At 70.7% G+C, this 55,089-nt stretch carries 58 protein-coding genes, 3 tRNA genes and 1 pseudogene (2 of these 62 running past the window's edge); 30 read left to right on the top strand and 32 right to left on the bottom strand.

All coding sequences use genetic code 11. The features are described 5' to 3' along the window. Both IE178_RS21745 and IE178_RS21750 read right to left on the bottom strand, forming a co-directional pair. Positions 1–1,003 carry the 5' portion of a DEAD/DEAH box helicase gene (locus IE178_RS21745; RefSeq protein ID WP_193513465.1) on the bottom strand. Its footprint begins 494 nt before the window's first position, so only the first 1,003 of its 1,497 coding nucleotides appear in the window; the start codon lies at positions 1,001–1,003; its stop codon lies off the left edge, out of view. Positions 1,004–1,349: 346 nt separating this feature from the next. Further along, entirely contained in the window at positions 1,350–1,553 is a 204-nt protein-coding gene (locus IE178_RS21750; protein WP_014145516.1) for a cold-shock protein, read from the bottom strand. 396 nt (positions 1,554–1,949) lie between these two features. Here IE178_RS21750 and IE178_RS21755 point away from each other — a divergent pair. Continuing rightward, positions 1,950–2,246 (top strand): annotated as a pseudogene (locus IE178_RS21755) (YciI family protein); the annotation flags it as partial. Positions 2,247–2,302: 56 nt separating this feature from the next. Here the strand turns inward: IE178_RS21755 and IE178_RS21760 are convergent. Both IE178_RS21760 and IE178_RS21765 read right to left on the bottom strand, forming a co-directional pair. Then, positions 2,303–2,376, bottom strand: a tRNA-Arg gene (locus IE178_RS21760). A gap of 112 nt (positions 2,377–2,488) precedes the next feature. Beyond that, on the bottom strand, positions 2,489–2,761 hold the full coding sequence (locus tag IE178_RS21765) for a hypothetical protein (protein WP_193513466.1): 273 nt from the start codon (positions 2,759–2,761) through the stop codon (positions 2,489–2,491). Between the two features lie 244 nt (positions 2,762–3,005). On the opposite strand from IE178_RS21765, the gene IE178_RS21770 reads away from it, so the two are divergent. The 3 genes from IE178_RS21770 to IE178_RS21780 all read left to right on the top strand — a co-directional run bounded on the left by IE178_RS21770 (position 3,006) and on the right by IE178_RS21780 (position 7,027). After that, entirely contained in the window at positions 3,006–3,734 is a 729-nt protein-coding gene (locus IE178_RS21770) for a questin oxidase family protein (RefSeq protein WP_438874400.1), read from the top strand. A 268-nt stretch (positions 3,735–4,002) separates the two neighbouring features. After that, positions 4,003–5,349: a chloride channel protein gene (locus IE178_RS21775; RefSeq protein ID WP_193513468.1), complete on the top strand. Its 1,347-nt coding sequence runs from the start codon at positions 4,003–4,005 to the stop codon at positions 5,347–5,349. A gap of 343 nt (positions 5,350–5,692) precedes the next feature. Next, positions 5,693–7,027, top strand: coding sequence for a hypothetical protein (locus tag IE178_RS21780; RefSeq protein ID WP_318280161.1), 1,335 nt, complete (start codon positions 5,693–5,695; stop codon positions 7,025–7,027). 859 nt (positions 7,028–7,886) lie between these two features. Here IE178_RS21780 and IE178_RS21785 read toward each other — a convergent pair. The 9 genes from IE178_RS21785 to IE178_RS21825 form a co-directional block, all read right to left on the bottom strand. Continuing rightward, positions 7,887–8,333 carry a hypothetical protein gene (locus IE178_RS21785; protein ID WP_184763773.1) on the bottom strand — a complete coding sequence of 149 codons (447 nt, stop codon included), beginning with the start codon at positions 8,331–8,333 and terminating at the stop codon, positions 7,887–7,889. After that, positions 8,330–8,596, bottom strand: coding sequence for a hypothetical protein (locus IE178_RS21790; RefSeq protein ID WP_193513469.1), 267 nt, complete (start codon positions 8,594–8,596; stop codon positions 8,330–8,332). The genes IE178_RS21785 and IE178_RS21790 overlap by 4 nt, the downstream gene beginning before the upstream one ends. Before the next feature lie 153 nt (positions 8,597–8,749). Continuing rightward, positions 8,750–8,816 (bottom strand) — tRNA-Arg (locus IE178_RS21795). Between the two features lie 287 nt (positions 8,817–9,103). Beyond that, positions 9,104–9,906, bottom strand: a protein-coding gene (locus IE178_RS21800; protein WP_438874401.1) for an IS5 family transposase whose coding sequence is annotated in 2 segments (ribosomal slippage) — positions 9,104–9,558 and positions 9,558–9,906 — 804 coding nt in all. Because the reading frame shifts where the segments join, the coding sequence is not laid out codon by codon here. Between the two features lie 1,844 nt (positions 9,907–11,750). Then, a complete protein-coding gene (locus tag IE178_RS21805; protein WP_193513471.1) occupies positions 11,751–12,953 on the bottom strand; it encodes an IS110 family RNA-guided transposase in 1,203 nt (400 codons plus the stop codon). 237 nt (positions 12,954–13,190) lie between these two features. Continuing rightward, positions 13,191–13,568 (bottom strand): hypothetical protein, encoded by a 378-nt coding sequence (locus tag IE178_RS21810; RefSeq protein ID WP_193513472.1) that lies wholly within the window; start codon positions 13,566–13,568, stop codon positions 13,191–13,193. Further along, entirely contained in the window at positions 13,565–13,807 is a 243-nt protein-coding gene (locus IE178_RS21815; protein WP_308035165.1) for a hypothetical protein, read from the bottom strand. Before IE178_RS21815 ends, IE178_RS21810 begins: the two co-directional genes overlap by 4 nt. Positions 13,808–13,905: 98 nt before the next feature. Beyond that, positions 13,906–14,337 (bottom strand): ATP-binding protein, encoded by a 432-nt coding sequence (locus tag IE178_RS21820; RefSeq protein WP_193513474.1) that lies wholly within the window; start codon positions 14,335–14,337, stop codon positions 13,906–13,908. Between the two features lie 46 nt (positions 14,338–14,383). Beyond that, a complete protein-coding gene (locus tag IE178_RS21825; protein WP_086739627.1) occupies positions 14,384–14,791 on the bottom strand; it encodes an NUDIX hydrolase in 408 nt (135 codons plus the stop codon). 107 nt (positions 14,792–14,898) lie between these two features. On the opposite strand from IE178_RS21825, the gene IE178_RS21830 reads away from it, so the two are divergent. The 11 genes from IE178_RS21830 to IE178_RS21880 all read left to right on the top strand — a co-directional run bounded on the left by IE178_RS21830 (position 14,899) and on the right by IE178_RS21880 (position 22,487). Next, positions 14,899–15,684, top strand: a complete 786-nt coding sequence (locus tag IE178_RS21830; RefSeq protein ID WP_081236041.1) for a GntR family transcriptional regulator — start codon at positions 14,899–14,901, stop codon at positions 15,682–15,684. A 155-nt stretch (positions 15,685–15,839) separates the two neighbouring features. After that, on the top strand, positions 15,840–16,196 hold the full coding sequence (locus IE178_RS21835; protein ID WP_193513475.1) for an SCO3933 family regulatory protein: 357 nt from the start codon (positions 15,840–15,842) through the stop codon (positions 16,194–16,196). After that, complete coding sequence (locus IE178_RS21840) at positions 16,196–17,575, top strand: FtsK/SpoIIIE domain-containing protein (RefSeq protein ID WP_193513476.1); 1,380 nt, start codon at positions 16,196–16,198, stop codon at positions 17,573–17,575. Before IE178_RS21835 ends, IE178_RS21840 begins: the two co-directional genes overlap by 1 nt. 88 nt (positions 17,576–17,663) lie before the next feature. Then, positions 17,664–18,329: a DUF2637 domain-containing protein gene (locus tag IE178_RS21845; RefSeq protein ID WP_193513477.1), complete on the top strand. Its 666-nt coding sequence runs from the start codon at positions 17,664–17,666 to the stop codon at positions 18,327–18,329. Between the two features lie 12 nt (positions 18,330–18,341). Continuing rightward, positions 18,342–18,533 (top strand): mobile element transfer protein, encoded by a 192-nt coding sequence (locus IE178_RS21850; protein ID WP_018471714.1) that lies wholly within the window; start codon positions 18,342–18,344, stop codon positions 18,531–18,533. A 15-nt stretch (positions 18,534–18,548) separates the two neighbouring features. Further along, on the top strand, positions 18,549–18,743 hold the full coding sequence (locus IE178_RS21855; RefSeq protein ID WP_055690856.1) for a hypothetical protein: 195 nt from the start codon (positions 18,549–18,551) through the stop codon (positions 18,741–18,743). 25 nt (positions 18,744–18,768) lie between these two features. Next, complete coding sequence (locus IE178_RS21860) at positions 18,769–19,014, top strand: SpdD protein (RefSeq protein WP_193513531.1); 246 nt, start codon at positions 18,769–18,771, stop codon at positions 19,012–19,014. Positions 19,015–19,167: 153 nt separating this feature from the next. Continuing rightward, complete coding sequence (locus IE178_RS21865; protein WP_193513478.1) at positions 19,168–20,463, top strand: replication initiator; 1,296 nt, start codon at positions 19,168–19,170, stop codon at positions 20,461–20,463. After that, on the top strand, positions 20,456–20,695 hold the full coding sequence (locus IE178_RS21870; RefSeq protein ID WP_193513479.1) for a helix-turn-helix transcriptional regulator: 240 nt from the start codon (positions 20,456–20,458) through the stop codon (positions 20,693–20,695). Before IE178_RS21865 ends, IE178_RS21870 begins: the two co-directional genes overlap by 8 nt. Beyond that, positions 20,695–21,936, top strand: coding sequence for a tyrosine-type recombinase/integrase (locus IE178_RS21875; RefSeq protein WP_193513480.1), 1,242 nt, complete (start codon positions 20,695–20,697; stop codon positions 21,934–21,936). Before IE178_RS21870 ends, IE178_RS21875 begins: the two co-directional genes overlap by 1 nt. 56 nt (positions 21,937–21,992) lie before the next feature. Then, positions 21,993–22,487 carry a DUF5959 family protein gene (locus IE178_RS21880; RefSeq protein ID WP_193513481.1) on the top strand — a complete coding sequence of 165 codons (495 nt, stop codon included), beginning with the start codon at positions 21,993–21,995 and terminating at the stop codon, positions 22,485–22,487. Between the two features lie 100 nt (positions 22,488–22,587). Here the strand turns inward: IE178_RS21880 and IE178_RS21885 are convergent, their stop codons facing one another. Further along, complete coding sequence (locus IE178_RS21885) at positions 22,588–23,349, bottom strand: phosphoglyceromutase (protein ID WP_184763939.1); 762 nt, start codon at positions 23,347–23,349, stop codon at positions 22,588–22,590. A gap of 154 nt (positions 23,350–23,503) precedes the next feature. Here IE178_RS21885 and IE178_RS21890 point away from each other — a divergent pair, with 154 nt between their 5' ends. Next, the gene (locus IE178_RS21890; RefSeq protein ID WP_193513482.1) at positions 23,504–24,775 is read left to right on the top strand and encodes an MDR family MFS transporter; all 1,272 of its coding nucleotides are present in this window, start codon (positions 23,504–23,506) and stop codon (positions 24,773–24,775) included. Positions 24,776–24,830: 55 nt separating this feature from the next. On the opposite strand, the gene IE178_RS21895 is transcribed toward IE178_RS21890, so the two are convergent. From IE178_RS21895 to phoU, 3 genes are all read right to left on the bottom strand, one after another. Beyond that, complete coding sequence (locus tag IE178_RS21895; protein WP_184763937.1) at positions 24,831–25,079, bottom strand: SCO4226 family nickel-binding protein; 249 nt, start codon at positions 25,077–25,079, stop codon at positions 24,831–24,833. A 142-nt stretch (positions 25,080–25,221) separates the two neighbouring features. Continuing rightward, complete coding sequence (locus IE178_RS21900; RefSeq protein WP_184763936.1) at positions 25,222–25,377, bottom strand: hypothetical protein; 156 nt, start codon at positions 25,375–25,377, stop codon at positions 25,222–25,224. Between the two features lie 150 nt (positions 25,378–25,527). Continuing rightward, a complete protein-coding gene (gene phoU, locus IE178_RS21905; RefSeq protein WP_184763935.1) occupies positions 25,528–26,229 on the bottom strand; it encodes a phosphate signaling complex protein PhoU in 702 nt (233 codons plus the stop codon). A gap of 198 nt (positions 26,230–26,427) precedes the next feature. Between phoU and phoR the strand changes: the two genes are divergently transcribed. Together phoR and phoP are read left to right on the top strand one after the other, a co-directional pair. Further along, entirely contained in the window at positions 26,428–27,771 is a 1,344-nt protein-coding gene (phoR, locus tag IE178_RS21910; RefSeq protein ID WP_193513483.1) for a two-component system sensor histidine kinase PhoR, read from the top strand. Continuing rightward, positions 27,768–28,448, top strand: a complete 681-nt coding sequence (phoP, locus tag IE178_RS21915; protein WP_004929857.1) for a two-component system response regulator PhoP — start codon at positions 27,768–27,770, stop codon at positions 28,446–28,448. Before phoR ends, phoP begins: the two co-directional genes overlap by 4 nt. Before the next feature lie 109 nt (positions 28,449–28,557). On the opposite strand, the gene IE178_RS21920 is transcribed toward phoP, so the two are convergent. Continuing rightward, positions 28,558–29,262, bottom strand: a complete 705-nt coding sequence (locus IE178_RS21920; RefSeq protein ID WP_193513484.1) for a copper chaperone PCu(A)C domain-containing protein — start codon at positions 29,260–29,262, stop codon at positions 28,558–28,560. Positions 29,263–29,964: 702 nt separating this feature from the next. Between IE178_RS21920 and IE178_RS21925 the strand changes: the two genes are divergently transcribed. From IE178_RS21925 to IE178_RS21950, 6 genes are all read left to right on the top strand, one after another. After that, positions 29,965–30,447 (top strand): CarD family transcriptional regulator, encoded by a 483-nt coding sequence (locus IE178_RS21925; protein WP_003953493.1) that lies wholly within the window; start codon positions 29,965–29,967, stop codon positions 30,445–30,447. A gap of 362 nt (positions 30,448–30,809) precedes the next feature. Further along, on the top strand, positions 30,810–31,586 hold the full coding sequence (ispD, locus tag IE178_RS21930; protein WP_193513485.1) for a 2-C-methyl-D-erythritol 4-phosphate cytidylyltransferase: 777 nt from the start codon (positions 30,810–30,812) through the stop codon (positions 31,584–31,586). Next, the gene (ispF, locus tag IE178_RS21935; RefSeq protein WP_184763931.1) at positions 31,576–32,073 is read left to right on the top strand and encodes a 2-C-methyl-D-erythritol 2,4-cyclodiphosphate synthase; all 498 of its coding nucleotides are present in this window, start codon (positions 31,576–31,578) and stop codon (positions 32,071–32,073) included. The genes ispD and ispF overlap by 11 nt, the downstream gene beginning before the upstream one ends. 147 nt (positions 32,074–32,220) lie before the next feature. Then, positions 32,221–33,621, top strand: a complete 1,401-nt coding sequence (gene cysS, locus IE178_RS21940) for a cysteine--tRNA ligase (protein ID WP_193513486.1) — start codon at positions 32,221–32,223, stop codon at positions 33,619–33,621. 143 nt (positions 33,622–33,764) lie between these two features. After that, complete coding sequence (gene rlmB / locus IE178_RS21945) at positions 33,765–34,706, top strand: 23S rRNA (guanosine(2251)-2'-O)-methyltransferase RlmB (protein WP_193513487.1); 942 nt, start codon at positions 33,765–33,767, stop codon at positions 34,704–34,706. 118 nt (positions 34,707–34,824) lie between these two features. Further along, positions 34,825–36,495: a DoxX family membrane protein gene (locus IE178_RS21950; protein WP_184763928.1), complete on the top strand. Its 1,671-nt coding sequence runs from the start codon at positions 34,825–34,827 to the stop codon at positions 36,493–36,495. Positions 36,496–36,574: 79 nt separating this feature from the next. Here the strand turns inward: IE178_RS21950 and IE178_RS21955 are convergent, their stop codons facing one another. The 3 genes from IE178_RS21955 to IE178_RS21965 form a co-directional block, all read right to left on the bottom strand. Further along, positions 36,575–37,306 (bottom strand): nucleotidyltransferase family protein, encoded by a 732-nt coding sequence (locus IE178_RS21955; protein WP_184763927.1) that lies wholly within the window; start codon positions 37,304–37,306, stop codon positions 36,575–36,577. Between the two features lie 279 nt (positions 37,307–37,585). Beyond that, positions 37,586–38,041 (bottom strand): hypothetical protein, encoded by a 456-nt coding sequence (locus tag IE178_RS21960; protein WP_184763926.1) that lies wholly within the window; start codon positions 38,039–38,041, stop codon positions 37,586–37,588. 183 nt (positions 38,042–38,224) lie between these two features. Continuing rightward, positions 38,225–39,313, bottom strand: coding sequence for an ABC transporter ATP-binding protein (locus IE178_RS21965; RefSeq protein WP_184763925.1), 1,089 nt, complete (start codon positions 39,311–39,313; stop codon positions 38,225–38,227). Between the two features lie 301 nt (positions 39,314–39,614). On the opposite strand from IE178_RS21965, the gene IE178_RS21970 reads away from it, so the two are divergent. Beyond that, positions 39,615–39,691 (top strand) — tRNA-Thr (locus IE178_RS21970). 90 nt (positions 39,692–39,781) lie between these two features. Here IE178_RS21970 and IE178_RS21975 read toward each other — a convergent pair. The 3 genes from IE178_RS21975 to IE178_RS21985 all read right to left on the bottom strand — a co-directional run bounded on the left by IE178_RS21975 (position 39,782) and on the right by IE178_RS21985 (position 42,925). Further along, a complete protein-coding gene (locus IE178_RS21975) occupies positions 39,782–40,630 on the bottom strand; it encodes an aminoglycoside phosphotransferase family protein (RefSeq protein ID WP_438874403.1) in 849 nt (282 codons plus the stop codon). Between the two features lie 94 nt (positions 40,631–40,724). After that, on the bottom strand, positions 40,725–41,699 hold the full coding sequence (locus tag IE178_RS21980; protein WP_193513489.1) for a zinc-binding dehydrogenase: 975 nt from the start codon (positions 41,697–41,699) through the stop codon (positions 40,725–40,727). A 65-nt stretch (positions 41,700–41,764) separates the two neighbouring features. Next, positions 41,765–42,925 (bottom strand): NAD(P)-binding protein, encoded by a 1,161-nt coding sequence (locus IE178_RS21985; protein ID WP_193513490.1) that lies wholly within the window; start codon positions 42,923–42,925, stop codon positions 41,765–41,767. Positions 42,926–43,057: 132 nt separating this feature from the next. Between IE178_RS21985 and IE178_RS21990 the strand changes: the two genes are divergently transcribed. Beyond that, positions 43,058–43,735 (top strand): pentapeptide repeat-containing protein, encoded by a 678-nt coding sequence (locus IE178_RS21990; protein ID WP_221492304.1) that lies wholly within the window; start codon positions 43,058–43,060, stop codon positions 43,733–43,735. A 43-nt stretch (positions 43,736–43,778) separates the two neighbouring features. Here IE178_RS21990 and IE178_RS36110 read toward each other — a convergent pair whose 3' ends face one another. Together IE178_RS36110 and IE178_RS21995 are read right to left on the bottom strand one after the other, a co-directional pair. Next, positions 43,779–43,904, bottom strand: coding sequence for a hypothetical protein (locus IE178_RS36110; RefSeq protein ID WP_318280165.1), 126 nt, complete (start codon positions 43,902–43,904; stop codon positions 43,779–43,781). 232 nt (positions 43,905–44,136) lie between these two features. Then, on the bottom strand, positions 44,137–44,637 hold the full coding sequence (locus IE178_RS21995) for a hypothetical protein (RefSeq protein WP_193513491.1): 501 nt from the start codon (positions 44,635–44,637) through the stop codon (positions 44,137–44,139). A gap of 109 nt (positions 44,638–44,746) precedes the next feature. Between IE178_RS21995 and IE178_RS22000 the strand changes: the two genes are divergently transcribed. Continuing rightward, a complete protein-coding gene (locus tag IE178_RS22000) occupies positions 44,747–46,174 on the top strand; it encodes a M1 family metallopeptidase (protein ID WP_193513492.1) in 1,428 nt (475 codons plus the stop codon). Positions 46,175–46,307: 133 nt separating this feature from the next. On the opposite strand, the gene IE178_RS22005 is transcribed toward IE178_RS22000, so the two are convergent. After that, positions 46,308–46,883, bottom strand: a complete 576-nt coding sequence (locus IE178_RS22005; RefSeq protein ID WP_030223415.1) for a TerD family protein — start codon at positions 46,881–46,883, stop codon at positions 46,308–46,310. 152 nt (positions 46,884–47,035) lie between these two features. On the opposite strand from IE178_RS22005, the gene arfB reads away from it, so the two are divergent. Continuing rightward, positions 47,036–47,473: an alternative ribosome rescue aminoacyl-tRNA hydrolase ArfB gene (arfB, locus tag IE178_RS22010; RefSeq protein ID WP_184763919.1), complete on the top strand. Its 438-nt coding sequence runs from the start codon at positions 47,036–47,038 to the stop codon at positions 47,471–47,473. Between the two features lie 264 nt (positions 47,474–47,737). Here the strand turns inward: arfB and IE178_RS22015 are convergent, their stop codons facing one another. Together IE178_RS22015 and IE178_RS22020 are read right to left on the bottom strand one after the other, a co-directional pair. Then, positions 47,738–48,205, bottom strand: coding sequence for a GNAT family N-acetyltransferase (locus IE178_RS22015; RefSeq protein ID WP_184763918.1), 468 nt, complete (start codon positions 48,203–48,205; stop codon positions 47,738–47,740). Between the two features lie 80 nt (positions 48,206–48,285). Further along, on the bottom strand, positions 48,286–48,870 hold the full coding sequence (locus IE178_RS22020) for a flavin reductase family protein (RefSeq protein ID WP_184763917.1): 585 nt from the start codon (positions 48,868–48,870) through the stop codon (positions 48,286–48,288). A 318-nt stretch (positions 48,871–49,188) separates the two neighbouring features. Here IE178_RS22020 and cdgB point away from each other — a divergent pair, with 318 nt between their 5' ends. After that, positions 49,189–50,874, top strand: coding sequence for a diguanylate cyclase CdgB (gene cdgB, locus IE178_RS22025; RefSeq protein WP_193513493.1), 1,686 nt, complete (start codon positions 49,189–49,191; stop codon positions 50,872–50,874). Between the two features lie 116 nt (positions 50,875–50,990). Continuing rightward, positions 50,991–51,932, top strand: coding sequence for a carbohydrate-binding protein (locus tag IE178_RS22030; protein WP_193513494.1), 942 nt, complete (start codon positions 50,991–50,993; stop codon positions 51,930–51,932). Here the strand turns inward: IE178_RS22030 and IE178_RS22035 are convergent. The 3 genes from IE178_RS22035 to IE178_RS22045 form a co-directional block, all read right to left on the bottom strand. Further along, positions 51,922–52,863 (bottom strand): 1-phosphofructokinase family hexose kinase, encoded by a 942-nt coding sequence (locus IE178_RS22035; protein WP_193513495.1) that lies wholly within the window; start codon positions 52,861–52,863, stop codon positions 51,922–51,924. The genes IE178_RS22030 and IE178_RS22035 overlap by 11 nt on opposite strands. A 118-nt stretch (positions 52,864–52,981) precedes the next feature. Further along, a complete protein-coding gene (gene nagA / locus IE178_RS22040) occupies positions 52,982–54,127 on the bottom strand; it encodes an N-acetylglucosamine-6-phosphate deacetylase (RefSeq protein ID WP_184763913.1) in 1,146 nt (381 codons plus the stop codon). Continuing rightward, on the bottom strand, positions 54,127–55,089 hold the 3' portion of the coding sequence (locus tag IE178_RS22045) for an ROK family protein (RefSeq protein WP_193513496.1). Its footprint extends 42 nt past the window's final position; 963 of the gene's 1,005 nt are visible here — the last part of the coding sequence; its start codon lies off the right edge, out of view; it ends in the stop codon at positions 54,127–54,129. Before IE178_RS22045 ends, nagA begins: the two co-directional genes overlap by 1 nt.

The raw sequence follows: 55,089 nt of genomic DNA on the forward strand, positions 1-55,089 counted from the left end.
CCCGTACCCCGCTGTTCAGGAGGTGCTCGGTGAGGCGGTCGACGGCGTGCTTGGTGTCGAGGAACATGATCACGCGGCCGTCGCGTGCGGCGATCTCGGTGGTGGCCGAGTGCTTGTCGGCGCCGTGGACGTGCAGCACGTGGTGCTCCATCGTCGTGACCGCGCCGGCCGACGGGTCGACGGAGTGCACGACCGGGTCGCTGAGGTAGCGGCGCACGAGCAGGTCGACGTTGCGGTCGAGGGTGGCGGAGAACAGCATGCGCTGGCCCTCGGGGCGCACCTGGTCGAGAAGGGCGGTGACCTGCGGCATGAAGCCCATGTCGGCCATCTGGTCCGCCTCGTCGAGGACGGTGATGGAGACCTGGTTCAGCCGGCAGTCGCCGCGGTCGATGAGGTCCTTGAGGCGTCCCGGTGTGGCGACGACGACCTCGGCGCCACCGCGCAGCGCGCTCACCTGCCGGCCGATCGACATGCCGCCCACCACCGTGGCCAGCCGCAGCTTCACGGCACGGGCGTACGGAGTGAGCGCGTCGGTGACCTGCTGCGCCAGCTCACGCGTCGGTACGAGGATCAGCCCGAGCGGCTGCCTGGCCTCGGCGCGCTGCCCGGCCGTACGGGCCAGCAGCGCCAGCCCGAAGGCGAGGGTCTTGCCCGAGCCGGTGCGCCCGCGGCCCAGTACGTCCCGGCCGGCGAGGGAGTTCGGCAGGGTCGCGGCCTGGATCGGGAACGGCACGGTCACGCCTTGCGAGCCGAGCGCGGCCAGCAGCGCCGCGGGCATGTCGAGATCGGCGAAGCCCTCCACGGCGGGAAGCGCGGGGGTGATCGTCTTGGGGAGGGCGAACTCCCCCTGAAGGGCGGCGGGCCGGCGCCCGTCACCACCGGAACGGCTCGGCCCGCCGGACCGGCGCGGGGCCGACGAACCGAACCGGTTGCCGGCCCTTCCGGAGGCGGAACTGCTGTTGCGGGTGCGGGCGGAGCGGTCGTTCGTACGTGTGCGGTTCATGCGGAACCTTCCTCGATGCGGCACATATCAAGGAATTCCCGCAGCGATGAGCGGCACGGAGAATTGCAAGATGGGCCGGTAGAATGCGACAGCGAATATGGCCTACGGAAAATCCGTATGGACACGGGCGCTGAAATGAGTGGCGCGGTGTGGACCCACTGTTCGGGGCATCCACTGCGATGGCGCTATGAAGGGATGCGTCCGCATCCCTGAAGGGCGATCCGGCTGCGGTGAGCCTACGGATCTCCTGGTTGTCGTCCACAGGTGAAACCACTGCGGGAAATGCGATCAGCTGGGGCCCGCACCCCGAAGGATGCGGGCCCCAGCTGAAAAGTGCGCGTGCGTGTCAGGCGAGAACGATGTTCTCGGCCGTCGGGCCCTTCTGGCCCTGCGCGATGTCGAAGGTCACCTTCTGGCCTTCGAGCAGCTCGCGGAAGCCCTGCGCGGCGATGTTCGAGTAGTGGGCGAACACGTCGGCGCCGCCACCGTCCTGCTCGATGAAGCCGAAGCCCTTTTCCGCGTTGAACCACTTCACGGTACCAGCAGCCATGTCATATCTCCTTTGGGGCAGTGCATCGGGATCCGCACTGCGCGGACACCGTGTCGCCGCGATGATCACCCCGCCGGAAAAAGACCGGAAATACAAAAGCGCTTCCAGCGGCTCAGAACCGGCCGGAGAGCACTTGAAGTTTCGGGAACCACAACTGCAACTGAGATCGACAGTAGCACGCCGCAGCGGCCTGTGTGCGGTGAAGAATCCCACGCCAGTTTTTGCGGCAGAGAATCTGTCTGCCCGTTCCGGTGAAATCTCAGCTCGCGGGCACAGTTATTGATTCACTCGAAGCGCAACGTTCCGGGGGCATGGGGTGCGCCCAGTGCCGGAGCTGTCCCCCAACGGCCGCCTGATCGTCGGCCGGCGGCGCGTGGTACCGAGGGGACACCCGAGATGAAGTACGTCGCGACTGTCTGCGGCAACCAGGCCAAGTGGGACTCCTTCCTGGCGGAGGCATGGCCGGAGGCCATCGCCAAGCAGGAGGCGTTCAACGAGAAGTACCGGGAGACCGGAGAGCTCGTGGGCGCCTACGGCCTGGCGGACGCGGCCAACGCCCAGCTCGTGCGCCGCAAGGACGGGGTCCCCGCGGTCACCGACGGTCCGTACCTGGAGACCAAGGAGTACATCGTCGGCTTCCACCTGCTCGACTGCGAGAGCGAGGAGCGCGCGCGGCAGATCGCGGCGGGCATGCCCTTCGCCGACGTGGAGCCGGTCGGGCTGTGGCCGGTCCACGGCCCTCTTCTCCGCACCCCCGGCAGGATGCGAACCTGCGGCACCCGCTTCAGGAGAGCGGCGGGGGCACCCTACCCATGACCCGGGCTTCCGCTGGTGAGCCGAGAGGCACAGAGACGCGCGCTGGCTACCCCTCATGACCAGGTGGACCGCTGCATCCGGCGTGACTGACTGTGGCACGCAGAAGCGGGTCAATACAGCTAGCGGTCGTCCTCGTCCTCCAGGCCGAAGTCTTCGGGCAGTTCCCTCATCGAGGCTCGTACGTCCGGCCGTGTCTCCTGCTCTGCGGCGGCCCTGAAGAGTTCCGCGAGACGCATGCGGTCGGCCGGCGGAAGCTCGCCCAGCGTGTCGGCGAGGTCCTCGAACCAGGTGGTAGCCACATCGGGGTCGACCTCTTCGTCACTCGTCATGTCGATGGCGGTGATCAACTGAGCCATGGCGGTGGCGAGGGTGTTCAACAGCCGGTCAGTCACGGCCCGTGCCTCCTGGAAGATTGACAGACCGAAGCGTAGCGAGGGCTGTGGGCCACCGACGAGAGGGGTGGGTCGGTCGGGCGGTGGGGTGAACGCGAGGGCGTTCACCCGCGTACGAGCGGCCGGCTCGTGGACGGGAGCCGCGTTCTGGTCTCGGCCGAACGTCGGCGAACGGCTGTGGTGCATGAGACGGGAACAGAGACGGGAACTGAGACGGTGCTGCCGAACCTCGAGCCCCGAGGCGGTGCTGTCCCTCGTGCCGGCCTCCTCGCACCGCTGGCTCGACCTGTACGCACACAAGCTCGAGGAGTTCCCGTCCCGTGTCGAGCCGATCACGGACGACAGTTGGTTGTCCGCGCTCGGTGATCCGCGCCGCGCGGCCGACTGGATCGGCTACTTGGAGCGCGAGATCGCCGAGCGTCCGTGGCGCGAGGCGCTCACTCGGTGGTGGCCCCGTCTTCTGCCCGGCATGTACGGCGGCTCGACGCACCCGGTGGTCCGGGTGGGCCACGCCGTGCGCACACTACTGTCCGGCGAGATCACACTGTCCGGCGAGATCACCGAACCTCGGCTGGCTGAACTCGCTCACGGTCTCGGCTACTGGGCCGCGCGCCACCGGCCCGTCGCGGGTCATGCCCCGCTGCCCGGCGCCGACAGCGCGGCCGCCGCTCTCGACACGGTACCGCCCATCACCCTACGGAACGGTGGCTTTTTCGCCCGGCTCGACCGCGTCAGGGCCCTGCCGGTGTGGGCGGCCGCGGTGACGGAACCGAGCGACGCATACCGCCATCTCGCCGAACTGGTGCGGGCGGCAACCCACCGGTATGCCACCCACGGCCACGGCGAGGAAACCATGCTGGTCCACGCGGCCACGGCTCCCAACGCTGTCCTGCGCGAAGAGGTGTTCGAACGGGCCTTGGCGCACGGCGATGCGTCTTGCCGGCGTTCATCCCGCGCGGCCTGGTCCCGGTAGGAGTCGGTGCCGGTCCGGACGAGCGTGCAGCGGTGCCGAAGTCACCGATCAGCACCAGTGGGCGGCCCTCACACACCGAGGACGGGGACTGCCGGTCAAGGGTGACGCCTCGGAGTCACCCGCATGGGCGGTGTCGGAATGCCCGCGTGAGAACGGCGTGCCAGGCTCGGGACAGCGCCTGTCGTATCAGGTGGCGGAGCGTTTCAGGTTCGCTGATCGCGGCCCGTGAGACCACCAACGAGGTCCGCATCGCTTGGAGGCGGTGTGCATGCCGGTCGCCAGGGATGGGCCCGAGACCCCGTCACCGCCGGACCCGCTGACTCTCCTTCGGAGCCGCGCGTACCTGGTGCTTCTGGTGCTGTCCGCGCTGATCGGTGTGCCGGTGTCCGCGGCGGCGTTCGGTTTCCTCGCGCTGGTCGGCGAACTTCAGCCCTTGATCTACACGGACCTGCCCAAGTCGCTGGGGTTCGACGAAGCGCCACCATGGTGGCCGTTGCCGCTCCTTGCCGTAGGGGGACTGCTCGCTGGACTGACGATCGAGTATCTTCCGGGGCGCGGCGGCCATGATCCGGCGGCGGGGTTCAAGGCCGCCGGCCCGCCCACGCCCATTGAACTGCCCGGGATCTTTTTCGCCGCCCTGGCGACGCTCTGCTTCGCCGCTGTCCTCGGACCCGAGGCCCCTCTCCTGGCGCTCGGCGCGGGGCTCGCCGCCGGCGCCGTGCGGATGGTCAAGCGGGACCCCCCGGAGCAGGTGAACGCGGTGTTGGGCGCGGCGGGCAGTTTTGCGGCCGTCAGCTCGTTGCTGGGATCGCCCCTGCTCGGGGCATTCCTCATGATGGAAGCCTCAGGGCTGGGTGGGCCGATGATGGCGGTGGTGTTGGTGCCCGGCCTGCTGGCTGCGGGCATCGGCGCACTCGTCTTCGTCGGGCTGGGATCGTGGACCGGGCTGGGCACCTACTCGCTGGCACTGCACGACGTCCCCAAGGCCACGCACCCGACAGCTGCGGAGTTCGGCTGGGCTCTGGTCATCGGACTGTCAGCCGCGCTGGTGGGCGCGGGAATCCGATGGCTCGCCGTCCGGCTCAGGACGCACGTCGGGAGGCGACGGGTGCCGGCCACGGTGGTCATGGGGCTGGTCGTGGCGGGGCTGGCGATCGGCTACGCGGAGGGCACCGGCAAAGCGGCGACCGACGTGTTGTATTCGGGGCAGACGTCGCTGGATCCACTCCTCACGCACAGCGCCGCGTACTCGGTGGGAGCGTTGTCACTGCTGGTGCTGTGCAAGGGCCTGGCCTATGGCGCGTCGCTCAGCAGTTTCAGGGGAGGCCCGATCTTTCCCGCGATGTTCGTGGGAGCGGCGGGCGGCATCCTGTTCTCCCACCTTCCAGGACTGAGCCTGGTCGCGGGGTTGGCGATGGGTATCGGAGCGATGAGCGCCGCGATGCTGAGACTTCCGCTGGTCTCCGTCCTGCTCGCCACCCTGCTGATCGGGGCGCAGGGGCTCACCGTCATGCCGCTGGTGATCGTCGCGGTCGTGGTCTCGTACGTCGCGACGGCGAAGCTCACACCTCCTCCCGCGGAGCCGGGGGAGGACTCAGGGCCACGCCGGCAGTAGCCGTGAGCTTGCCGAGAGACCCCGCCCGTCCACTTGCTGCGAGCCTCGGGCGTCGGCTGGGTCGTCCGCCGGAACGAGGCGAGACGTGCGAGCGGTCGGGTGCTTGACGGAAACCTGGGCATCGCTCCGCCCCACCGGGCCGGGACCTGGTGGGGCGGAGCGGCTTCGTCGGACCAGCGGGCGAGCGACCCGTTCTGGGCGCCGGATGCGGACTGCCACGCCTGCATACCCGCTCGGGACGCCTCTGCACAGCATCGGACCGCGCCGGTCGCACAGCGCGTGCGGCTCACCCGTCGGACTCACCCGGGTCGCGCGTACGGCGTCGCACGAATCTGCTGCTGTCATGAGCGATGGAGGCGACGAGCCGCTCTCGGCCCGGGAGCGCAGTGAACTGGACGAGCTGCGGCACCGGGTGGGTGCCCTGGAGAGCGCCGCCCGCCCGCGGGCGGCTCGGCACCACCGGTTCCGGTCCACGGGCTCGGTCCTGCTGATCCTCTTCGCGGCCCTGCTCTCGCTGCTGTCCGTCATCGCGGTGTGGGCGAACAGCATCGTGCGGGACACGGACCGCTATGTCGCCACGGTGGGGCCGCTCGCTTCCGATCCCGATGTGCGGAAGGCGGTCACCAACCGGGTCACCAGCGTGGTGCTGGCGCAGATCGACGTGGACGCGTTGGTCAAGCAGCTGGAGGACGCCGTGTCGGAAAAGGGCGTCCCGCCGAGGGCGGCCCAGCTGGTCGGGAACCTCAAGGCGCCGATCACGAGCGGTCTGAAACGCCTGGTCAGCGGCACCGTGGAGCGGGTGGTCAGCAGCAGCGCCTTCGAAACCGTCTGGGTCGACGCGAACCGCTCGGTCCACGGCGCTCTGGACCGCGCTCTGACGGGCAGCAACGATGGCGCGCTCTCGCTGAAGGACAACCAGGTGGCCATCGACGTGGGACCGCTGGTGGCCATGGTCAAGGACCGGTTGGTCAGCGCCGGCCTAGGAGCGGCCGCGAAGATCCCGGATGTCCACACGGACTTCGTGGTGTTCCAGTCGAAGGACATCGGCACGGTCAAGACCTACCTGAGAGTGCTGCAGATCATGGGTTCCTGGCTGCCCGTCATCGCCCTGCTGGCCGCAGCGGCGGGGGTGTACACCGCGTTCGACCGCCGTCACGCGCTGATCGGGGCCGCGCTGGCGGTGTTCGCGGCCATGCTGTTCCTCGGAATCACGCTCACCGTCTTCCGTGACATCTACCTCGACCATCTGCCCCCCGGCGGGTCTTCGGCCGCCGCCGGAACGGTGTACGACGCGCTGGTCAGGTTTCTGCGCGCCGGTGTACGGGCGCTCGGTGCCGTCGCCCTCATCACCGCCGTCGGTGCTTTTCTCAGCGGTCCGTCCCGGATCGCCGTCCTCGTCCGCCGGGGCTGTCGCAGGAGCATCGGCGCCCTGCGCGACGTGGCGATGTCGGAAGGGCTCCGCCTGGGAGTGGTCGGACGGTTCGTGCACCGCTTCAAGCGGTGGATCGGGGCCGTGATCCTTGTGGTCGCCGCGATCGTCCTGTTCACCTGGAACTACCCGACCACGATGGTCGTGGTGTGGACCACGGTGATCGTGCTGGTGGGCTTCGCGATCCGTGAGTTCCTGGACACCGGCTCCGCACCAACCACCGACTCTCGCGCAGCCGCCACTCCCTGAGGTATCGCCGGGGAAGCGGTTGCGCGGGACCCGGGTGTTCCCGCTCCGAGCCGCTACTCATTGGCTCGGTCGGATCGGAGCACGCTCCGGAACCAGTGGCCGTATGCCTCGGTCATGGCACCGGTCGCGGCAAGGCTGCAGGCCCACTGACCGCCGTCGCCGACGCCGCGGGCGCCGACGACCCCCTTGGAGCGGCACCATGACCCGCACCACCCGGACGGATACCGGATGCGGGACCACACACCGCGGGAGCGGTCCGCACTCGGCAAGGCCGCGCGAGCGACCGTACCCCGTAGCAGCCCTGCCGAGTTCGCTCCCGGACGCTCGGGGTGTGAGGCCACCACGTGTTGCCCAGGGTTCCTGCTGTCTGCCGTCGTTGATGTCAGGTGTGGATGTCAGGAAGGGGGATCTCCGAAGTCTCAGAGATCTGCCGCGCCAACTCCTCAATCACCTGCGGGACGACGCGTTGAGCGTCCTCAGCTCGCCCTGGGCGAACCGTTCTGAGTCGAGCGACGGCTCCTCGACGCCTACGGCATCACGGGCAACGAGGATCTCGACCCCAATAGGGAGCCGGCCGGCGACTGGGCGGAGTGCTGGGCAATGACGGTCGCAGAAGAATCCGGCGTCAACCCCACCACAGCCGCCGTTGGTACGAGCTGGACCAGCAGCATGCTGGTGGCAGTCGCTCCGACTTTCGAGTAGCCGCGCCATCTGCCGCCGAAACGGTCGCCGCCGATCACCGCTTGAGGAGTTTCCCCCAGGCGAGGTTGTGCCCCGCGGAGATGTCGGCAAGGAGTGAGGGCGTGTCCGACGAGCGGAATACATCTCTCTGGTTTTCGTGTGTTCGCGGTACTTCCCGTCAGACCTTCTCGACTCGCACAGAGTGGCCCGCGAGGAGTTGGTTCATGTCATCGGTGTCGGAGGTGAATACGGTTGCCTCGGCGCCCTGCGCGGCTTCCCGCCCGGCCACAGCCGCCAAGACGGCGTCGATGGCGTACTTGTGTCCGTGCAGACCGGCTGCCCTCAGCATGTCGCGTGCCATGGCGATCACCTGGTCGTCCGTGTGCACGACGCGGATTCGGGACAGGGTCCAGTTCCACAGAGCCTGTCTCGGCGCCTCGCGCGGGTCCCATGCCTCCAAGGTCGTGAGCGACGAGGTCACGACCGGGATGTCGAGCCGCGGAGCCGTCTTGATCAGTGCGGCCATCTCCCGGTCGCCCTGAACCGCCTTGGAGAGAGCCTCGGAGTCGAACACGAAGACGCGCTGCCGTGGCCGGGGCAACTTCGCTCGGACGGTGCGGCTCACGCGGCCTCGTTCGAAGCCGACCGCTGCTCGTCGTGCCAGCCGTCGATGGCGGCGATGCGATCCAGCGCTGCCTGCTGCTCGTCGTCCGTCACGGCGCCGTGCTCTTCCTCGAGACGGTCGGCCAACTCGCGCAGTCGGTCCATCGCGTCCCGATGAGCGGCGGCGGCGGCGATGTAACCGGACACTCCGCGTGCGTCGACGCGCTCCTTGATCGATTCCACCAGCTCTTCCGGCACGCTGATGGTGATCTTCCGGGTTGCCATACTTCAAGTATGTCATGTTCTGTGTGGCGTGGCCTGCGCTTCTCGGAGAAACCGTTCCGAAGCACAGGAATGCGCGAGGTGCTCACAACCCCGGACACGGCGAAGGACCAGCCCGGTAGGAAACCCCTCCTGAGCTGGCCCTTCTCGCTGTGCCCCCGGCAGGATTCGAACCTGCGACACCCGCTTTAGGAGAGAGGCTGGGTGATCTGCGGGCTGAGCTGCGGTTTCGCCGGCCGAGGAAGCGAGCGGGTACTCGGCCGCAGGGCACCGGTGTTGACCGTGGCTGACCCCTGCATCTGGCACGGTTGTGGCACGAACCTCAGCCGACGACAGTCAGCCACGACGGCGGGCGCGCCGACCGACCACGCACGCGTGTGCCTCGCTGCACCCCCGCCGACATCAGCCACGCTACTGGCTTGTGGCGTCGACCAGCCGCAGGGCAACGGCAGCCAGTCCGTGGCCGAAGCACCAGTTGCGGCACACCCCTTGAACGAGTTAGAGGTTGTCTCATTTGGCGAGTCTGCGGTGACAGATGAGGGTGCAGGCGATGGCGGTGAAGGCCAGGAAGTGTTCGGCTTTGCGTTCGTAGCGGCGGTGCAGGCGGCGGCAGCCGGCCAGCCAGGACATCGTTCGTTCGATGGTCCAGCGGTGCCGGCCGGGCCGGGTGGAGGACTCAATGCCCTTGCGGGCGATGCGATGCCGGATACCTCGCTTGCGCAGCCATCGTCGCAGGTCGTCGTAGTCGTAGCCCTTGTCGCCGTGGAGTTTGGCGGGCCGCCGCCTGCGCGGGCCGCGCCGGGAGCGGATCGGCGGTATGCCGCGGACGAGGGGCTTGAGGGCCTGGCTGTCGTGCAGGTTCGCGCCGGAGATGCCGATGGAACGGGGCAGACCGGTCCGCTCGGTGATTAAATGGATCTTCGAGCCTTTCTTGCCCCGGTCGACAGGATTCGGACCCGTCAGGTCCCCCCTTTCAGCGCCCGCATGTTCACCGAGTCGATCGCGCACCGTGACCAGTCCAGTTCCCCGCGCGAGCCCAGTTCGTCCAGGACCAGGCGGTGCAGCTTGGCCCAGACCCGGGCGGCACTCCACTCGGTGAAGCGCCGGTGTGCGGTCGGTCCCGACGGACCGAAGACCGGCGGCAACTGCCGCCACGTGCAGCCCGTCGTGGCCACGAAGATGATCGCCGCCAGCACCTCACGGTCGCCGTACCGGCGCCGCCCACCACCTTGCGGCCGTGTCGGCGCGGGTGGCACCACCCGCTGGAACAACTCCCACAACCCGTCCGGGACCAGCCGCTCCACGATCGTCATGCCTCAAGATTACGAACCCAAATGAGACGACGTCTTAGATGAGGCGGGAGTTGTGACGTACAAAGATCTAGGTGGAGTGCCGGGCGCGGATCGCTCTGGCCTGATCGCGGGCCGCCTCGGCCTCAGCGTGTGTTTGCTGCTGATCGGCCCCGTACAACAGGTTGGCGGCGAAACTGTCCAAAACGGTTGTCATCTGGTCTCGCCAGTCGGCGTACGTTGCCCAGTCGTCCTCGGTTGGTTTAGCGACCGTACCCGACGCAGTTCGTTGAGAGCTGCCTTGAAGGCTGGAGGGATCGAGCTTTCCAATGCCTTCTCATAACGGGTGGAACGGCAAGCTATCGACTGAGCCCTCAGTTTGGTGCTGACGTGTTCCCTCGTGCTTCCGCTGAATCCTCGGAACAGCCTGGCACGGGTTTGGCGCGAGCAGCTTGCTCTTGAACTGCGCGGCGTATCGCTGCGAAAACTGTTCGCCTGTCTCTTGAAGGCGATTACATCCTGCTATTTCTTCGACGGGTATTGATGTGACGCCGTTTCTTGTGGATTTTTGGAACCGGTAAGGCCCGCCGAAGAAATCGACGGACCATACCGGAAGATGAATCTAACCCCTTGTCCACATGCCGCCGGTGTCGACCTGAGTGAGCGGCGGGCAGGAGACTATGGACATCCCACTGGACTTCCAGGTCGCAGCATCGCGCTCAACCTTTGGGCCACCGTTCAGAGGCAGGCAGCGCACCCACGCCCGGTACTGTCCGCCATTGCTTTTACTGCAAATGACGTGCCAGCCGTTTTCGTATAAACCGTTGGAGCACCCGCTCGGGTGGGCCGTGGCGGAGGTGTCACCTGCAGAGACTGCATTGGCTGCGCCTTGGAGTCCGAGGGAGAAACAGGCCACCATCCCAACGGTGGCGGCTTGCAGCGTCCGCAACTTCGTCATATCAGCTCTAGTCCTTTCTCGATCGTTCCGGTACGTCTCAGGTGGACTTGGTCCAGATGGCCGCGTAGAGGGCTTTGGAGTCTCCTTGGCAGTACGCGACGGACCGCCCTGTCTTTTTCCACGGGCCGTCCCATTCGGCGATCTTCCCGTCTGAGAATTTGCACGTGACGCTGGCCCGGTACGATCCGCCGTTGTTGCTGGAGCAGGTAGCGAACGATCCCCAGCTGCCAGCAACTTCGTAGTGGCAACCGCTTGGATGCGCTGAAATTCCGGACTCAGAAGCCGATGCCGACGTATTAGCACCGACCGTAAAGAGGCCGGCCAGCAGTGCTCCGATGGCTGCATTGACGCCAATTCGCCGAATGCGAGGCATCTTATTTTCGGCGTGCACAAGAACCACTCTTTCCCCGTTTCTTAATCTTTCCACAGAAGCCTTGCGGTCGCTGATGATGTTGACAGTGCAAAAGCGGTCGCCGCAAGTAAGTGTCGGTAATCTGAGCTAAATCTGAGCTCGAACGGATCTTTTTGGTCAACTTCTGGCTTGATTTGATTGCCGATATTTATTGGATCTTGCGCTTCATGTATGCGCACCTCTATCCGCCTTGGGTGTGGAATTGCTGGCCACCTTCGCAGAAGCCATGCAAGCTGCCTCCCATGGAGCCTTTGTGCTCCTGGTCGGGGTCCTCCTGCCGGTCAATCGAACCGCCGCCGACTGCCCCTTCTGCTCCGGCAAACGCAAAAGGCGCGGCGTGAACGTCCAGGACCTCGCGGATGGGATAGGGAGGCTCCTGTGCGCGCGGCGCGGCGCGGCGCGGGCGCTGGCCGGGCTGGAGCGGGGCGGAGACAGGAGCGCAGGCCCGGCCGGGGGCCGGGCCGTGCGCGGTGAGCGGAGCGAGTCTCAATGATGAAGTCAAGCCGTCTGTGCGATCGGCGGGGCGGGGGTGAAGACCCGGTTGTCGCGTAGGAGGGCCCACAACACACTGGCCCGTCGGCGAGCCAGAGCGATGACGGCCTGGACGTGCTTGCAGCCCTCGCCGCGCTTCTTGAGGTAGAAGTCCCGGTTCGGACCCTCGCGGATGATGCTGGTCTGTGCGGACATGTAGAACACCCGTCGCAGGCGGCGGCTGTAACGTTTGGGCCGGTGCAGGTTGCCGGTCCGGCGTCCGGAGTCACGCGGGACGGGCACCAGCCCGGCCGCCGACGCCAGGTGGCCGGCGTCAGCGTCGGCCGACAGGTCGCCGGCCGCGACGACGAACTCGGCACCGAGTATGGGGCCCATGCCGGGCAGGGACTCTATGATCTCCGCTTGCGGATGGCTTCGGAATGTTTCGCGGATCTGCTTGTCGATCCGCTTCAGCCGGTCGTCCAGGGCCAGGATCTGCACCGCCAGGTCGGCCACGATCTGGGCGGCGGCGTCCTCGCCGGGCAGCGCGGTCTGCTGGGCCTGGGCGGCTTCCAGAGCGGTCGCGGCGACCGCGTCGGCTCCGCGCACACTGCGGCCTGCCAGCCAGGCCGTCAGTCTCGCCCGGCCGCGGCGGCGGATCGCGGCCGGGGTCTGGTAGCCCGTCAGCAGGACCAGCGCACCCTTGTGGGCCGAGTAGTCGAAGGCCCGCTCCAGCGCGGGGAAGACACCGGTCAGCACGTCGCGCAGGCGATTGATCATCCGCACCCGGTCGGCCATAAGGTCGGCGCGGTGAGCGGTCAGCAACGCGAGATCGGCGGCCAGTTGGGCGGGCACGTCAATCGTGGCGAAGTCGCTGCGGTGGCGGGCGGTCTCGGCAATGACGTAGGCGTCGCGGGCGTCGGTCTTCGCCTCACCGCGGTAGGCACCCGACATGCGGTTGACCGTGCGCCCGGGCACGTAGACGGCTCGCTGGCCGTGCGCCGCAAGAAGCGCCAGCAGTAGCGCGGAGGACGTACCGGAGATGTCCACCGCCCAGTGGACCTGGTTCGCCAGGCCAAGTACTTCGCCGAGCGCGGTCAGAATCGCTGACTCGTCGTTATCGACCTTCTTCGACCAGAGCGTCGCACCGGTCTCGTCGACTACAGCCACCCAGTGGTGGCCTTTGCCCGCGTCGACGCCAGCCCATACTCGGGCCCGTGGCTCACTCACTCGCTCCTCCTCGCACCGCCCAGCATCACGTCGGCCCGAGGAACACCCCACTGTCTGCTCCGTAAACAGCGACCGCACAAGGCGCGCACATCTCAATTAGCAGCCAGGGTGCCCCGAAGGGCGGGGCGGCCACTCGCTCCGAGCCACAATCGGCAAGCCGCCTTGAGCCACACCCCGCCCTCCTGGGCCGCCCAACAACTTACGGAGCCGCCTTGAACCAGTAAAGAAAGTTGTAACTCAGTCTGCGCGGTGGGGCTTGAAGCTTCGTGCGCATACTGGGAGTTCGGCGTCCTGCCGGTGTGCGAGGGGCAGGAAAATCACTGGCCGGATCGTCCAGGTGATGCGGACGTCGGCATGAGTGATGGTCACCATGCAGGGCTCGGAGCGCATCAGGGCTCTGCGGGTCTTGGCGCGCTCTTCGTACAGCCACGTCCACGCTTCGTCCGACGCGTCGGAGTCGAGCGCCGGTGAGATGGTGCGGAGAGCGATGGCTACCCAGCGGTCTGCCTGGGGTGCCGAGTACGCGTCGAACGATGCCAGGCGCGCCGGCCCTCCCGTGCCGGTGACTTCCTCGGTCCAGCATTCGCACCAGTAGCCGCGGGTGGGCCCGTTCATGGGGTCGCTCCCGCCGGGTAGGCCAGCAGCACGTAGCGGGTGCTCTCGTCGTAGAGAGTGAGTTGGTACCCCGTGCCACTGGTCAGGTAGGCGAGGGCCCGTTCGTGTTCGGCCTCGTCCGTCAGCCAGTGCAGGCCCGGCTGTGCGTAAGCAGCGTCGAGCTGGTCGGTGATGTGCTGCGTGCGCTCGCGTAACCAGCGCAGTGCCAGGCGTGGGCTCGTGGCGTCGTGTGATCCCAAGGGGATGGAACAGACCTCGTTCAACGGGTAGGCCGCGGCTCGGCATCGGTAAGGGAGGGGCCGGCTGCTTGTGCTCAGCGCTGTGTGAAGAGCGGACGTCAGCACGAGTGCCCTCCTGCCGGGCCGGCATCGGTGAAAAGTTCCGCGGTGACCGTGTGGCCGCCGTGGCTGCCGTGGACGACGACCCGGTGAGCGAGTGCGCTGACCATGCCCAGGCCCCGGCCGTGCTCCGCCTCCTGGTCCTGGCGCTCGACCTTCGGCGCCGTGCCGGTGCTTCCGTCGTCCGTGACGGACAGGGCGATCACCTGCGGGGATACCGCGAGGGCCAGATGGAAGCTGCCGGATGTCTGGCCGCTGGCCGTGTGGAGGATCGCGTTCGCGCTCAGCTCGCTGACGATCAGCTCGGCGTCCTCCGCTAGCGGCGAGCCTCGCAGGATGTCGCGGGTCCAGCGGCGGGCCCTGCTGACCTCTTCCGGGAATCCTGGGCAACTGAGCCCCCAGACCCGGGCGCTACTCGTATACTCGTGCATACAAGTTCCTTCGTGCTGGTAGGCCGCCATGTGCAGCGGGTTCGGGCTAGACGAGTTTCACGCCGTCGTGGGCGCGGACGGCCGGCGGGGACGCCGCGTCGAGTGCGTCAAGCACGCGGATCGCGTACGCCTCGTCGGCGAGTTCGATGACTTCTTCGCGGGTGGCCCAGCGCAGTGCGTGGGTCTCGTCCCCCGTGGTGGGAGTACCGTCGGCCGCCTGGCAGCGGAAGACGAGGGAGACGATCAGGCCCGTCATGTTCTTGTAGACGCCGGTCAGGGTCGCGGGAAGCTCGATCTTGATGCCGGTCTCTTCGAGGACTTCGCGCTGGAGGGCTTCGGGGATGGTCTCCTCGCGTTCGAGGACTCCGCCCGGGGGTTCCCAGTGGCCGTTGTCGCGGCGCTTGATCAGGAGGGCCCGGCCTTGGTCATCGACGATGACCCCGGCGACGCTCACGGAGTGCGGGCGTTCTGTGCTCACGTTCCTCGGCCCTCTCGGCTGACTAGGCTCTCCACCGTAGCAACAAGACTCGCCCACTCGTCTAGATACCTAAAGGAGTACGCATGGCGTCTCTACCTAGCATCCTCGGCGGCCTCGACCCGACCAGTGATCGTGCGGTCTTCCGGCAGATCGCCGACCAGCTGCGCGAGGCCATCGACCGTGGGCGATTCAAGGAGGGGGAGAAGTTGCCCTCCGAGGCTGAATTGGTCGAGCACTACGGGGTCTCCCGGATGACGGTCCGGAACTCCTTCTCCATCCTCCAGGGTGAGGGCCTGGTCCACGCCGAGCACGGCCGGGGCGTCTTCGTCCGGCCCCGGCCTCCGGTGCGCCGCCTCGCCTCCGACCGATTCGCCCGGCGCCACCGCGAGCAGGGGAAGTCCGCGTTCATCGTGGAGGCCGACGCCGCCGGCAGTCACCCCACCGTGGACAGCCTGGAGGTGAAGGAGGAGAAGGCCGGTCAGGACATCTCCACCCGGCTCGGTTCCGTGCGGCGTGTGCTCGCCCGGCGTCGCCGGTACCTGCTCGACGGCCGGCCGGTCGAGTTCGCCACGTCGTACCTCCCGCTCGACATCGCCCGCGGTACGCAGATCGCCGAGCCCAACCCGGGCCCCGGCGGCATCTACGCCCGTCTCGAGGAACTGGGCCACCAGCTCGACCACTTCGAGGAGGAGATCCGGGCCCGGATGCCTTCGCCGTCCGAGGTGAAGACGCTGCAACTGGCCTCCGGTGTGCCGGTGATCCATCTGATCCGTACCGCCTTCGACACGGCGGGGCGGGCCGTGGAGGTCTGCGACACGGTGATGGCGGCCGACGCGTACGTCCTCTCCTATCAGCTTCCGGCGACCTGATCGGCGGTGCGCGAGGCCACTTCTCCGGACTCGTACACACCGACACGCATACTCGTATAGACGAGTGGGCAAGTTGTGTGGCAAGGTGATCCCGTTCCCGGCGTCACCGGGTTCGAAGGATGCATCTTGTCTAGACGAGTAGATGGGGAGAAACCTTGCGCACCATCCGTGTGGAGACCTCGGCCGCGACGATCCTGCTGACCGAGGCGCCCGAGCCCAAGGTCCGCGACCGGCAGTCGGGCGAGATCGCGAAGGACGCCATCAGCGGTGAGGCGCTGATGACGATCGGCGTCGTGTACATCGAGGAGGGGGAGTCATCCCTGATCAAGGTGACCGTTCCGGAGAGCGGGGTGTCGGAAGGGCTCGCCCTCGGTGCCCCGGTCTCCCTACCGGGCCTGGTCGCCCGGCCGTGGGAGAGCGTGTTCAACGGCCAGCAGCGCCACGGCATCGCCTTCCGGGCCGCCGCTGTCACTCCGGCCGCCTTCCCGGCCGCCATGGGGGCCACGGCCTGATGACCGATCTGGCAACGCTTCTGGAGGTGGGTGGTCCCGTCGCCGCACTCGGCGGTGGGGCCGCCTACGCCCGGGCGCGACACCCCGGCGTCTACTGGTCCATGGTCGGCTTACCGGTGTCCACGGTCCGGCTGCTCAGCTCCTACGGCTCCGTCATGGAGGCGTGCGGGCTGACCGTGACTCCCTCCCGGCTGCGGGTCCTGGCGGTCAAGGCCACCACTCGCCGTGAGGTCCGGCCCGTACCGCCGCGCCGGGGGATCATCCGGCCGACCACGACGGGGCTGCGGGTGCGCCTGCGGCTCGCCCCGGGGCAGGAACCCGCCGACGTGGCCGCCTCCGCCGAACGACTGCGGCACGCCTGGGGCGTCCACGCCGTCTACGTGACCACGGTCAAGCCGGGCGTGGTCGAACTGCGGCTCGTCGGCTTCGACGTGCTGCGGCGGGTGCGCATGCCACGCAAGCTCCGCCCGGACTTGCTCCGGGTGCCGGTCGCGCTGCGCGAGGACGCCACTCCGTTCGTACGCGACTACCGCACCGTGCCGCACCAACTCACCCTCGGCGCCACGCTGTCCGGCAAGTCCATGTACCTGCGTCACCTCGTCGCCGGCCTCGCCCGCCAACCCGTCGCCCTGGTCGGAATCGACTGCAAGCGGGGCGTGGAACTGGCGCCGTTCGCCCCGCGCCTGTCGGCGCTCGCCACCGACCCGGAGCAGGCCGCCGAACTGCTGCCCGTGCTGATCAGGGAGATGGAGGACCGGTACGACCTCATCAAGGCCCGGCAGGGCATCGCGCCGAACACGCCGGACGAGGAGATCACCTCCGACATCTGGGGCCTGCCCGAGCACGAACGCCCGGTGCCCGTCGTGCTGTTCGTCGACGAGGTGGCCGAACTCTTCCTCGTCGCCACGAAGAAGGACGAGGAACGCCGGGACGAGATGGTCACCCAGCTCATCCGGCTCGCCCAGCTCGGGCGGGCCGCCGGCATCTACCTGGAGGTCTGCGGACAGCGCTTCGGCGCCGAACTGGGCAAGGGCGCGACCATGCTGCGGGCCCAGTTGACCGGCCGCGTCTGCCACCGCGTCAACGACGAAGCCTCCGCCAAGATGGCACTCGGCGACATCGCCCCCGAGGCGGTCTCCGCCGCCTGCGCCATCGCCCCCGAGCGACCCGGCCTCGCCGTGGCCGGTGACACCTCCGGCGGCTGGTCCCGCATCCGCACGCCGTACCTCTCCCTCGGCGACGCCGCCGAGACCTGCCGCGAGTCGGCCCACCTGGTCCCTGGCCTGCCCGCGCTCAAGCCCTTCCGGCCCGACGTCCCCGTACGGCCGCCCGCCGAGACAGCGGGCCCGGTCGTGCGGCCCCGCCCGGTGACCGACTGACACGCGTCCGCACGCATCCCCGGCCGGCGTGGCCGCCTCACGCCATGTCCCTACCCCTCCCATGCCCGAACCCGGAAGGAGCCGCAGCATGCGCGCCCACCTGGCCCGTGTCGACGCGGTGCTCGTCCAAGCGGTCATCGCCGCCGCGCTGTCCTTCGCCCACCTGCACGACGTCGCCTCGGCGGCCGGACAGGACGGGTGGAAGGCGTGGGCCTATCCCGTCTCGGTCGACCTGCTGCTCGTCGCAGCCTGGCGCCGACTGCGCTCCGGCGACGCGAAAGCGGCCGGGTGGTGCTGGTTCCTGATCGCCCTCGCCGCGTCCCTGGGCGCGAACGTCGCCACCGCCGGACTGCTCGACCTGGACCACGTGCCGGCCTGGCTCCGCATCCTCGTCGCGGGCTGGCCCGCGGTGGCCTTCCTCGGCGGAACCCTCCTCGTCCACTCGTCACCGACCACGCACAACGACACCAGTGACGCCGTGGACCAGGAGACGCCCGAGGACATCGAGGACCAGGAGGACGCGCCCGATCCCGCACCAGAACCCCCGGCGCCTCCGACAGTCGAGTCGGCGCCGACACCGACACCGACACCGGTTCCGGCTCCGGTTGCCGTCCCGGCCGCCCTGGTCGAGCACGCCCGCAAAGTCGCCGCCGAGCACCACGCCCGTACCGGAACGGCCATCGACACCCCGACCCTGCGCGCCCGCCTCGGCGTCCCGCCGCCCATGGCCGACGCCATCGCCGCCCAGCTCTAAAAGGAGACCCGCGTGAGCACCAACCGCCGCTTCCGCTCCGTCACCCGCATCGGCCCCGTCCAGGTCGGCACGTCCTACGACGGCCGCGGCCGGGAGAAGCACACCGCCGCCTGCACGGCTCCGCGCTGCGGCTTCTCCGCCGACTACGACAGCCGCGCCGCCGCCGAGCTGGCCGCCCGTACCCACCGCTGCCCCGTCCGCTGAAAGGACCCGCACACCGTGACCGTCAGTCTGCCGCTCGTCGTCCTCCTCGGCTTCTTCGCCTGGGGAGCGGTCAAGTTCCTCGGTGTCCGCACGTGGATCGTCGTCCTGATCGCCCTCTTCGGCTTCTGGCTCTCGGACACCTTCATGGCCCCCGCCATCGAGTCTGGCACGCGCTCCGGCGTGGACATCGTCAACGGCTCACATGACTAGACGAGTAGGTAAGGAGAGCTTCGCCGTGTTCCTGCCCAAGTACCCCGACAGCCCGACGCCGCCGCCCGCGCACACCCACACCATGGCCGACCAGGCCCCGGCCCGGCGGCCGGCCCCTCAGATCTCCGTCAGCACCGGAGCGGTCGCGGTCGTCCTCGTCGGCGGCGTCGTGCTGACCGCGCTCCTGGCCGTCGTCGCCGTCACGGCCGTCTCCGTGGCCGTCGCCGCCGTGGTCCTGCGCTCGCTGCTGCGCGACCAGCACCGCCGCTGACGCACCGGACCCCCGGGGCGGCCTCGATACCGCCAAGCATCCGCCGCCCCGGGGGCCGTCTCCCTCCAGCCGAACCAGAAGGAGAAAGCCATCATCACCCGCGCCACTCCGCCTCCGCTCCACGAACTTGGCGAACTGGCGGCCCTCGGCACCATGCCCGCACTCCTGCGCCAGCTCGCCGGCCTCGGCGGCTGCACGCACCCGATCCGCCTCGACGGCCACCGCACCGAGTACACCGTCGACACCCGCACCGGCGAGATCGGCAACGTCCTCCACCACCTCGACTCCTCCAGCCTCCCGGCCGGTCACCTCCTGGTCCGCTGCAACAACCGCCGCATCACCCGGTGCGCGGCCTGCGCCGAGGTGTACCGCCGCGACACCTTCCACCTGATCACCTCCGGCCTGCGCGGCGGCAAGGGCGTCCCCGAACGCGTCGCCGCCCACCCGCGCGTCTTCGCCACCTTCACCGCACCCGGCTTCGGCCCGGTCCACAACCGCCCCACCGGCCCGGCTGGGTCGGTCCGCCGCTGCCGCTGCGGCGCCCTCCACGACCCGGACGACCCCGCCCTCGGTACCCCGCTCGACCCGGACACCTACGACTACGAAGCGGCCGTCCTCTGGAACGCGCACGCCGGTCCGCTGTGGCGGCGCTTCTCCATCTACCTGCGCCGTGAGGTTGCCAAGCGCGCCGGCCTCACCCAGCGGGCCTTCCGCGAGCACGCTCGGGTGTCCTTCGCCAAGGTTGCCGAGTACCAGAAGCGCGGCGCCGTCCACTTCCACGCCGTCATCCGCATCGACGGCCCCGAGGGCGGCGACACCCCGCCTCCTGCCTGGGCCACCGCCGAACTGCTCACCGACGCCATCCGGGCCGCCGCCACCGCCGCCCGCGTGGACGGCCCGGTCATCGAGGGCCGGCCCCACACCTTCACCTTCGGCCGTCAGCTCGACGTCCGCACCATCCGCTCGGCCGACTTCGACGGCGGCCAGGAACTGACCGAGCGGGCCGTCGCCGCCTACATCGCCAAGTACGCCACCAAGGGTGCCGAGACCGCCACGGGAGCTCTGGATCGGCCGCTGAGGTTCCTCGCCGAACTCGCCCAGCTCGACATCAACGACCACGCCCGCCGGCTCATCCGCACCGCCTGGACCCTCGGCGCGCGTAAGGACCTCGAACACCTCCGCCTGCGGGCCTGGGCCCACATGCTCGGCTTCCGCGGCCACTTCTCCACCAAGTCCCGCCGCTACTCCACCACCCTCGGCGCCCTCCGCGACGCCCGCGCCGAATGGCGCCGCGCCCAGGCCCTGGAAGCGGACGGGACCGGCCCGGACACGACCCTCGTCCTCGCGCACTGGATCTACGCCGGAACCGGCCTCACCGATGCCGAAGCCTGGCTCGCCGAAACCCTCGAACCCGCTCCCGGAACGGAAGGAGAGCCCACCCATGGGTAGCCGTCGCCTCGCTGTCGCGGAAGCGGCCTCCGAGTCACGTGGTCTGCCGTCGCGGTACCTGACTCCTGACGACCTGGTGGCGATGTTCGACCTGCCCAGCGTCGAGACGGTCTACCAGTGGCGTCGCAAGCGCACCGGTCCCCGCGGCTTCCGGGTCGGTCGGCACCTGCGCTACGACCCTGCGGACGTCCAAGCCTGGGTGGAGTCCCTGCGGGACGGGGTTGCCGCCTGATGGCCGGGCACATTCAGGACCGCTGGTACCGGACCGAGACCGGCCCGGACGGGAAGGTGCGCAAGGTCAAGACCGAGCGTTACGGGGCTGGCCTCCGCTACCGCGCTCGCTACGTCGGTCCGGACGGCACGGAGAAGTCCAAAAGCTTTCCCGACCGTCAGAAGCGGCTCGCTGATCAGTGGCTGGCGCACATCGAGGCGGACATGGCGCGCGGGCAATACATCGATCCGCGTGCGGCCCGGATCACCTTCCAGCAGTACGCCGAACGCTGGGTCGCCACGCAGGGCGCCGACCCGAACACCCAAGCCTCGATGGAGTCGCAACTACGGCTGCACGCCTTCCCCTACCTCGGCTCGCGTCCGCTCGGCTCCTTCCAGCCGGCGCACATCCGGGACTGGGTGCGGCAGTTGCAGGAGAACGGTGTCCGCGGGTCGTACGCCCGGACGATCTACTCCAACGTGCGGGCGGCGCTCAGCGCGGCCGTGGACGACGGGCACCTTCCCCGGAACCCTTGTGCCGCCCGGTCGGTCCGGCCGCCGACCGTCGATAACAAGCGCGTCGTGCCCTGGACACCCGAGCGGGTCTTCGCCGTCCGGGCCGCCATGCCCGAGCGCTACCAAGCCATGGTTGATCTGGGCGGCGGCTGTGGGCTCCGCCAGGGCGAGATTCTGGGAGTAGCCGTCGACGCGATCGACTTCGAGTCGGACACGCTCCACGTGGTCCAGCAACTGAAGCTGAGCCGCAGCAAGGCCGTGTTCGCGCCGCCGAAGGGCGGCAAGCTGCGAGATGTGCCGCTCCCCGGCCCCGTCGCCGATGCACTCCGGGCGCACATGAAGCGGTTCCCGCCGGTCGAGATCACCTTGCCGTGGAAGGTCGCCGACGGCCCTCCGGTGACCAAGCGACTCATCTTCACCGGGCCGCGCGGCGGGCACGTCTGGCGTACATCGCTCAACGAGGAGGCGTGGAAACCGGCGCTGGCTGCGGCCGGTGTCATCCCCGTGCCTGAGCGGGGCCGGCCGTACGCCGAGTCCCGCGAGAACGGCATGCATGCCCTCCGCCACTTCTACGCCTCGGTGCTCCTCGACGCCGGGGAGAACATCAAGGCCCTCGCCGAGTACCTGGGCCACTCGGACCCGGGCCTGACGCTCCGCGTGTACGCGCACCTCATGCCCTCCAGCCGGGAGCGGACCAGCAGAGCCGTGTCCGACGTCTATTCGAAGCTTCTGCACCCCGAACTGTGAGAGCCGCGGGCGGTCCGGCAGGATGCTCGGACTTGGTTACTTCGGGGAGGGAATCCATGGAGTCGACGGATGGCGTCATCAATCTGATTCACCTAGCCGACACACCTGGCACCAGCGGCCACAGTGTCTCCGTACGCGTCTTGGGTCGCTTTCAACCCGGAATCCTGACCGGCCACGACTTCCTCGACTGCGAGATCGTCATCGTGGCGGAATCTGTCAACGCCACTTTCCCTGTGACCCTCCTCCCTGAGGATCTGGAGGACTGGGAGGACGCCTTGGCAGCCTTGCGGTCCGGTCGGTCCGCCATGTGGCTCGAATCCGGGCGGACTCCTTCCATGAAGTTCAAGCCCGACGAGAGCGGCGGACTCTGGGTGTCCGTGTATGACGGGCCGGCGTCAGGGGTCACTGTCACCGTCCCGCTGTTCGTGCTCTCGTCGGCATGGGTCGACGAGCAGCGGGATCTACTAACCCGGGTACGCGGGGTCTACCCGAGAGAGGTCGTCGAGACGTCGCCCGGCGCCTATGAGTGGCGGCGTGACACCCGCTCCTGATGGAACCGCCGAGCAAGGGACGGCCCAGAGACGGCCCACGGACAACACAAAGCCCCCTACCAGCGAAGAAAACGCAGGTAGGGGGCTTCTTCGTGCGGCCCTACTTCTTCTTGCCCTGGTTCTTGACCGCCTCGATCGCGGCTGCCGCCGCATCCGGGTCGAGGTACGTGCCGCCGGGGGTGACCGGCTTGAAGTCGGCGTCGAGTTCGTAGGACAGGGGGATGCCCGTCGGGATGTTCAGGCCCGCGATGTCGGCGTCCGAGATGCCGTCGAGGTGCTTGACCAGGGCGCGCAGGCTGTTGCCGTGGGCGGCGATCAGGACCGTGCGGCCGGCCAGGAGGTCCGGGACGATGGAGTCGAACCAGTACGGGAGCATCCGGACGACGACGTCCTTCAGGCACTCCGTCCGCGGGCGGACCTCCGGCGGGAGGGTCGCGTAGCGCGGGTCGGAGAACTGGGAGTACTCGGCGTCGTTGTCGAGCGGGGGCGGCGGGGTGTCGTAGGAGCGGCGCCACAGCATGAACTGCTCCTCGCCGAACTCCGCGAGGGTCTGCGCCTTGTCCTTGCCCTGCAGGGCGCCGTAGTGCCGCTCGTTCAGGCGCCAGCTGCGGTTCACCGGGATCCACAGGCGGTCGGCGGCCTCCAGTGCCAGCTGCGCGGTGCGGATCGCGCGCTTCTGGAGGGAGGTGTGGAGCACGTCGGGCAGCAGGCCGGCGTCCTTGAGCAGCTCGCCGCCGCGCGTCGCCTCCTTCTCGCCCTTCGCGGTGAGGTTGACGTCCACCCAGCCGGTGAACAGGTTCTTCTCGTTCCACTCGCTCTCGCCGTGGCGGAGGAGGATCAGCTTGTACGGTGCGTCGGCCATGCGCCCGAGCGTAATCGAAGGCTCGTGCGCGTCGCGCGCCCCGCCCGAAGGTCGGACGGTTGACGGGATCCGTTAATCGAGTGGTCGCCCGGAGGCATCCCTTCGTAAGGTGTGCCTGCCGTTTCAGCCGCTTACATCCGGGGGGTCTCTTCCCATGTCGTCCGTCGTCCGTGCGAGACGCGCCGTCCGGGAGACCGTCTCCGGACTGCCCCCGGCCTTCTGGTGGCTGTGGACCAGCACCCTCGTCAACCGGCTCGGTGCCTTCGTCGCCACCTTCATGGCGCTCTACCTCACCCTTGACCGCGGCTACTCCGCCACCTACGCCGGTCTCGTCGCCGCCCTGCACGGGCTCGGCGGGGTGATCTCGTCCCTGGCCGCAGGGGTGATGACCGACCGGCTGGGGCGGCGGCCCACGCTGCTCGTCGCGCAGGTGTCCACGGCCGTGTCCGTGGCGGCGCTCGGGTTCGTGCGCGATCCCCTCGCCATCGCCGCCGTCGCCTTCCTGGTGGGCATGGCCTCCAACGCCTCCCGGCCGGCCGTGCAGGCGATGATGGCCGACATCGTGCGGCCCGAGGACCGTATCCGCGCCTTCTCCCTCAACTACTGGGCCATCAACCTCGGCTTCGCCGTCTCCTCCATGGCCGCCGGGTTCATCGCCGAGTACAGCTACCTCGCCGGGTTCCTCATCGAGGCGCTGATGACCATGGTGTGCGCCGTCGTCGTCTTCGTGAAGCTGCCCGAGTCGAAGCCCGTGCGGAGTGCCGAGGCGGCGGCGCGGGAGGAGTCCGTGCGGCTGGGGACGGTGCTGCGCGACGGGCGGTTCATGGGCGTCGTCGGGCTGTCCTTCCTCGTCGCGCTGATCTTCCAGCAGGGATTCATCGGACTGCCCGTCGCCATGGGACAGGCCGGGTTCACGCCGGCCGACTACGGCATGGCCGTCGCCGTCAACGGTGTGCTCATCGTGGCCCTGCAGATTCCGGTCACCCGGTTCATCGAACACCGGGATCCCGGGCGGCTGCTGGTGATCTCCTCGCTGCTCGCCGGATACGGCTTCGGGCTCACCGCCTTCGCCGGGTCGGTCGGCGTCTTCGCCCTCACCGTGTGCGTGTGGACGCTCGCCGAGATCGTCAACGCGCCGACCCAGACCGGACTCGTCGTCCGGCTCTCCCCGGTGCACGGGCGCGGGCGCTACCAGGGCATGTACACCATGTCCTGGGCCGTGGCCGCCCTGATCGCCCCGCTGATGTCGGGGTTCGTCATCGACCGGTTCGGCGCCGAGTGGCTGTGGGGGATGTGCGCCGTCGTCGGCACGGTGGCCGGCCTCGGGTACGGGCTGCTGATGCGGCGGCTGCCGGAGGAGGAGAAGCAAGCGGTCGCGGAAGGGGCCCAAGTGGTGCGCGGTACGCCGGAGGTCAGCGCGTCCTGAGAAGCGCCGGCCCCCGGCGGGGATCCGCTCGGCACGCCCATGCCGCTCGTCCCGCTCAGACCCTCAGCGGCACCGCGTGGATCTCGTCGGCCTTGTGGCCGGTGCGTTCGTGAATGCGCTGGACCGCGTCCGAGGAGGGTGCCTCGGAGAGGCAGTAGACCGTGCCGGACTCCGGGTCCGCCCACGCCTGCCGGAAGTGGACTCCCTCTTCCTGCTGTATCGCGAGGTCGGCCTCATGGGCCTCCCGCAGCTGGTCCTCCGTGATGCCCCGCATTCCGTGGTGGACGTCCATGAACTGAGCCATGGCTCGCGCCTCCTTTCGGGTTGCGTACCTTCCCCGTACCTCCCATGCTGCGCCCGCGCGCACCCACCGGCATGCCGAAGTCCCCGGCGCCCGTCCTGGGTGCCGGGGACTTCGGTTCGCAGCGGGCCGTGAGCGTACGGCGTCAGCCGCACTGGCAGGGGTTGCCCGACTGGCACCCGCAGCCGCAGCCCGAGCCGCAGCCGCAGGCGGCGATCAGCATGAGGTTCCTGATGTCGGCGGGCTGCTCGGTCTCGCGTTCCTGCGCGGGGTCGGGTGTCGTGCGGGGCGATTCGGCCATGGGACCCTCCTGGAGGCTGGTGCCTGCGTCCATGGGATGCCCGCCCCGCTGGGCGCGTCAACGGCGCATTGAGGCTCGTGGCGCCCCGGCCGGGCCCCTTCGCGCGGGTTCGTTCGGGCCCGCGCGAGGGAACCCCCGGTCATCGGGCGGTCAGGCGCCCTCGGCCCCCGGCACCGCCTGGATCTCCGGCTGGAGGTCCGCCTGGATCTCGTCCGCGTGCTCGCCGGTGACCAGGTACACCACCCGCTTGGCGACGGAGACCGCGTGGTCGGCGAAGCGCTCGTAGTAGCGGCCCAGCAGCGTGACGTCGACGGCCGTCTCGATGCCGTGCTTCCAGCGCTCGTCGATCAGGTGCTGGAAGAGGGTGCGGTGCAGCAGGTCCATCGCGTCGTCGTCCTGCTCCAGCTGGAGCGCCAGGTCGACGTCCTTGGTGATGATCACCTCGGCCGCCTTCGCCATCAGACGCTGGGCGAGCTGGCCCATCTCCAGGATGGTGGCGTGGAGGTCCTGCGGGACCGCACGCGACGGGTAGCGCAGCCGCGCGAGCTTCGCCACGTGCTGGGCGAGGTCCCCGGAGCGTTCCAGGTCGGCCGACATCCGCAGGGAGGTGACGACTATCCGCAGGTCGGTCGCCACCGGCTGCTGGCGTGCCAGCAGGGCGATGGCCCGGGCCTCCAGGTCGTGCTGGAGTTCGTCGACCTTCTGGTCGGCCTCGATCACGCTCTCCGCCAGCTTCAGATCGGCGTCGAGGATGGCGGTCGTGGCGCGCCCGATCGCCGACCCGACCAGCCGGGCCATCTCCACCAGACCGTCGCCGATCGAATCAAGTTCCTCGTGGTACGCGTCCCGCATCAGGGTTCCTCTCGTGCTTCTGTTCGGCTTCAGGGGCCGGGGCTCCTCCCCACGCTCCCACGTTCCGTCCCGTACGCGACCGATTCCATCACCTCAAATGAACCATCCCTGGCTCCAAGGTGAACTCTGGGCGACGAGTGTTCGAGCTCGCCCGCCCACGGCTGTGGGCACCGGCCGGGCCATGCCTAACCTGGACGCATGGACGTGAACGCGGCAGTCGCCGCAGTGGCAGCGATCGCCGGAGTACTCACCGGCGTCATCGCCATGCTGGCGTTCCGCTTCAGCGAGCGCGAACAGAGGCGCCCCACCCGTACCTCCCTGCACACGGACCCGGTGCTTCCGCCGGGCGTGGACACCGTCCTGTCCGTGCTGCGTTCGTCCGCCGTCGTCCTCGACGAGGCCGACGGCGTGGTCAAGGCCAGCTCCGCCGCGTACGCCCTCGGACTGGTCCGCGGCGGCAAGCTCGCCGTGGAGCCCATGCTGCAGATGGCCCGCGACACCCGGCGCGACGGCGAGATACGCCAGGTCGAGCTGGACCTGCCCCGCCGGGGGACCGGACGCGGCGAGGCCCTCGCGGTGTCCGCGCGGGTGGCGCCGCTCGGCTCCCGGCTCGTTCTGCTGCTCGTGGAGGACCTCACCGAGGCCCGCCGCATCGAGGCGGTACGACGCGACTTCGTCGCCAATGTGAGCCATGAGCTCAAGACCCCCGTCGGCGCGCTCTCGCTGCTCTCCGAGGCCGTGATGGACGCGGCCGACGATCCCGAGGCCGTGGAGCGTTTCGCCGGCCGGATGCAGATCGAGGCGACCCGGCTCACCAACCTGGTGCAGGAGCTCATCGACCTCTCCCGGGTCCAGAACGACGACCCGCTGGAGGACGCCGAGCCCATCCGCGTCGACGAACTGGTCGCCGAGGCCATCGACCGCTGCCGGCACGCGGCGGGCACCAAGGAGATCACCATGGCCTCGAACGTCCTGGCGCCCGAAGGGCTCGATCAGGGCGATGGCGGGCGACGGGCGGGCGGCGCCGCCGACCTGCGTGTATGGGGCAACCGCGGCCAGCTCGCCGCCGCGCTCGGCAACCTCGTCGAGAACGCCGTCAACTACTCACCCGCCCGTACCCGCGTGGGCATCGCGGCCCGCACGGTCGCGCAGCCCGGCGGGGACCTGATCGAGATCGCGGTGACCGACCAGGGCATCGGTATCTCCGACAAGGACAAGGAGCGCATCTTCGAGCGCTTCTACCGTGTCGACCCGGCCCGCTCCCGTGCCACCGGCGGCACGGGGCTGGGCCTCGCGATCGTGAAGCACGTGGCCGCCTCGCACGGCGGCGAGGTCACGGTGTGGAGCGCCGAAGGCCAGGGCTCCACTTTCACCCTGCGGCTGCCGGAGGCCGGTGCGGCCCGCGACCGCGCCCATCAGATGTCCCACCGGGACGAAACCGAAGGCCTCGACGGCGAGGCCGGACGGTCGGCCCACTCATCCCCCCACTCTTCCGATCCATCCGCGTACGAAACGCTTCCCTCCCCGGAGGTCCTTCCGTGACCCGAGTGCTCGTCGTCGAGGACGAGGAGTCCTTCTCCGACGCCCTGTCGTACATGCTCCGCAAGGAGGGCTTCGAGGTCGCGGTCGCGACCACCGGGCCCGACGGACTCGACGAGTTCGAGCGCAACGGCGCCGACCTCGTCCTCCTCGACCTGATGCTGCCCGGCCTGCCGGGCACCGAGGTGTGCCGTCAGCTGCGCGGCCGTTCCAACGTCCCCGTCATCATGGTGACCGCCAAGGACAGCGAGATCGACAAGGTGGTCGGCCTGGAAATAGGGGCCGACGACTACGTCACCAAGCCGTTCTCCTCCCGCGAGCTGGTCGCCCGTATCCGCGCCGTACTGCGCCGGCGCGGCGAGCCCGAGGAGGTGACACCCGCGGCCCTGGAGGCCGGTCCGGTCCGGATGGACGTCGACCGGCACGTGGTCACCGTGGGCGGCACCAAGGTCGACCTGCCGCTCAAGGAGTTCGACCTGCTGGAGATGCTGCTGCGCAACGCCGGACGGGTGCTGACCCGGATGCAGCTCATCGACCGGGTCTGGGGCGCCGACTACGTGGGCGACACCAAGACCCTCGACGTCCACGTCAAGCGGCTGCGCGCCAAGATCGAGCCGGACCCGGGCGCGCCGCGCTACCTGGTGACGGTGCGCGGTCTCGGCTACAAGTTCGAGCCGTAAGCCGGCCGGGCCTGAGCCTTTCGGGCGGTAGGCCTGCCGGCCGTAGGACGGTGAAGGGCGGGACCCCTGTGCGGGGTCCCGCCCTTCGTCACGTCTGTCGTACGACCGCTCAGTGGCCGGCCTGCCGGCTCGCGGAGGCCGCGTCGGACGGGGTGCCCGACGGGGCGCCGGTCTCCGTCGACTCGCCCGTCCCGGCGGACTCGGCGTCGCCCGGGGTGCCCGTCGCCCCGTCCGCGGCCTCGCCCGTGGTCCCGTCGGCCGGTTCCCCGGAGGGCTCCGCCGAGGCGCCCGGCGCGGCCGGGACCTCGCTCGGACCCCAGTCGCTGAAGAAGTGCTCGGCCGGGTAGACGAACGCACGCAGGCTCACGTCACCGGCCTGGCTGAAGGTGAAGGTGATCTTCTGCGCGTTGCCGTCCTGGACGGCCTCACGGCTGCTGGGCAGGACCGCGGAGGTGTTGCCCTTGCCGCCGAGGATCAGCGAACCGCCGGCCGGGATGGTCAGGCTGCCGCCCTCGGCGGGGGTCAGCTCGGCGGTCTTGCCGGTGCCGGGGACGGTGACCGATTCCAGCGTCTGGGCGGTGCGGCCCTCGTTGAACAGCGTGGCGGCGATCACGGCCGGGCCGGTGGACTCCAGGTCCGGCTGGGTGATGACCATGGCGTTCTGGACCTTGATGTCACCGACGGTCGTCGCTGCGTTGTCCGGCTTGATCTCCAGGGTCTGGGCGTTGTTGCCGGCCGCGCACGCGGAGAGCGAGGCGATCGAGAACGCGATGGCGGCGGCGGCGAGGGCGCCGCGTCGAAGGCTGCTGCTCACGGCGGAGGCAACTCCTTGACTCGAGCGTTTGGCGACCCGGTAAAGCCGCCTTAAGTGTCTGTCAGCGCCCTCAGGTTACCGAGCCGCTCCCGCGCGTCCGCACCCGACCCTCCCCGAGACCTCCGGCGTTCGCCCCGGAAGGCGTCCCCGGGCCGGCCCGGTGTCACTCGATCACCGGCGGCGTCACTCGATCACCGGCGGTCCGTATCCGCGATCCCTGAAGTCTCCCCGGTCTCCCCGGTCTCGGCAGTCTCATGAGCCACAAGTGACTCGTTAGTAAACCGACGTCGCTTGGGCGCCGCACTTCCGTGTCATTCACCTGTTCGCGCATTTCCCGTGAAGGAATGAGCGGGAGGCTGCGGAATTGATCACCGGCGCCGATCCTCACACCGTGTGATCAATTCCGGATTCGGCCGGAACCCGGCTCCGCTCACCGAACGGAGTAGCGGAACTCGAGCACTTGCAACCGGACATACGGGGACATTTGGTCACTCGTGTACTGCTTCGGACGCCTGTAACGTGTGCGTTTCGCTTGCCCCGGAGAGCCGCTCCGACCTGCGAATACCTGCTTCCGCTCGGCGTCCGAAGCACGTTCATGTTGCTGTTGTCAAGCCCCGAGAATGGCCCTGACCTGCGAAAACGCCATTCAGAAGACGCCGTATCCGTGTTACCCTGGATAGCCACGGAAGGGGTACCTGTCACATGACGTTCAAGGTTGGCGACACCGTGGTCTATCCCCATCACGGGGCCGCGCTGATCGAGGCTATCGAAACTCGCCAGATCAAAGGCGTGGACAAGACCTACTTGGTGCTGAAGGTCGCCCAGGGTGACCTGACGGTACGTGTGCCAGCGGACAATGCGGAGTTCGTCGGCGTGCGTGATGTGGTCGGTCAGGACGGGCTGGACCGGGTCTTCGAGGTGCTGCGCGCGCCGTATGCCGAGGAGCCCACGAACTGGTCCCGTCGTTACAAGGCAAACCTGGAGAAGCTCGCTTCGGGCGATGTCATCAAGGTCGCGGAAGTCGTGCGTGACCTGTGGCGTCGTGAGCGCGAGCGCGGACTCTCCGCCGGTGAGAAGCGCATGCTCGCCAAGGCGCGTCAGATCCTGGTCAGCGAGCTCGCCCTCGCGGAGAACACCAACGAGGACAAGGCCGAGGCCCTGCTCGACGAGGTGCTCGCCTCCTGAGGCACCGCTTCGTTCGCTCGGCGCTCAGCGGATGAGGCGGATCGAGGCAGTACCGAGCACGTCGAGGCAACACTCAGCGCATCGAAATGCCGCGGTGCCCGATGACATCATGGATGTCGCCGGGCGCTGCGGCATGTTCGTACCCGGACGCCGTACGTCCGTACGCTGCACTTGCGGCGTGCCGGGGAATGTGTCATCACTCACGTCCCCACCCCTGGCGTGCCGGTCCCGGGCGGTCGACTCGACCAGAGTCACGGAAGGGCTGGTCAGAGCGTCACGCCCGGCACTCCCCCGCTCGGGGAGCAGCGGGTACGCCCAGGCCATACCCACGTAGGCCGAGCACACAAACCTGACAGGAACCGATGTCTGACGATCAGCTTCCCCCGTCGTCGCCGCACCCCGCGTCCGGCCGTACGGCCGCCCGCACGGCGGCCGTGATCCCGGCCGCCGGCCGGGGCGTACGCCTGGGACCGGGCGTCCCCAAGGCGCTCCGCACGCTGGGCGGCACCCCCATGCTGATCCACGCGGTCCGCGCGATGGCCGACTCCCGCGCCGTCTCCCTGGTCGTGGTCGTGGCCCCGCCCGACGGCGCCGCCGAGGTCAAGAGCCTGCTCGACGCGCACGCGCTGCCCGACCGCACCGACTTCCTCGTGGTCCCCGGCGGCGGGACCCGCCAGGAGTCCGTGAGGCTCGGCCTGGACGCGCTGCCGCCCGGCTACGACATCGTCCTGGTGCACGACGCGGCCCGCCCGCTCGTCCCGGTGGACACCGTCGACGCCGTCATCGGGGCCGTACGCGACGGCGCGCCCGCCGTCGTCCCCGCGCTGCCGCTCGCCGACACCGTCAAGCAGGTCGAGCCCGCCGCCGGCCCCGGCGAGCCGGAATCCGTGGTCGCCACACCGGACCGGTCGCTGCTGCGGGCGGTGCAGACCCCGCAGGGTTTCGACCGGGCCACGCTGGAGCGCGCGCACCGGACGGTGAAGGACAACGTCACCGACGACGCGAGCATGGTCGAACAGCTCGGCCGGGCCGTCGTCACCGTCCCCGGGCACGAGGAGGCCTTCAAGGTCACCCGCCCCCTCGACCTGATCCTCGCCGAGGCGGTACTGGCCCGCAGGAGGCTCAACGATGGCTTCTGAGCCGCTCCCGGTGCTCCCGCAGGTCGGCATCGGCACCGACATCCACGCCTTCGAGGACGGCCGGGAGCTGTGGTGCGCCGGCCTGAAGTGGGAGGGCGAGGGACCCGGCCTGGCCGGACACTCCGACGCGGACGTCGTCGCCCACGCCGCCTGCAACGCCCTGTTCTCCGCCGCCGGCCTCGGCGACCTGGGACAGCACTTCGGCACCGGGCGGCCCGAGTGGTCCGGCGCCTCCGGCGTGGCGCTGCTGACCGAGGCCGCGCGGATCGTGCGGGAGGCGGGCTTCCGGATCGGCAACATCGCGGTCCAGGTGGTCGGCCCCCGCCCCAAGATCGGCAAGCGCCGGGAGGAAGCCCAGAAGATCCTCTCCGAGGCAGCGGGCGCCCCGGTCTCGGTCTCGGGCGCCACGACGGACGGCCTCGGCTTCCCCGGAAGGGGAGAGGGCCTCATGGCGGTGGCGACAGCCCTGGTCGTACGGGAAGCGTGAGCGGTCCGACCGGAAAGGGGCGCGGGGCCGTGCCGGCATGCGGCTCCGCCGGGCGGGCGCGACCGGGCCGGCCGGCCCGCACGTGACATACGTCGTCGAAAGCGCCGGACGCACCGCGCACGCCCCCGCGCCTACTACCCTGGACCCGTGACTATTCGCCTGTACGACACCAGCGCCCGGCAGATCCGTGACTTCACCCCGCTCCGGCCGGGTTGCGTCTCGATCTACCTGTGTGGTGCCACCGTGCAGGCGGCGCCCCACATCGGGCACATCCGCTCGGGGCTGAACTTCGACATCATGCGCCGCTGGTTCGAGTACCGCGGCCTGGAGGTGACGTTCATCCGCAACGTCACCGACATCGACGACAAGATCATCACCAAGTCCGCCGAGCAGGGCCGCGCCTGGTGGTCCATCGGCTACGAGAACGAGCGCGCCTTCACCGACGGCTACCAGGCCCTCGGCTGCCTGCCCCCGACCTACGAGCCGCGCGCCACCGGCCACATCACCGAGATGGTCGAGATGATGCGCGGCCTCATCGAGCGCGGGCACGCCTACGAGGCCGACGGCAACGTCTACTTCGCGGTCACCTCGTTCCCCGAGTACCTGAGGCTGTCCAACCAGGAACTCGGCAACCTGCTCCAGCCGTCCGGGGAGGGCGAGACCGGCAAGCGGGACCCGCGCGACTTCGCCATGTGGAAGGCGGCCAAGCCCGGCGAGCCGAGCTGGGAGACGCCGTGGGGCCGCGGCCGTCCGGGCTGGCACCTGGAGTGCTCGGCGATGGCGCACAAGTACCTCGGCAGCGCCTTCGACATCCACGGCGGCGGCCTCGACCTGATCTTCCCGCACCACGAGAACGAGATCGCCCAGGCCAAGGCCTACGGCGACGAGTTCTCCCGGTACTGGGTGCACAACGCCTGGGTCACCATGAGTGGCGAGAAGATGTCGAAGTCGCTCGGCAACTCGGTGCTCGTCAGCGAGATGGTCAAGCGCTGGCGGCCCGTCGTGCTGCGCTACTACCTCGGCACCCCGCACTACCGCTCGATGATCGAGTACAGCGAGGAGGCCCTGCGCGAGGCCGACTCCGCGTTCGCGCGGATCGAGGGCTTCGTGCAGCGCGCCGCGGAACTCGCCGGGCGGCAGGTCGAGCCGTCCGCCGAGGTGCCGCCCGCGTTCGCCGAGGCGATGGACGACGACCTGGGCGTCCCGCAGGCGCTCGCCGTCGTGCACACCACCGTCCGGCAGGGCAACAGCGCGCTGGCCGCCGACGACAAGGACGCGGCCGTCGCCCGCCTCGCCGAGGTCCGCGCCATGCTCGGCGTGCTCGGCCTCGACCCGCTGGACCCGCAGTGGGCCGGCGAGGGCGACCGCGGCGACGACCTGCACGGCGTGGTCGACAGCCTCGTACGCCTCGTCCTCGACCAGCGCGAGGCGGCCCGGGGCCGCAAGGACTGGACCACCGCGGACGCCATCCGTGACCGGCTCAACCAGTCCGGTCTGGTCATCGAGGACGGTCCGCAGGGGCCCCGCTGGAGCCTCGGCCCGCGCTGAGGAGCCCCGGCCGACGAAGATCGACTGTGCCGCCCGGGCCTCCGGGCGGCACACTGCAGAGGCAGACTGCACAGACGTACGCACAGACGCACCCGCACACGCACGCACCCACACACACACGACTTCACGGAGACGGATACCTCATGGCCGCGAACAACCGCCGCATGTCCGGCAAGAAGGGCGCGCAGGTCGGCAGTGGCGGCCAGCGACGCCGGGGCCTCGAAGGCAGGGGGCCGACGCCGCCCGCCGAGATGCGCAAGGGGCACGCCAAGCAGCGCGCCGCCCAGGCGAAGGTGCGCCGCGCCACGGGCCGCACCCCGCAGCGGCGCGGCGGCGGCCGATCCGCCTCCGAACTCGTCGTCGGCCGCAACCCGGTCGTCGAGGCGCTGCGTGGAGGCGTGCCCGCCTCCACGCTGTACGTGCAGCAGTTCATCGACAACGACGAGCGGGTGCGCGAGGCGCTCCAGCTCGCGGCCGAGCGCGGCGGCATCAACCTGATGGAGGCGCCGCGTCCCGAACTCGACCGCATGACCAACGGGCTGAACCACCAGGGCCTGGTGCTCCAGGTCCCGCCGTACGAGTACGCGCACCCCGAGGACCTGGTCGCGGGCGCCCACGACGAGGGCAAGGACCCGCTGATCGTCGCCCTCGACGGCGTCACCGACCCGCGCAACCTCGGCGCGGTCGTGCGCTCCGTCTCCGCCTTCGGCGGTCACGGTGTCGTCGTCCCCGAGCGGCGCGCCGCCGGGATGACCGCCGGTGCCTGGAAGACGTCCGCCGGTACGGCCGCCCGTACGCCGGTCGCCCGCGCCACCAACCTGACGCGGGCGCTGGAGGCGTACAAGAAGGCCGGGATCGCGGTCGTCGGTCTGGCCGCCGACGGGGAGTCCGAGATCGGTGAGCTGGACGCGCTGGACGGTCCGGTCGTCATCGTCGTCGGCAGCGAGGGCAAGGGGCTGTCCCGGCTGGTCGGCGAGACGTGCGACTTCCGGGTGCGGATCCCGATGCCGGGCGGTGCCGAGTCGCTCAACGCCGGTGTGGCGGCGGGGATCGTGCTGTACGAGGCGGCGCGCCGACGGAGCTGAACGGATGTTCGGCGGGGTCACCCGCAGGGTGTGTTCCGGGCGGTCCGGACAAGCTTGACGCGGTCCGGACACATCCGGCGGGTCAAGGCAGTGTCCTAACGCCCTGTCACTCGGTTAGATGAGTGTGGACACCAGAACACCCCGCACACCCACGGGGGACCGCTCGTCGGGAATCGACGACGCTCCCGCGCTGAGCATGGTGAAGGTGCCGAGCGATCCGGCGCAGGTCATCGTCAATCACGCCAGCTTCCGCGTGCAGCTGGGCGTCTCGGCGCGGCGCGCCTCGTCGCCGCGGATCGCACGGCACGTGAGTGCCGCCGAGGACACCGCCCGCATTCCCGTCGTCACCACCATGGGCACGGCGGGACCGGCCGCCACCCGCCGCCGTCCCGTCGTCTGGAGCGGGCGCTCCGCCCCCGACGACACCGGCGCCCACCGACTGCTCCAGGCCGTGCGGCAGCACGAAGGCGTCCGCCACGCCGACGAGCCGCTCACCGACACGGGAGCCACCCAGGCCATGCCGCGCGCGGGCGGCGGGTACGACTACGGCGACGACCCGGCCACCCAGACCCTCGAAACCCCGTTCGTCGGCGCCCAGCGCCGCCACGCCGACGGGCCCCTGCTGCCCCCGATGCGCACGGTCGGCAGCGCCTACGACGAACCGGGCTACGGGCCCGGATACGCGTCCGGACACACACCCGCCCACGCCGGCCCCGGTGACGAAGGGCCCGTCCGCGACGACGAGTTCGAGGTCACCGACCGGCGCGGCAGGCGGCACGGCGACGACCCCGCCCGGCACGCCTACTACCCCGGCCGCCGGATGAACCTCGGCGTCGTCCTGCTCCCGCTGCGCGTCTTCCTCGGCGGCATCTCCGTCTACGCCGGGATGAGCAAGCTCTGCGACCCGCTCTACTTCGAGGGCGGCGGGCGCGGCTCCATGGTCAAGTGGCTGCACACCCTGCACCCGTGGGACGTCGCCGAGCCACTGCGCCAGTTCGCCCTCGAGCACCCCATCGGCTCCGGGCTGGCCATCGCCTTCGCCCAGGTCGTCGTCGGGGTCCTGACCGTCCTCGGCTGCTGGCAGCGGGTGGCCGCCGTCATCGGCGCGACGCTCTCCGCGGCGCTGCTGGTCACCGTCAGCTGGAAGAGCGTCCCCGCCTACGAGACGCCCGACATCATCTACCTCGCCGCCTGGTCGCCACTGATCATCGCGGGCGCCCCCGTCTACTCCGTCGACGGGCGTCTCGCGGGCGGTGCCTGGCGCCGGCTCGGTCCCCGCGCCCACATCTGGGACCTGCGCCGTTACGTCCTGCGCCGTGGCGCCCTCGTGACCGCCCTGGTCTGCGGGCTCACCATGCTCGTCGGCTCACTGCTCGGTGACGCCGTCCGTGACGCCGACCGGGTGGTCGTCCCGGGCCCCGGCGAGGCCCCGCGCAACGAGCTTCCGGGCTCCCCGCTGCCGGAGGAGTCCGGCGAGCGCCGGCCGGAGAAGCGCACCCCGTCCGCCTCCACCTCGCCCACCCGGGGCGCCTCCTCGGGCACGGCGAGTCCGTCCGCCGGGACCACCACCCCCGGGGCGACCCAGGGGGCGGGCGCGGTCACGGACGCTCCCAGCCAGACCCAGGGCAGCGCCGGTCAGGTCCCGCCCCAGCAGTCCTCCCCGGGCGGCGAGGCCCCGAGCACCAGCTCCGGCCCGAGCTCGGGCGGCAGTTCCTCCGGCGGCACCCCGAGCGGGGACAGCGGCAGCTCCTCCGGGAAGCCGGGCCTGGTGGGCGGCCTCCTGGGGTAGGGCGGTCACCCGGGTACGACAGTGGGGTCCCGCACGGACGACGTGCGGGACCCCATTTCCGTACCCGGGTGACCTCGCGTCAGCGGCCCTGCGCGGCGAGCTCCTTCGCGGCCTCCGTCAGGTCCTTGGCGGTGTCGATCGCCCGCCAGTAGGAGCCCTGGGGGATCGGGAACCCGGCCAGGCGCCGCTCACGCGCGAGACGCGGGAACGTGGTGCGCTCGTGGTCGCCGCGCTCCGGGAGCAGGCCGGCGAACTCGGGGGAGAAGACGTACACACCCGCGTTGATCTCGAAGGTCGACGGCGGGGCCTCGATGAAGTCGGTGATGTGGCCGAAACCGTCCGTGCGCACCGCGCCCCACGGGATGCGCGGGCGGGCCAGGGCGAGGGTCGCGACGGCGTCCCGCTCGGTGTGGAAGTCCGCCATGTCGCGCAGCGAGAAACGGGTCCAGATGTCGCCGTTGGTGGCGTACCAGGGCCGGTCCGGGTGGGGGAGGCGGGCGGCGGCGTACTTCAGGCCGCCGCCGCGGCCGAGGGGCTCCGACTCGACGACGGTGGTGACGGAGACGGGCAGATCGGCGGTCTCCAGCCACTTCTGCAGTACTTCGGCGAGGTGCCCGCAGGAGATCACCACGTCCGTCACGCCCTCCTCCGCGAGCCAGGAGAGCTGATGGCCGATGATCGGGGTTCCCGTGCCGGGGATCTCGACCATCGGCTTCGGCCGGTCGTCGGTGTACGGACGAAGCCGGGAGCCCTGGCCGCCGGCCAGGACGACGGCTTGCACGGGGCGGGACACGGCACGCGGATCGGTCATGCCCGAACTGTACGTGGCACCCCGGGGCGCGAGCGCGGAGCGGCGGCTGCCTCCGCGAGGGAGGGGGTGCGGGGGTGCGGGGTGGGCCGCGGGTGGTGATGGGCGTCGACGGGTGACCCGGGGGCGGTGCGGGGTGCAGGGTGCCGGGAGGGCGGTGCAGGGTGTGGGACGGGGCGGTGCAGCGTGTGGGACGGGGGCGGTGGGGCGGGTGGGCGGGGCCCGTGGGTGGGGCCGGGAGGCGGCGGGTGGCCCCCCGGGGCTGTGCCGGGAGCCGGGTGGTCAGCGGTCGGCGGTGACGACGCCCGAGGCGAAGGAGGTGTCGCAGACCGGGCGGGCGTAGGACTGGGCCTTGGTGGGGCCGTAGACGCGGACCGCGGCCTTGCCGAGGGAGCGGGCGATGGAGGCGCAGTGCTTCGCCAGGGACGGGCGGTCGTTCACCGCCTGCTGCAGGTGGGTGAGGGCCACGCCCGGGTTCTCCTCCTGCAGTTCGACGAGCAGCGCGTCGCGCAGCACCTCGTGCGGCGCGCGGGCGCCGGCCCGTGACGGGGCTCCGGAGTCGGAGGTGTCCGCCGCGGTGAGCATGGGGCTAGAGGAGGTCCCCGACCAGTTGACTCCCGCGACCGCGAGGGTGCCGGAGAGCACCAGGACGACGGGCAGGACGAGGGCGAGGGAGCGGCCGATCCGGCGGGCGGGGCCCCGGCCGCGTCGCGTCTGAGGGTTAGTGGAGTGCTTCACGCGAGTGAGGGTAGCGCCCGGTAGCCGAGGTAAAACATTCCGTCACCGGTACGGGGGACAGGCAACCTTGATTCTGCGGTGGCATGTTGACGTCACTGCTCGAAATGACCGTTGTGCCGGGGTGTTTGTCGACCATGCGAAGGGCCCCGCAGTGGTCTGCGGGGCCCTTCGGGACATTCTGCGTCAGTCGGACAGGCGCGCACCGGTCGACGTCGAGAACACGTGGGTCTCGCCCGCGCGCGGCACGACGTTCAGCTGGCTGCCCTTCTCCGGGACGTCACGGCCGCCGACACGGACCACGAGGTCCTTGGACTCGCCGCCGACCTGGGCGGTGCCGTAGACGAACGCGTCGGAGCCCAGCTCCTCGACGACGTTGACGGTCACGGTGACACCCTGGTCGGAGTCGGGACCGGCCACGTCGAAGTGCTCCGGGCGGACACCCACGGTGACGCTCTTGTCGGTGGCGGAGGCCAGCGCGTCACGCTGCACCGGCACCACCGAGTTGCCGAACTTCACACCGCCGTCGGCGATCGGGACCTCGATGAGGTTCATGGCCGGGGAGCCGATGAAGCCGGCGACGAAGAGGTTCGCGGGCTTGTCGTACATGTTGCGCGGGGTGTCGACCTGCTGGAGCAGACCGTCCTTGAGGACCGCGACACGGTCACCCATGGTCAGGGCCTCGACCTGGTCGTGGGTGACGTAGACGGTGGTGATGCCCAGACGGCGCTGGAGCGACGCGATCTGCGTACGGGTGGACACACGGAGCTTGGCGTCCAGGTTGGACAGCGGCTCGTCCATGAGGAACACCTGCGGCTCACGCACGATGGCGCGGCCCATGGCGACACGCTGGCGCTGACCACCGGAGAGCGCCTTCGGCTTGCGGTCCAGGTACTCGGTCAGGTCGAGGATCTTCGCGGCCTCCTCGACCTTCTGCCGGATCTCCGCCTTGTTGACACCGGCGATCTTGAGCGCGAAGCCCATGTTGTCGGCGACCGACATGTGCGGGTAGAGCGCGTAGTTCTGGAACACCATGGCGATGTCCCGGTCCTTGGGCGGCAGGTGCGTGACGTCGCGGTCGCCGATGCGGATGGCACCGCCGTTGACGTCCTCGAGCCCCGCGAGCATGCGGAGCGAGGTGGACTTGCCGCAGCCGGACGGGCCGACGAGGACGAGGAACTCGCCGTCCGCGATGTCGATTTCCAGGGCGTCGACGGCGGGCTTGGTGGAGCCGGGGTAGACCCGGGTCGCCTTGTCGAACGTGACAGTGGCCATGGTGAATGGTCCCCTTCTACCGGCAGGAACGTGCCGGACGATCCGAGTAGGAAGGTGATGCCACGACGGGTGTTCCGTTGTGGTGTGGTCCACACGAGTGAACTGGCTCAGGACGGTACCTGGCGTTCACCTCGTCTGTCAGTACTTCCCGGGCTGTGAATTTCGTGGAAACTTTCGATCGCGGAGGTGACCGCTGCCGACGGCGCCTCCACTGCTCCGGGGGCGATCACTCCCACGAGTGCGTGGCTCGGCGAAACCCGCACTGTGTACAGTGGAGCAGCCTTCGCGCGCGCCGCGCGGTGCCTCCTTAGCTCAGATGGTCAGAGCAGCTGTCTTGTAAACAGCAGGTCGTCGGTTCGAATCCGACAGGGGGCTCCAGCACATCCCGGGCCGCGTCTTCTCCGGCCCGGGATTTTCTGTGCCGTAGAGCCGCTTGCGCACCGTACGACCCCTTCTGTCGCGCAGCTCCTATGCCGCACGGCCGCGCAGACGGCGGGCGATCTCCAGGTCGTTGCCGTCCAGCGGGCGGCCGTCCTCGATCTCCCACAGGCAGTTCTGCAGCACCCGCCCGTACGTCCACGCGCGCGCACGCGCGCGGTCCAGGCCCAGAACGTCAGTCATGGCGTCGAAGCGCCAGCCGATGTCGTCGGGGTCGAAGTTGTTGCCCAGGGCGGGCCAGAGGTCGAAGCCGGGGTCGCCGGCCAGGGGCTTGGGGTCGATGGCGAGCCAGGGGGCGCGGTCCGCGGCGAGGACGTTCTCGTCGTGCAGGTCCCAGTGCAGGAGGCGGTCGCCGGGCTCGTCGGCGACCTCCCGTACCGCGGCGGCGCAGTCGGCGACGAGGCGGCGGGCCTCCGGGTCCGGGATGCGTTCCAGGGCCTGGGGCGTCCGTTCCAGCATGGCGGCGGCGATGTCGCGGAGGTGGCGCATGCCGCCGGGTGCGGGAGTGGTGTGGAGGTGGGCGAGCAGGCGGGCGATCACCAGGACGCCCTCGTGGACGTCGGGCTGGTGCGCGAGCATCCGGGAGGCGTCGAGGCGTTCCAGGAGCATGGTGCCGGTGGGCTCGTCGTGGTCCAGCAGGCGGACCGCCCCGTCGCCGTTCCACAGGCGCAGGGCGATCGGTTCGCCCTCGCTCTCGTGGTCGCGGATCTGGAGCTTGAGCACCGCCGGCGTGCCGTCCGCGCGGACGACGGGGAGGACCAGGGCGCTCACACCGTGCATGGGCGTCCCGGTGATGCGCAGGTCCCAGCGGTGCAGGAAGTCCGCGGTCAGGTCCGGCAGGGCGGCGATGAAGGCCCGGCCCGCCTCCTTGTTGAACATGGCCTGGGAGGCGGCGAGTTCCTCGGGGATGTCGATCACCCCTCGCACGGTAGCGGCGTACGGCGGCCCGGGCAGGTGAATTCGAAGGGTGCGCCTACGGCTCCAGGACGACCTTTCCGGTGGTGCCCCGGTTCTCCAGGGCCCGGTGGGCGGCGGCGGCCTCGGAGAGCGGGAAGCGGTGCACGGCGGGGGTGAGCCGGCCCTCGCCGGCCTCGGTGAGGGCGCGCAGTTCGAGGGTGCGCAGGGGGTTGGGGCCGCCGGCCTTCCTCAGCATCTCGGGGCCGAGGACGTTCGTGGAGACGCCCTCGACGAGGTAGGGGCTGTCGCTGCCGATGCCCTGGGCCGACCAGCCGAACACGATGTGCCGGCCGCCGGGGGCGAGGAGACCGATCAGCGCGCGGGCGATGTCCCCGCCCACCCCGTCGTACACGAGGGTGACCTTGCCCCGGTGGGCGTCGAGCCGTTCGGGCCAGCGCGGGTCGGTGTAGTCGACGGCGACGTCGGCGCCGCCCGCCGCCACGCGTTCCGTCTTGGCGGGGCCGCCGGCCAGGCCGATGACGGTGGCGCCGGCGTTCCCGGCGTACTGCACGAGGAGGGTGCCGATGCCGCCCGCCGCGGCCGGGACGACGACCAGGTCCCCGGGGCCCGGTTCGGCGAACCCGACGATCCCCATCGCCGTACGGCCCGTGCCGATCATGGCGACGGCCTCGGCGAAGTCGAGGCGTTCCGGGATCTCGTGCAGCCGGTCGGTGTCGGTGACGGCCAGTTCCGCGTAGCCTCCGGGGACGAATCCGAGGTGGGCGACGACGCGCCGGCCGAGCAGGCTCGCGGGGGTGCCCTCACCGAGTGCGTCGACCACTCCGGCGACTTCGCGGCCGGGGATCGTCGGCAGGTCGACCGGGGTCGGCGCCGGGCCCTGGACGCCCTCGCGCAGGGCGGTGTCCAGGAGGTGGACACCGGCTGCCCGGACGGCGATGCGGACCTGACCCGGGCCCGGGCGCGGATCCTCGGCCTCCTCGTAGGTGAGGTTCTCGGCCGGGCCGAAGGTGTGCAGACGGATGGCGTGCATGGGAATCCCCCCGGTGGGTCGTGTCGCCGGGCCGTGTCGCCCGTTACGGCTCCCACTCTTCGACCTCAAGCACGCTTGAGGTCAAGCTCCTGCCGGCCGAGGGCGAGGGAGACGGCCGTCAGGGCGCTGTTGAAGGAGACCTCCGAGAGCACGCCCGGGGCGGCGATCTGGTCACCGGCGAGATAGACGCCGTCGCCGCGGTCGACGGCGGGTCGGTCGCGCCAGCTGGTGCCGGGCAGGTCCACGGCGCCGGTACGGCCGTCCGAGACCGCGTCGCGCCGCCAGGTGACCCGGCGCCGCCAGCCGTCGAAGGCCAGGTCCAGCAGCTCCTGCGCGCGGGCGACGCCGTCCGCCTTGGACTCGTGCGGGGCGATGGGGATCTGACCCTGGATCAGCTGTTCGCCGGCCGGGGCGAGGGTGCGGTCCTGGGCGGTGAACCGTTCCAGCCAGCCCGGTGCGTCCAGGTCGGACACGGCGAACGCGTCACCGCGCCGGGTGCGTACGGCGAGGTCGACCAGGACGGTACGGCCGCTCGGCCAGGTCAGTGAGGGGTCGTCGAGGAGGCGGCGGGCCGCGTCGAGCGAGGTGGCGACGACGACCGGGGTGTCGGTGGGCACGGTGTGGACGCGGGACAGGGTCTCCATCCGCACGCCCAGGTTCCAGGCGTGGGCGGCCATCCGGTCGATGAGCCCGCCCCAGCCGCCGCGCGGGTAGGTGGCCTCCGGGGGCAGCTTGGTGGCGCGGCGCAGGCGTTCCTGCACGAACGCGGCGGACAGGGAGCCCGGGTCGTGGTGGAACAGCGCGACGGCGGCGTAGTGGGCGGCGGCTCGCGCGCCCTCCTCGCCGGCGATCTCGGTGGCCCAGGTGAGGAAGTCGGTGTCGACGGGTGCCTCGGCGCTGCCGCGGCGCAGCAGCTTCAGCAGGGCGAAGGGCGGGGTGCGGCGCAGTGCGCCCCGGTGGCGGAGCCGCAGCCGGGCCGCCTCCAGGGGTGGGATCGGGGCGAGGGGGCCGATGAGGCCGCGCTGCCGGAGCCAGGTCCAGTGCGGGCCGCCGTTGTAGAGGGCGTGCGGTCCGTCGTTCGTGCGGTACGGGCCCTCGGCGGTGCGGGCGCGACCGCCCAGGGTGTGGTGGGCCTCGTGGACGGTGACCTTGGCCCCCGCCTCGGCCGCGGTGATGGCCGCGGTGAGTCCGGCGAAGCCGCCGCCGACGATGGTGATGTGGTGCATGGCTGGGTCTCCCTTGGTCGGGGTCGCCTTCCGGCTGTGTGAAGAGGACGGGGCGAGGGCGCCGGAATGTGACATGCGCGGGCGTTTTCGCAGGCCGGGGGGATTGTCAGTGGTGGGGTGCAGCATGGGGTCATGGCGAGGAGAGCGGTGGGCGGTCCGGGAGTGAGGGGGGCGCGGCGCCCGGAGCTGCGGTTGCCCGCGCTGGAGCGCTACGAGGGGGGTGAGCTGGAGCCGGACGGGGACTACGACGGGCTGGAGTTCCGGGAGGCGGACTTCGCCGGGCAGGACGGCGGCGGGGCGCGTTTCATGGACTGCGCGCTGACGGGGTGCGCGCTGGACGAGACGCGGCTGTCCCGTGCGCGGGTGCTGGACTCGGTCCTCGCCGGTGTCCGGGGGGTGGGCACGGAGTTGTCGGGGGCGACCCTGCGTGATGTCGAGCTGACCGACGCGCGTCTCGGGGGGACGCAGTTGCACGGGGCGGTGCTGGAGCGGGTGCTGATCCGCGGCGGAAAGATCGACTTCCTGAATCTTCGCTCGGCCCGGCTCAAGGACGTCGTCTTCGAGGGCTGTGTGCTGGTCGAGCCGGACTTCGGCGGGGCGCGGCTGGAGCGCGTGGAGTTCGTGGACTGCGCGCTGAAGGGCGCGGACCTGACCGGGGCCACGCTCAGGGACGTGGACCTGCGCGGGGCCGCGTCGCTGGAGATCGCCAGGGGGGTGGACCGGCTGTCGGGGGCGGTGATCAGCACGGGGCAACTGCTGGAGCTGGCGCCGGTGCTGGCGGGGGAGCTGGGCATCCGGGTGGAGGGGTGAGAGGGCTCGGGCGGACGGAATCCGGCATTCGGCATCCGGGGTCCTAGTTCTCGTACCAGCCCCCCGCGCCGGCCCCTTCGGACGGTTCGAAGGACTGGTGCAGTGCTATGAGGGCGTTGACGAGACGGGGGTCGACGTCGGCCGTCCGCGTCCGGTAGTCCTCGGCCACCGCACGGAGGACGAGGTGTGCCCGGCCCGAGTCGTCCCTCCGGATGACACGCCGGGGCGGACGGATCCCGCCGTCGCCCTCGCCCAGGAGGCTGGTCCGTCACGGACGACGGCCGGAGGGGACACTTGGTGGTTCATCCCGTAGGGCACGGGCCCGCCCCGCAGCCACGTTCTCCCTTTCCCCGTGCCGCCACTGCCGGGGACGATGCTCTCATCGCGGTGATCGAGGGCCGTCAGGGGATCCTCGGGAAGCGGGCCTGGAGGTTCCAGATCGCCGGGTTCTCGCCGAGGTCCTCGTGCAGGTCGGTCAGGTCGGCGAGGAGGTCGTGCAGGAAGTCGCGGGACTCGCGGCGGAGTTCGGCGTGGGAGAAGGCCAGCGGGGGCTCGGCTGCCGGCAGCCACTCCGCCTCGATGTCCACCCAGCCGAAGCGGCGCTCGAACAGCAGGCGGTCGGTGGACTCGGTGAAGTCCAGTTCGGCCCGCTGGGGGCGGGAGGCGCGGGAGCCCGCCGGGTCCCGGTCGATCCGCTCCACGATGTCGCACAGCGCCCACGCGAAGTCGAGCACCGGCACCCATCCCCAGGCCGTGGACACCTCACGGTCCGACTCGGTGTCGGCGAGGTAGACGTCACCGCAGAACAGATCGTGCCGCAGGGCGCGGACGTCCGCGCGGCGGTAGTCGGTCTGCGGGGGGTCGGGGAAGCGGTTGGAGAGGGCGTAGCCGATGTCGAGCACGGGTGTGATGGTGTCACGCCGGAAAACCCCGGCAGACCCGGCGTCGGGCGGTCGGGGTCCGGTGCGCGCCCCCGCCCGGGGCCGGTGTGCGGCTGCGTAGGATCGCGGCGTGCGCCTTCGCCGGCCCCCTCGCGCCCTTTCCCTGACCGCCGCCGTGCTGCTCACGGTGTCGGTGGCCGCGTGCGGGGAGGGTTCCCGTGCCTCCGCCGGGCGGTCAGGCGTGGGGGACCGGTACTTCCCGAAGGCCGGCAACGAGGGCTACGACGTCCTCCGCTACGCCCTCGACCTCGGCTACGACCCCGGCGCCCACCACCTCACGGGCACCGCGACGATCACCGCCCGGGCGACACGGGATCTCTCCGCGCTGAACCTCGACCTCGAGGGCCTGGACGTCGAGACGGTCACCGTCGACGGCGCGACCGCCCGCTGGAGTCGCGCCGGACAGGAGCTGACCGTCCGTCCGCGTGACGCACTCCGCCGGGACGCGGGTTTCCGCGTCACCGTCCGCTACTCCGGCGCCCCGGTGACCGTCACCGACCCGGACGGTTCCGAGGAGGGCTGGCTGCGCACCGCCGACGGGGCGCTGGCGCTGGGGGAGCCGGCGGGGTCGATGGCGTGGTTCCCGGGCAACCACCACCCCTCCGACAAGGCGACGTACGGCCTCGCGGTGACCGTGCCGAAGGGGCTGCGGGCGGTGTCCAACGGAGAGCCGGCCGGTGAGGAGACGAAGGGGGACCGTACGACGTACCGGTGGCGCGTCGGCGAGCCGATGGCGACCTACCTCGCGACCCTCGCCATCGGCCGGTACGACATCGGCCGCGCGACGACCGCGGGCGGGCTGCCGGTGTACACGGCCGTCGACCCCGAGCAGGCGGAGGCGAGCCGTGCGGTCCTGGCCCGGATCCCCGAGGTCGTGGCGTGGGCGGAGCGGACCTTCGGCCCGTACCCCTTCTCCTCCGCGGGCGCGATCGTCGACCGTCCCGGGGACGCCGGATACGCCCTGGAGACCCAGAACCGCCCCGTCTTCCCCGGCGCCCCCGGCATCGGGCTGCTCGTCCACGAGATCGCCCACCAGTGGTACGGCAACTCCGTCACGCCGCGGACCTGGCGGGACATGTGGCTCAACGAGGCCTTCGCGACGTACGCGGAGTGGCTGTGGAACGAGGAGCACGGCGGCGACACCGCGCAGCGGACCTTCGACGCGCTGTACGCCGGCGAGTACTTTCCGGCCGCGGAGTCGAACGAGGCGCTCTGGTCGTTCCCGCCGGCCGATCCGCCGGACGCGGCGCACATCTCCGGCGTCCCCGTGTACTGGCGGGGCGCGATGGTCCTGCACCGGATCCGGCAGACGGTCGGCGACACCGCCTTCTCCGCCCTGCTGCGCGGGTGGGCGCAGGAGCACCGTCACGGCACCGCGGACACCGGCGACTTCACGGCCTACGTGGAGAAGTCGGCGCCGGACGAGGACTTCGGCGCGGTCTGGGAGGACTGGCTGTACGGGGAGGGCAAGCCGCGGCGGCCCCGAGCCGGGCCGTGAGTCCGGGCCGTGAGTCCGGGCCCTGGGTCTTGGGTCCGGGCCCCGGGCCCTGCGCCGGGCCTGCGCGCGCCGGAGCCCCCGGCCTGCCTGGCCTACGGCCGGCCGGGGGCTCCGATGCGGATGCGGGTGTCCGTCAGACGCTGACGCCGAAGTCCTGGGCGATGCCCACGAGGCCCGAGGCGTAGCCCTGGCCGACCGCGCGGAACTTCCACTCCGCGCCGTTGCGGTACAGCTCGCCGAAGACCATGGCGGTCTCGGTGGCCGCGTCCTCCGACAGGTCGTAGCGCGCGATCTCGGCGCCGCCGGCCTGGTTGACGATGCGGATGTAGGCGTTGCGCACCTGGCCGAAGTTCTGGCTGCGGTTCTCGGCGTCGTAGATCGACACCGGGAAGACGATCTTGTCGATGTCGGCCGGGAGGGCGGCGAGGTTGACGTTGATCGCCTCGTCGTCGCCGGCGCCCTCACCGGTGCGGTTGTCACCCGTGTGGACGATGGTGTTGTCCGGCGTCTGCTTGTTGTTGAAGAACACGAAGTGGCCGTCCGAGTAGACCCTGCCCTGCGTGTTGACCGCGATCGCCGAGGCGTCGAGGTCGAAGTCCGTGCCGGTGGTGGTGCGGACGTCCCAGCCGAGGCCCACGGTGACAGCGGTCAGGCCCGGAGCCTCCTTGGTGAGCGAGACGTTGCCACCCTTGGACAGGCTTACAGCCATTGTTGGGAGTCCCTTCCCTCGTTTACGTACGGCTAGAAGCTACAGCTACCCCCTTTAACGTGGAGAGGGGTACGCGAGGTTCCAGGTCTCTTTACTTTCTTTACCCGAGATCCGGGATATTGGGATGACGTGGACCGGTCAGGGGCGGGAACATGTACGGCATGTCCGGTCCCTATCCCATCCGCGGCTCCGTCTCCCTGCCCGAGGCCGAGCTCATGTGGCGTTTCTCGCGGTCGTCCGGGCCCGGCGGACAACACGTGAACACCAGCGACTCCCAGGTCGAGCTGCGCTTCGACCTCGCCCGCACCGAGGCGCTGCCCGAGGTGTGGAAACAGCGGGCGCTCGAGCGGCTGGCCGGGCGGCTGACCGGCGGGGTCGTCACGGTCCGCGCCTCCGAGCACCGCTCGCAGTGGCGCAACCGCGAGACCGCCGCCGTACGCCTCGCGGCGCTGCTCGCCGAGGCCACCGCGCCCCCGCCCAGGCCCCGCAGGCCGACCCGCATCCCGCGCGGCATCAACGAACGCCGGCTGCGGGAGAAGAAGCAGCGCTCCGAGACGAAGCGGGGGCGCTCCGCGCGGGACTGGGGGTGAGCGGGGCGCGACGCGCGTACCGGACTGACGGTGAGCGGGGCGCGACGCCCGTACCGGACTGACGGTGAGCGGGGCGCGACGCGCGTACCGGACTGACGATGAGCGGGGCGCTACGTCTGTACCGGACTGACGGTGAGCTGTGTGCGACGCGCGTACCGGACTGACGGTGAGCTGTGTGCGACGCCCGTACCGGATTGACCGTGAGCTGGGCGCGACGCCGCGCGGGACTGGGGTGAGGGGTGAGCGGGCGCGACGCCCGCGGGCTCAGCCCAGGTCCAGTACGCCCACCGTCTCGCCCTCGACGACCTCGCCGGTCTCGCGGAAGCCCAGGCCGAGGTAGAAGCCCTCGGGGCCGTGGTCGCCCGGTTCCCAGGTGACGTGGAACTCGGTCGCGCCCCGGCGGCGGAGTTCCTCGGCCACCGACTCCACGGCGAACCGGCCGTATCCCTTCCCCTGCTCCTCCGCCGCGATGTTCAGGCGCCACAGACCGGAGCGGACGACGCTGCCGCCGTCCTCGTGCCAGTCGGTGTCGAGGAAGGCCATCAAGAAGCCGACCGCGCGGTCCCCGTCCATGATCAGGCGGGGCCAGGCGACGGCGGGATGGACGTAGGCCTCGGCGAGGGAGTTCACCACCGGCGCGACCGCGAATTCCTGCTCGGGGCGGACCCGTATACCGAGAGCGGCCTCGAGGTTCTTCGGGGTGATCTCTTCGAGGCGCGGTGCCGTGGTCATCGTCACCCGGGCACCTTAGGCACGTGAATTCCGTGCCGTAAAAGGGATTTCGGGTCCGGGCGGCAAACTCCGCGCCGCGTTCAGCCCAACTGGCGGTAACGACCCCGGAAATACGCCAGTGGACCGCCCTGAGCGCTCGGCACCCGGGCCGTCAGGACACGGCCGATCACCAGCGTGTGGTCCCCGGCCGGCACCCGCTGCTCGGTGCGGCACTCCAGGGTCGCCAGGGCGCCGCCCACCAGCGGGGCCCCGCTGTACTCGCCGCGCAGGTAGGGAATGTCCGCGAACAGCAGCCGGTCGCTGACACGGCCCTTCATCGCGAAGCGGCCCGCGATGTGCCGCTGGCTCTCGGAGAGCACGGACACCGCCCACAGCGGCTGCTCGTCGAGCAGGTCGTCCATGCGGGAGCCGTTGCGCAGGCTGACCAGCACCAGCGGCGGGTCCAGGGAGACCGACAGGAACGCGGTCGCGGTCATGCCGACGTCCTCGCCGGCCGGCGCTCCGGGGTCGTCCGGGTCCAGCGGCGGCTCCTGCGCGGTCACCAGGACCACGCCGGCGGCCAGACGGGACATGGCGGCACGGAACTCGTCGTTGCTCACCCCCTCAGCATGCCGGGCGGCGGGCGGGGCGGTGATCGCGGGCGGGGCGGCGGGAGTGTTCGGCACCCCGGAAACGCTAATCTCCGCTCCACGGGCACCGCATCGGACCGCGGCCCTAGCCGGGACCTAGGACCAACGCCCGACCCGGGCGCAGGTCGTGCATAACCGCTACAAAATCTGCGTTCGGTAATCACGCGGGGAAACCGCTGAAAGACCCCGCAATTGTTCACGTTTAGCTGTGACTTGAGTCACAAGAGGCGGGAATTGTTGACCCTGTGTACCGAGTGGGCAGCGCGCTGTGATTCAGTGGCGGGGAAGCTGTGCTGGGACCATACGCCGAAGAGAACCCTTGATTCGCTGCGAGGTCTCGGGGGGAGGGCGAGGATGGAGACCGAGTCGGAACCCTACGTCCGTCTTGCGTCGCTGCGACAACTGCACCGGGCCATGGCCGACATGAACACGGCCCGCAGCCTGGCGGACACGCTGCAGACGGTCGCCAACGGCGTCGTGGACGCCCTCGGGTACGAGCTGGCCTGCGTCAACCTCGTACGCCCCGACGGCGACCTCGTGGTCGCCGCCCTGGCCGGGAACTCCGCCGCCGAGGCCCTCATCACCGGCCGGGTCGGCTCCCGCGACTCCTGGGACCGCCGCCTGAACATGGGTGAACGCTGGGGCGATCTGATCTTCATACCGCACACCGAGGGCTGGGTCCTCGACGACGACGACGTCCCGCAGTGGTACACCGACGGGCCCGCGCCCCGCTTCGAGGACGAGTGGCACCCCTCCGACCGGCTCTTCGCCCCGATGTACGCACCCGGGCCGCAGGGCGGCGGAACCTCCGGCGAGCTGGTCGGCGTGCTCTCCGTGGACCGCCCGCGCAACGGCCGGCGGCCCGGCGCCTGGGGCCGCGAGGCGCTCCAGATGTACGCCTTCCAGGCCGCCATCGCGATCAGCAACGCCCGGCTGCGCTCCAACATGCAGCGCGCCCTGGTCCGCCTCGAACGCGAGCAGCAGGCGCTGCGGGCCAGCGAGGAGAGCTTCCGGCAGGCCTTCGAGTACGCCCCCTCCGGCATGGCCATCGCCGAGATGGGCGGCGAACAGCACGGCCGGATCCTGCGCACCAACGACGCCCTGTGCCGGCTGCTCGGCCGCCCCGCCTCCGCGATGCGCCGCTACTGCTTCTCCGACCTGGTCCACCCCGAGGACATAGGCACCCTGCTCCGCACCTCCGCCGAGGGCGGCCGGGCCGAGCTGCGCCTGTGCCGCCGCGACGGCAGCTACGTCTGGGTGAGCCTGCGCAACTCCGTCGTCGCCGACGCCGCCGACGGCCCCCGCTTCCTCCTCACCCACGTCGAGGACATCGAGGAACGCAAGCGCCGCGAACTCCAGCTCGCCCACCGCGCCTCCCACGACTCGCTCACCGGCCTGCCGAACTCCGCCGAGCTGCGGGCGCGGCTGTCCGCCCGGCTGTGCCAGCAGCGCCCGCAGCAGGCGCTGCCCGCCGCCGTCGACGTCGGCCCCTTCGAGTCCTTCGACTCCCAGGACGCCGCCTACGGCCCGCCCGCCTTCGACCGGGGGCACGACTTCGACTTCCCGCCGGGCATCGAGGGGTGCGACGCCCACGACCACCATGTGCACACCATCGCGCCCGCCGCGGACTTCGACGACGGCGCCAAGGGGCTCGCGGTGCTCTTCTGCGACCTCGACGGCTTCAAGTCCATCAACGACCGGTTCGGCCACAACGCGGGTGACGCGGTCCTCATCGAGGTCGCCCGCCGGCTCGGCAACGGCGTCCGGGACGGCGACACCGTCGCCCGGCTCGGCGGCGACGAGTTCGTGATCCTCGCCGACGGGCTCGGCCGGGCCGACGCCCAGGACCTCGCCGTGCGGCTGCGCAACGAGATCATCCGGCCCATCCGCGCCGAGGGACGGGCCGTGCGGGTCGGGGCCAGCTTCGGCATCGGATGGGCGCACTGCGGGATGACCGCGGACGAAGTCCTGAAGTCCGCCGACGAGCGGATGTACGTCGAGAAACGATCTCGTCCCAAACAGCACAGACGTGCGGGATGAACCGCAGGTCAGTGAGTTGATGCGGTCTGCGTCACCCTTTCGGGCCATCCGAAGCGGGTAGGCTCGCCCTCTCACCACTCGTACCGCACCCGATCCGCAGCTAGGAGCACCAAGGGATGACGCCCGGCAACAACGGCGCGAGCACGCCCGAGGACGACGACCCGTTCGGCTACCTCTACGCCGACGGGCAGGCCAACGGGGCCCAGCCCCCGTCCGGGGGCTACGGCTACCCGAACTCGGTCAACCGGGTGCGGCCGGTCGGGACGCGCCAGTACGGCCAGCCGGGAGCCGCTCCGCAGGCACCGCCGCAGCAGGGGGTCTACGGCCAGCCGAGCGCCCACTACGCCGCGCCGGAGACGCTGCCGGGCGGCGCCACCACCGCCCAGTCGCACCAGCCGGCGTACGGCGGCGGTCGCGGCGGCGGCCGGGGCCGCGGCCCGAACACCAAGGGCCTCCTCATCGGCGCGATCGCCGTGGTCGCCGCGGTCGTGATCGGCATCGGCGTGGTCATGATCGGCGGCGAAGACGACGACAAGGGCGGCGACCAGGCCGACTCGACCCCGACCCAGGCCCAGAACAGCACCGAGCCGAGCCCGTCGGGGAGCGAGAACGCGAAGGACGAGGTCGAGCTGCCGACCATCGACGCGAAGGCGCTCCGTCTCGACGGCGGGGCCGCCCTCGCCTCGGACGTCAAGGGCGCGCAGTCCGACGGCGGCATCTACGTGGCCAACCTCAACCAGCCGGGTGCCACGGTCACCTGGACCGTCAACGGCATCCCGAAGGACGGTGCGTACACCGTCTTCGTGCGCTACAGCACCACCGACGACCCCCAGTCGATGACACTCACCGTCAACGGCAAGCCGTTCGGCAGCAAGCTGAACATGGACAACTGGGCCCGCGCCAAGGACGGCGACTTCTCCAAGGGCTGGACCAAGACCTTCGCCTGGCCCACTCTCAACAAGGGCACCAACACCATCTCGGTCTCCTGCGCCGACGGCGACAAGTGCAACGTCCTGCTGGACCAGCTGTGGCTGAAGGAAGGCCAGGTCAAGGACTGACCTGGGCCGCGCTCGCTTCCCCGGTCACGGTGATCCCGCTCAGCAGCCGCTCGTAGGCCGGGCGGTCGAAGTCGCCGGCCGTGGGGGACAGGACCGTCGCCGCCGACAGAGCCGCTGCCCGGGTGAGGCGGTCGGGCCAGGGGCGGTGTTCCACCAGGGCCGAGAGCAGGCCCGCGACGACCGCGTCACCGGCGCCGGTCGGATTGCCCCGCAGCCGGGACGGCGGGGCCGCGCGCCAGCGGCCCTCGGGGCTCACCGCCAGCAGGCCCTCCGGGCCGAGCGAGGCGACCACCGTGCCCGCGCCGCGCCGACGGGCGTCCTGCGCGGCGCGCGACGGCTCGTGGAAGCCGGTGAGTTCGGCCAGTTCCTCGGCGTTCGGCTTGAGGATGTCGGGGCGCCCGGCGACCCCGCGGCGCAGCGCCGCCCCGCTGGTGTCGAGGAGGACCGGGACGCCGGCCGCGCGGGCGGTGCGGACCAGCCCCGCGTAGGCGCCCACCGGGACACCCGGCGGCAGGCTGCCGCACAGGGCCACCGCCGAGACGGAGGCCAGCAGATCCCCGTACAGCTCCTGGAAGGCGGACCACTCGGCGTGGGCGACGGTGGGGCCGGGCTCGTTGAGCTGGGTGGTGCCGCCGGACCGCTCGTCGACCACCGCGACGGTGCGCCGGGTCGTGCCGGACACCGGCACCAGCGCGTCCACCACCCCCGGCACCTCGGTGAGCCGGTCCCGCAGGATCCGTCCCGTCGTGCCGCCGGCGAAGCCGGTGACCGTCACCTCGTGGCCGAGGGCGGCGAGCACGCGGGCCACGTTGACCCCCTTGCCGCCGGGGCGTTCGGTCACCGCGGAGACCCGGTGGGAGGCGTACGGCCGCAGGGACGGTACGCGGTAGGTGATGTCGAGAGCGGTGTTCAGCGTGACCGTGAGGATCACCGGGCCGGACCTCCCCTCTTGCCTGCGCTTTCCGTGTGTCCGGGGGCACGATCATGCCAAACGGACGGCGGTCGGCCCACCCCTCGGGCCGTCCACCGTCCACCGACGGCGGGACGGATCAGCCCAGTTGGGGATCGACCACCCATTCCCCCCGGCGCATCACGCCCTTGAGGGCGAAGTCCGCGTCCAGAACCACCAGGTCGGCGTCCTTGCCGGGCTCCAGCGAGCCGATCCGGTCGTCCAGGCCCAGCAGCCGCGCCGGGTTGGCGGAGATCGCGGCGACCACGTCCTCGACGGGCAGCCCGTCCACCGTCACCGCCCGCTTGAAGGCGCGGTCCAGGGTGAGCGTGGAACCGGCGATGGAGCCGCCCTCCACCAGCCGGGCCACGCCCTCCGCGACCTCGACCTCCATGGGGCCCAGCATGTAGCGGCCGTCGCCGAAACCGGCCGCGTCCATCGCGTCGGTGATGAAGGCGACCCGGTCCCGGCCCGCGTGGTGGAAGGCGAGCTGCAGCGCGGCCGGATGCAGATGCGTGCCGTCGTCGATCAGCTCGACGGTGACCCGCTCGTCCTCCAGCAGGGCCGCGATCGGGCCGGGGGCGCGGTGGCCGAGCGGGGGCATCGCGTTGAACAGGTGGGTGGCGACGGTGGCGCCCGCGTCGATGGCCGCGACCGTCTGCTCGTACGTCGCGTCCGTGTGCCCGACCGCCGCGATCACCCCGTGCTCGGCGAGCAGCCGTACGGAGTCCAGGCCGCCCGGCAGCTCGGTGGCCAGGGTCATCATCCTCGCGTGGCCGTGCGCCGCGTCGATCAGCTTGCGGACCTCGGCCGGGTCCGGGTCGCGCAGCAGCTCCTCGTTGTGCGCGCCCTTGCGGCACGGGGAGATGAACGGCCCTTCGAAGTGGATGCCGGCGATCTCCTGCTGCTGGGCGAGCTCCGCCAGCATCCCGGCGTGCCGGGCGAGGAAGTCCAGGTCACCGGTGACGGCGGAGGCGATCACCGTGGTGGTGCCGTGCAGGCGGTGGGTGTGGACGCCCTTGAGGACGTCCTCGGCGGTGCCGCCGGCGAAGGAGGTGCCGCCGCCGCCGTGGTTGTGGATGTCGACGAACCCGGGGACCAGCCAGTGGCCGGACGCGTCGAGCGTCTCGGCGTGCTCGGGCGCCGCGGCCGCGATCCGCGTGCCCTCGACGATCACGCGGCCGTCGTCCACGGTCCCGGTGGGCAGTACCACCCGGGCACCGGTGAGAACCTTGGTGGGGGCCATCAGGTGGTTACCTCCGAGGGGTCAGTGGTCGAGGGGTCGGGGGTCGACGGGCCGGTGGCCGAAGGGGGCGTGGCCGAGGGGCCGGCGGGGTCGATCAGATCCCAGGCGAGGAGCCCCGCGCCCAGGCATCCGGCGGTGTCCCCGAGGGCCGCCGGGACCAGGGACGGCAGCTTCTGGAAGGTGACCCGCCGCCGGACTGCCTCCCGCAGCGGTGTGAACAAGGTTTCCCCCGCCTCGGCCAGCCCGCCACCGATGATCAGCGTGCGGGGGTCCAGCAGGGTGAGCGCGGTGACCAGCCCGTCGGCCAGGGCGTCCACCGCCTCCTGCCACACCTCGCGGGCCCGTACGTCCCCGGACTCGACGGCTTTCGCGCAGTCGGCCGCGTCGGCGCCGGGATCGCCGCAGGCCGCCGCCCACGCCTCGCTCACCGCCGCGGCGGACGCGAACCGCTCCAGACAGCCGCGCTGACCGCAGGGACAGGGGGCACCCCCGGGTCGTACGACGACGTGACCGATCTCGCCCGCGAAGCCGTGCGCACCCGCCTCGACCCGGCCGTCGATGCCGATGGCGCCCGCGATCCCGGTGCCCAGCGGTACGAACAGGAAGCGGTCGGCGCCCCGGCCCGCGCCGATGCGGCCCTCGGCGAGCCCGCCGGCGCGCACGTCGTGGCCGAGGGCGACGGGGACACCGCCGAACCGTTCGGCGAGCAGGGCGCGCAGCGGGACGTCGCGCCAGCCGAGGTTGGCCGAGTAGACGGCGATGCCCGCCGCCTCGTCGACGATCCCGGGGACCGCGACGCCGACGGCGGACGCGGCTTCGCCGTGCCGGCGGATGCCGTGGGCGCGCAGGTCGGCCGCGAAGTCGAGGACGTCCGCGACGACCGCGTCGGGGCCGCGTTCGCGGCCGGTGGCCCGGCGGGCCCGGTGCAGCAGCTCGCCGTCCGCCCCGACCAGGGCGGCCTT

The sequence above is a fragment of the Streptomyces griseoloalbus genome, assembly GCA_014650015.1.
In the GTDB taxonomy this organism is placed as follows: Bacteria; Actinomycetota; Actinomycetes; order Streptomycetales; family Streptomycetaceae; genus Streptomyces; species Streptomyces griseoloalbus.

Coding starts and splice junctions, on each gene's coding strand:
- IE178_RS21750 (WP_014145516.1), bottom strand. CDS start 1,553: ATGGCTGCTGGTACCGTGAAGTGGTTCAACGCGGAAAAGGGCTTCGGC.
- IE178_RS21775 (WP_193513468.1), top strand. CDS start 4,003: ATGCCGGTCGCCAGGGATGGGCCCGAGACCCCGTCACCGCCGGACCCG.
- IE178_RS21780 (WP_318280161.1), top strand. CDS start 5,693: ATGAGCGATGGAGGCGACGAGCCGCTCTCGGCCCGGGAGCGCAGTGAA.
- IE178_RS21790 (WP_193513469.1), bottom strand. CDS start 8,596: ATGGCAACCCGGAAGATCACCATCAGCGTGCCGGAAGAGCTGGTGGAA.
- IE178_RS21810 (WP_193513472.1), bottom strand. CDS start 13,568: ATGAACGGGCCCACCCGCGGCTACTGGTGCGAATGCTGGACCGAGGAA.
- IE178_RS21820 (WP_193513474.1), bottom strand. CDS start 14,337: ATGCACGAGTATACGAGTAGCGCCCGGGTCTGGGGGCTCAGTTGCCCA.
- IE178_RS21830 (WP_081236041.1), top strand. CDS start 14,899: ATGGCGTCTCTACCTAGCATCCTCGGCGGCCTCGACCCGACCAGTGAT.
- IE178_RS21840 (WP_193513476.1), top strand. CDS start 16,196: ATGACCGATCTGGCAACGCTTCTGGAGGTGGGTGGTCCCGTCGCCGCA.
- IE178_RS21845 (WP_193513477.1), top strand. CDS start 17,664: ATGCGCGCCCACCTGGCCCGTGTCGACGCGGTGCTCGTCCAAGCGGTC.
- IE178_RS21865 (WP_193513478.1), top strand. CDS start 19,168: ATGCCCGCACTCCTGCGCCAGCTCGCCGGCCTCGGCGGCTGCACGCAC.
- IE178_RS21870 (WP_193513479.1), top strand. CDS start 20,456: ATGGGTAGCCGTCGCCTCGCTGTCGCGGAAGCGGCCTCCGAGTCACGT.
- IE178_RS21875 (WP_193513480.1), top strand. CDS start 20,695: ATGGCCGGGCACATTCAGGACCGCTGGTACCGGACCGAGACCGGCCCG.
- IE178_RS21880 (WP_193513481.1), top strand. CDS start 21,993: ATGGAGTCGACGGATGGCGTCATCAATCTGATTCACCTAGCCGACACA.
- IE178_RS21885 (WP_184763939.1), bottom strand. CDS start 23,349: ATGGCCGACGCACCGTACAAGCTGATCCTCCTCCGCCACGGCGAGAGC.
- IE178_RS21890 (WP_193513482.1), top strand. CDS start 23,504: ATGTCGTCCGTCGTCCGTGCGAGACGCGCCGTCCGGGAGACCGTCTCC.
- IE178_RS21895 (WP_184763937.1), bottom strand. CDS start 25,079: ATGGCTCAGTTCATGGACGTCCACCACGGAATGCGGGGCATCACGGAG.
- IE178_RS21900 (WP_184763936.1), bottom strand. CDS start 25,377: ATGGCCGAATCGCCCCGCACGACACCCGACCCCGCGCAGGAACGCGAG.
- phoU (WP_184763935.1), bottom strand. CDS start 26,229: ATGCGGGACGCGTACCACGAGGAACTTGATTCGATCGGCGACGGTCTG.
- phoR (WP_193513483.1), top strand. CDS start 26,428: ATGGACGTGAACGCGGCAGTCGCCGCAGTGGCAGCGATCGCCGGAGTA.
- IE178_RS21925 (WP_003953493.1), top strand. CDS start 29,965: ATGACGTTCAAGGTTGGCGACACCGTGGTCTATCCCCATCACGGGGCC.
- ispD (WP_193513485.1), top strand. CDS start 30,810: ATGTCTGACGATCAGCTTCCCCCGTCGTCGCCGCACCCCGCGTCCGGC.
- ispF (WP_184763931.1), top strand. CDS start 31,576: ATGGCTTCTGAGCCGCTCCCGGTGCTCCCGCAGGTCGGCATCGGCACC.
- rlmB (WP_193513487.1), top strand. CDS start 33,765: ATGGCCGCGAACAACCGCCGCATGTCCGGCAAGAAGGGCGCGCAGGTC.
- IE178_RS21950 (WP_184763928.1), top strand. CDS start 34,825: ATGAGTGTGGACACCAGAACACCCCGCACACCCACGGGGGACCGCTCG.
- IE178_RS21955 (WP_184763927.1), bottom strand. CDS start 37,306: ATGACCGATCCGCGTGCCGTGTCCCGCCCCGTGCAAGCCGTCGTCCTG.
- IE178_RS21965 (WP_184763925.1), bottom strand. CDS start 39,313: ATGGCCACTGTCACGTTCGACAAGGCGACCCGGGTCTACCCCGGCTCC.
- IE178_RS21975 (WP_438874403.1), bottom strand. CDS start 40,630: ATGTTCAACAAGGAGGCGGGCCGGGCCTTCATCGCCGCCCTGCCGGAC.
- IE178_RS21980 (WP_193513489.1), bottom strand. CDS start 41,699: ATGCACGCCATCCGTCTGCACACCTTCGGCCCGGCCGAGAACCTCACC.
- IE178_RS21985 (WP_193513490.1), bottom strand. CDS start 42,925: ATGCACCACATCACCATCGTCGGCGGCGGCTTCGCCGGACTCACCGCG.
- IE178_RS21990 (WP_221492304.1), top strand. CDS start 43,058: ATGGCGAGGAGAGCGGTGGGCGGTCCGGGAGTGAGGGGGGCGCGGCGC.
- IE178_RS22005 (WP_030223415.1), bottom strand. CDS start 46,883: ATGGCTGTAAGCCTGTCCAAGGGTGGCAACGTCTCGCTCACCAAGGAG.
- arfB (WP_184763919.1), top strand. CDS start 47,036: ATGTACGGCATGTCCGGTCCCTATCCCATCCGCGGCTCCGTCTCCCTG.
- IE178_RS22015 (WP_184763918.1), bottom strand. CDS start 48,205: ATGACCACGGCACCGCGCCTCGAAGAGATCACCCCGAAGAACCTCGAG.
- cdgB (WP_193513493.1), top strand. CDS start 49,189: ATGGAGACCGAGTCGGAACCCTACGTCCGTCTTGCGTCGCTGCGACAA.
- IE178_RS22030 (WP_193513494.1), top strand. CDS start 50,991: ATGACGCCCGGCAACAACGGCGCGAGCACGCCCGAGGACGACGACCCG.
- nagA (WP_184763913.1), bottom strand. CDS start 54,127: ATGGCCCCCACCAAGGTTCTCACCGGTGCCCGGGTGGTACTGCCCACC.